Source organism: Pseudonocardia wallangbongensis (assembly GCF_054486945.1).
On sequence record NZ_JBRERS010000004.1, the window covers coordinates 115,344 to 173,014 of the forward strand.

At 71.7% G+C, this 57,671-nt stretch carries 40 protein-coding genes and 2 pseudogenes (2 of these 42 cut by a window edge); 25 read left to right on the top strand and 17 right to left on the bottom strand.

Annotation, left to right across the window (positions count from 1 at the left end):
- From ACU436_RS15720 to ACU436_RS15745, 6 genes are all read left to right on the top strand, one after another.
- A protein-coding gene (locus ACU436_RS15720; RefSeq protein ID WP_459025902.1) for a hypothetical protein crosses the window boundary here: on the top strand, nt 1-629 show its 3' portion. It extends 451 nt beyond the left edge of the window; the window shows 629 of its 1,080 coding nt (coding positions 452-1,080); the start codon falls outside the window, past its left edge; the stop codon is at nt 627-629.
- A gap of 126 nt (nt 630-755) precedes the next feature.
- Nucleotides 756-2,039, top strand: a complete 1,284-nt coding sequence (locus tag ACU436_RS15725; RefSeq protein WP_459025904.1) for an IS256 family transposase — start codon at nt 756-758, stop codon at nt 2,037-2,039.
- Nucleotides 2,040-2,371: 332 nt separating this feature from the next.
- Nucleotides 2,372-2,812 (top strand): hypothetical protein, encoded by a 441-nt coding sequence (locus tag ACU436_RS15730; protein ID WP_459025906.1) that lies wholly within the window; start codon nt 2,372-2,374, stop codon nt 2,810-2,812.
- Between the two features lie 1,037 nt (nt 2,813-3,849).
- Nucleotides 3,850-7,617 (top strand): protein kinase domain-containing protein, encoded by a 3,768-nt coding sequence (locus ACU436_RS15735; RefSeq protein WP_459025908.1) that lies wholly within the window; start codon nt 3,850-3,852, stop codon nt 7,615-7,617.
- Nucleotides 7,614-9,263: a methylation-associated defense system protein MAD7 gene (mads7, locus tag ACU436_RS15740; protein WP_459025910.1), complete on the top strand. Its 1,650-nt coding sequence runs from the start codon at nt 7,614-7,616 to the stop codon at nt 9,261-9,263. Before ACU436_RS15735 ends, mads7 begins: the two co-directional genes overlap by 4 nt.
- 26 nt (nt 9,264-9,289) lie before the next feature.
- A complete protein-coding gene (locus ACU436_RS15745; protein ID WP_459025912.1) occupies nt 9,290-14,374 on the top strand; it encodes a helicase HerA domain-containing protein in 5,085 nt (1,694 codons plus the stop codon).
- Between the two features lie 631 nt (nt 14,375-15,005).
- Here ACU436_RS15745 and ACU436_RS15750 read toward each other — a convergent pair.
- Nucleotides 15,006-16,898, bottom strand: coding sequence for a DNA/RNA helicase domain-containing protein (locus ACU436_RS15750; protein ID WP_459025914.1), 1,893 nt, complete (start codon nt 16,896-16,898; stop codon nt 15,006-15,008).
- A gap of 157 nt (nt 16,899-17,055) precedes the next feature.
- Entirely contained in the window at nt 17,056-17,415 is a 360-nt protein-coding gene (locus ACU436_RS15755; protein WP_459025915.1) for a nucleotide pyrophosphohydrolase, read from the bottom strand.
- 61 nt (nt 17,416-17,476) lie between these two features.
- Between ACU436_RS15755 and ACU436_RS15760 the strand changes: the two genes are divergently transcribed.
- Nucleotides 17,477-18,706, top strand: a complete 1,230-nt coding sequence (locus ACU436_RS15760) for a helix-turn-helix domain-containing protein (protein ID WP_459025917.1) — start codon at nt 17,477-17,479, stop codon at nt 18,704-18,706.
- The gene (locus ACU436_RS15765; RefSeq protein ID WP_459025919.1) at nt 18,706-19,188 is read left to right on the top strand and encodes a flavoprotein; all 483 of its coding nucleotides are present in this window, start codon (nt 18,706-18,708) and stop codon (nt 19,186-19,188) included. The genes ACU436_RS15760 and ACU436_RS15765 overlap by 1 nt, the downstream gene beginning before the upstream one ends.
- Before the next feature lie 250 nt (nt 19,189-19,438).
- Here the strand turns inward: ACU436_RS15765 and ACU436_RS15770 are convergent, their stop codons facing one another.
- Nucleotides 19,439-19,675 carry a DUF4352 domain-containing protein gene (locus ACU436_RS15770; protein WP_459025921.1) on the bottom strand — a complete coding sequence of 79 codons (237 nt, stop codon included), beginning with the start codon at nt 19,673-19,675 and terminating at the stop codon, nt 19,439-19,441.
- A 23-nt stretch (nt 19,676-19,698) separates the two neighbouring features.
- A complete protein-coding gene (locus ACU436_RS15775; protein WP_459025923.1) occupies nt 19,699-20,220 on the bottom strand; it encodes a hypothetical protein in 522 nt (173 codons plus the stop codon).
- Between the two features lie 88 nt (nt 20,221-20,308).
- Between ACU436_RS15775 and ACU436_RS15780 the strand changes: the two genes are divergently transcribed.
- Together ACU436_RS15780 and ACU436_RS15785 are read left to right on the top strand one after the other, a co-directional pair.
- Nucleotides 20,309-22,516 carry a DEAD/DEAH box helicase gene (locus ACU436_RS15780; RefSeq protein WP_459025924.1) on the top strand — a complete coding sequence of 736 codons (2,208 nt, stop codon included), beginning with the start codon at nt 20,309-20,311 and terminating at the stop codon, nt 22,514-22,516.
- Nucleotides 22,513-23,442, top strand: a complete 930-nt coding sequence (locus ACU436_RS15785) for an HNH endonuclease (RefSeq protein WP_459025926.1) — start codon at nt 22,513-22,515, stop codon at nt 23,440-23,442. The genes ACU436_RS15780 and ACU436_RS15785 overlap by 4 nt, the downstream gene beginning before the upstream one ends.
- 7 nt (nt 23,443-23,449) lie before the next feature.
- Here ACU436_RS15785 and ACU436_RS15790 read toward each other — a convergent pair whose 3' ends face one another.
- On the bottom strand, nt 23,450-24,034 hold the full coding sequence (locus ACU436_RS15790) for a hypothetical protein (protein WP_459025928.1): 585 nt from the start codon (nt 24,032-24,034) through the stop codon (nt 23,450-23,452).
- A gap of 125 nt (nt 24,035-24,159) precedes the next feature.
- Here ACU436_RS15790 and ACU436_RS15795 point away from each other — a divergent pair, with 125 nt between their 5' ends.
- The 3 genes from ACU436_RS15795 to ACU436_RS15805 all read left to right on the top strand — a co-directional run bounded on the left by ACU436_RS15795 (nt 24,160) and on the right by ACU436_RS15805 (nt 25,651).
- On the top strand, nt 24,160-24,543 hold the full coding sequence (locus tag ACU436_RS15795) for a hypothetical protein (RefSeq protein WP_459025929.1): 384 nt from the start codon (nt 24,160-24,162) through the stop codon (nt 24,541-24,543).
- A gap of 73 nt (nt 24,544-24,616) precedes the next feature.
- The gene (locus ACU436_RS15800; protein ID WP_459025931.1) at nt 24,617-25,207 is read left to right on the top strand and encodes a DUF3558 domain-containing protein; all 591 of its coding nucleotides are present in this window, start codon (nt 24,617-24,619) and stop codon (nt 25,205-25,207) included.
- Between the two features lie 108 nt (nt 25,208-25,315).
- Nucleotides 25,316-25,651, top strand: a complete 336-nt coding sequence (locus ACU436_RS15805) for a WXG100 family type VII secretion target (protein WP_459025933.1) — start codon at nt 25,316-25,318, stop codon at nt 25,649-25,651.
- Nucleotides 25,652-25,654: 3 nt separating this feature from the next.
- Here the strand turns inward: ACU436_RS15805 and ACU436_RS15810 are convergent, their stop codons facing one another.
- The 3 genes from ACU436_RS15810 to ACU436_RS15820 form a co-directional block, all read right to left on the bottom strand.
- Nucleotides 25,655-26,695, bottom strand: a complete 1,041-nt coding sequence (locus tag ACU436_RS15810) for a hypothetical protein (protein ID WP_459025935.1) — start codon at nt 26,693-26,695, stop codon at nt 25,655-25,657.
- Nucleotides 26,696-27,112: 417 nt separating this feature from the next.
- Entirely contained in the window at nt 27,113-30,655 is a 3,543-nt protein-coding gene (locus ACU436_RS15815; protein ID WP_459025937.1) for an AAA family ATPase, read from the bottom strand.
- A gap of 125 nt (nt 30,656-30,780) precedes the next feature.
- Nucleotides 30,781-32,304: a plasmid pRiA4b ORF-3 family protein gene (locus ACU436_RS15820; RefSeq protein WP_459025939.1), complete on the bottom strand. Its 1,524-nt coding sequence runs from the start codon at nt 32,302-32,304 to the stop codon at nt 30,781-30,783.
- A gap of 214 nt (nt 32,305-32,518) precedes the next feature.
- Between ACU436_RS15820 and ACU436_RS15825 the strand changes: the two genes are divergently transcribed.
- The 3 genes from ACU436_RS15825 to ACU436_RS15835 all read left to right on the top strand — a co-directional run bounded on the left by ACU436_RS15825 (nt 32,519) and on the right by ACU436_RS15835 (nt 35,342).
- Nucleotides 32,519-33,862, top strand: a complete 1,344-nt coding sequence (locus ACU436_RS15825; protein WP_459025940.1) for an acyl-CoA dehydrogenase family protein — start codon at nt 32,519-32,521, stop codon at nt 33,860-33,862.
- Between the two features lie 3 nt (nt 33,863-33,865).
- On the top strand, nt 33,866-34,867 hold the full coding sequence (locus ACU436_RS15830; RefSeq protein ID WP_459025941.1) for a M28 family peptidase: 1,002 nt from the start codon (nt 33,866-33,868) through the stop codon (nt 34,865-34,867).
- A 193-nt stretch (nt 34,868-35,060) separates the two neighbouring features.
- On the top strand, nt 35,061-35,342 hold the full coding sequence (locus ACU436_RS15835; RefSeq protein ID WP_459025943.1) for a DUF2695 domain-containing protein: 282 nt from the start codon (nt 35,061-35,063) through the stop codon (nt 35,340-35,342).
- A gap of 19 nt (nt 35,343-35,361) precedes the next feature.
- Here the strand turns inward: ACU436_RS15835 and ACU436_RS15840 are convergent, their stop codons facing one another.
- The 3 genes from ACU436_RS15840 to ACU436_RS15850 are packed head-to-tail and all read right to left on the bottom strand — an operon-like array spanning nt 35,362 to nt 38,312.
- Nucleotides 35,362-36,651 carry a TRAP transporter large permease gene (locus ACU436_RS15840; RefSeq protein WP_459025945.1) on the bottom strand — a complete coding sequence of 430 codons (1,290 nt, stop codon included), beginning with the start codon at nt 36,649-36,651 and terminating at the stop codon, nt 35,362-35,364.
- Nucleotides 36,648-37,235: a TRAP transporter small permease gene (locus tag ACU436_RS15845; protein ID WP_459025947.1), complete on the bottom strand. Its 588-nt coding sequence runs from the start codon at nt 37,233-37,235 to the stop codon at nt 36,648-36,650. Before ACU436_RS15845 ends, ACU436_RS15840 begins: the two co-directional genes overlap by 4 nt.
- An 18-nt stretch (nt 37,236-37,253) precedes the next feature.
- Nucleotides 37,254-38,312 carry a DctP family TRAP transporter solute-binding subunit gene (locus ACU436_RS15850; RefSeq protein ID WP_459025949.1) on the bottom strand — a complete coding sequence of 353 codons (1,059 nt, stop codon included), beginning with the start codon at nt 38,310-38,312 and terminating at the stop codon, nt 37,254-37,256.
- Nucleotides 38,313-38,506: 194 nt separating this feature from the next.
- Here ACU436_RS15850 and ACU436_RS15855 point away from each other — a divergent pair, with 194 nt between their 5' ends.
- On the top strand, nt 38,507-41,398 hold the full coding sequence (locus tag ACU436_RS15855; protein ID WP_459025951.1) for an AAA domain-containing protein: 2,892 nt from the start codon (nt 38,507-38,509) through the stop codon (nt 41,396-41,398).
- Here ACU436_RS15855 and ACU436_RS15860 read toward each other — a convergent pair.
- Nucleotides 41,391-42,395: an ABC transporter substrate-binding protein gene (locus tag ACU436_RS15860; RefSeq protein WP_459025953.1), complete on the bottom strand. Its 1,005-nt coding sequence runs from the start codon at nt 42,393-42,395 to the stop codon at nt 41,391-41,393. The two genes, ACU436_RS15855 and ACU436_RS15860, sit on opposite strands and share 8 nt — an antisense overlap.
- A gap of 46 nt (nt 42,396-42,441) precedes the next feature.
- Complete coding sequence (locus ACU436_RS15865) at nt 42,442-43,152, bottom strand: YwaF family protein (RefSeq protein ID WP_459025955.1); 711 nt, start codon at nt 43,150-43,152, stop codon at nt 42,442-42,444.
- 154 nt (nt 43,153-43,306) lie between these two features.
- On the opposite strand from ACU436_RS15865, the gene ACU436_RS15870 reads away from it, so the two are divergent.
- Nucleotides 43,307-44,569, top strand: a complete 1,263-nt coding sequence (locus ACU436_RS15870) for a YeeE/YedE family protein (RefSeq protein WP_459025957.1) — start codon at nt 43,307-43,309, stop codon at nt 44,567-44,569.
- Nucleotides 44,570-44,623: 54 nt separating this feature from the next.
- On the opposite strand, the gene ACU436_RS15875 is transcribed toward ACU436_RS15870, so the two are convergent.
- Entirely contained in the window at nt 44,624-46,285 is a 1,662-nt protein-coding gene (locus tag ACU436_RS15875; protein WP_459025958.1) for an MDR family MFS transporter, read from the bottom strand.
- A 137-nt stretch (nt 46,286-46,422) separates the two neighbouring features.
- Here ACU436_RS15875 and ACU436_RS15880 point away from each other — a divergent pair.
- Nucleotides 46,423-46,983, top strand: a pseudogene (locus tag ACU436_RS15880) (TetR/AcrR family transcriptional regulator); the annotation flags it as partial.
- Between the two features lie 165 nt (nt 46,984-47,148).
- Nucleotides 47,149-47,367: pseudogene (locus ACU436_RS15885) on the top strand (transposase); the annotation flags it as partial.
- 133 nt (nt 47,368-47,500) lie between these two features.
- Here ACU436_RS15885 and ACU436_RS15890 read toward each other — a convergent pair.
- Nucleotides 47,501-48,538: a methyltransferase gene (locus tag ACU436_RS15890; RefSeq protein ID WP_459025960.1), complete on the bottom strand. Its 1,038-nt coding sequence runs from the start codon at nt 48,536-48,538 to the stop codon at nt 47,501-47,503.
- 9 nt (nt 48,539-48,547) lie between these two features.
- A complete protein-coding gene (locus tag ACU436_RS15895) occupies nt 48,548-49,165 on the bottom strand; it encodes a carboxymuconolactone decarboxylase family protein (RefSeq protein WP_459025961.1) in 618 nt (205 codons plus the stop codon).
- Nucleotides 49,166-49,375: 210 nt separating this feature from the next.
- On the opposite strand from ACU436_RS15895, the gene ACU436_RS15900 reads away from it, so the two are divergent.
- The gene (locus ACU436_RS15900; protein ID WP_459025963.1) at nt 49,376-51,106 is read left to right on the top strand and encodes an ATP-binding protein; all 1,731 of its coding nucleotides are present in this window, start codon (nt 49,376-49,378) and stop codon (nt 51,104-51,106) included.
- A 158-nt stretch (nt 51,107-51,264) separates the two neighbouring features.
- Here ACU436_RS15900 and ACU436_RS15905 read toward each other — a convergent pair whose 3' ends face one another.
- Nucleotides 51,265-51,642: a VOC family protein gene (locus tag ACU436_RS15905; RefSeq protein ID WP_459025964.1), complete on the bottom strand. Its 378-nt coding sequence runs from the start codon at nt 51,640-51,642 to the stop codon at nt 51,265-51,267.
- Between the two features lie 157 nt (nt 51,643-51,799).
- On the opposite strand from ACU436_RS15905, the gene ACU436_RS15910 reads away from it, so the two are divergent.
- The 4 genes from ACU436_RS15910 to ACU436_RS15925 all read left to right on the top strand — a co-directional run.
- Complete coding sequence (locus ACU436_RS15910) at nt 51,800-52,957, top strand: metallophosphoesterase family protein (RefSeq protein ID WP_459025966.1); 1,158 nt, start codon at nt 51,800-51,802, stop codon at nt 52,955-52,957.
- Nucleotides 52,957-56,283 carry an AAA family ATPase gene (locus ACU436_RS15915; protein ID WP_459025967.1) on the top strand — a complete coding sequence of 1,109 codons (3,327 nt, stop codon included), beginning with the start codon at nt 52,957-52,959 and terminating at the stop codon, nt 56,281-56,283. The genes ACU436_RS15910 and ACU436_RS15915 overlap by 1 nt, the downstream gene beginning before the upstream one ends.
- The gene (locus tag ACU436_RS15920) at nt 56,280-57,230 is read left to right on the top strand and encodes a hypothetical protein (RefSeq protein WP_459025969.1); all 951 of its coding nucleotides are present in this window, start codon (nt 56,280-56,282) and stop codon (nt 57,228-57,230) included. The genes ACU436_RS15915 and ACU436_RS15920 overlap by 4 nt, the downstream gene beginning before the upstream one ends.
- 62 nt (nt 57,231-57,292) lie before the next feature.
- Nucleotides 57,293-57,671 carry the 5' portion of a bifunctional nuclease family protein gene (locus ACU436_RS15925; protein ID WP_459025970.1) on the top strand. Its footprint extends 140 nt past the window's final position, so 379 of the gene's 519 nt are visible here — the first part of the coding sequence; it begins with the start codon at nt 57,293-57,295; the stop codon falls past the right edge of the window.

Consider the following 57,671-nt stretch of genomic DNA (forward strand, 5'->3'; position numbering starts at 1 on the left):
ATGAGGAGATGGAGCCGCCCGTCCCGGCGGGCCTCGGGAAGCTCACGGCGTCGCAGAGGGCCGTCGCCGAGTTCCTGCGCATCGACCCGGACCTGCTTGCCGTGGCCAAAGGCGCCCCGGCGGCGAAGCCGCCGACGCAGGAAATGGCCGGGTGGGTGGCGAGCTTGCCGGCCCCGGAGAAGGATGCCGCCCTGCTCACGCTGTTGCGCGGCGACGACCCGCATCTGCGCGCCGGCCTGTTGCGCCGATTCCGCGGTGCGAGCCCGACTCAGCCTGGTCGGCGCACAGCGGGCGAGCTGCGAGTCGCCGCCGAGACCCGCTGGAAGGACCGGGCTCGCGCCGAGGAGGAACGCAAGCGGCGGGCGGCAGAGGAACGGGAGCGCGAGCGCGCCGCCAAGCGTGCCCGCAGGCTGGCCACGCTCGCGGCCGAAGGCGATCGGGTGTGGGCGCGGGTCGATGCGCTGATCGAGACGAAGAAGCCGGCCGAGTACGACCGTGCGGTGGACCTGCTGGAGGACCTTCAGGACGTGGTCGGGGCGGCCGAGGTCGCGCGTCGGGTGGGGGAGTTACGGGTCCGGCACGTGCGCAAGTCGAGCTTGATCGACCGGTTCGACCGAGCAGGGCTGTAATACGGACGCGTTTTGGCGAGCAATGCTTGAAACCTGTGGATGACCTGGAGGGGTCGTACCCTCCCGGTGATCTTGAGGCTCTCAAGCAAGATCGGCGCGCCAACGCCGGTCGGAAGGGTACGACCCGTGCTCACCGTAGTTCCTGGAGCTGCCGGCGCTGATGAACCCCGCCGGGACGGCGGCGGCTCGTTGATCGACGACCTGGTTCGTGAGGGCGCTCGCCGGATGCTGGCCGAGGCGTTGCAGGCCGAGGTCGACGACTACATCGCCCGGTTCGCCGACGAGCGTGACGCCGACGGGCGCAGGCTGGTGGTGCGCAACGGCACCCACCAGTCCCGCGAGGTGCTCACCAGCGCCGGCGCAGTCGAGGTCACGGTGCCGCGGGTCAACGACCGGCGCACCGACCCCGACACCGGTGAACGCCGCCGGTTCTCCTCCGCGATCCTGCCGCCTTGGTGCCGCAAGACCCCGAAGGTCACCGAGGTGTTGCCGCTGCTCTACCTGCACGGATTGTCTTCGGGTGACTTCGTGCCCGCGCTCGGGCAGTTCCTCGGCTCGACCGCAGGACTGTCCGGGCCGGTGATCACGAAGCTGACCGAGACCTGGAAGGGCGAGCAACGCGCCTTCGCCGCCCGCGACCTGTCGAACGTGGACTACGTCTATCTGTGGGCCGACGGCATCCACGTCAACATCCGCCTCGAGGAGCACAAGCTGTGCCTGCTCGTGCTGATCGGGGTGCGTGCCGACGGACGCAAGGAACTCGTCGCGCTGGCCGACGGCTACCGCGAATCCACGCAGTCGTGGGCGGATCTGCTGCGCGACTGCGCCCGTCGCGGGATGCGCGCCCCCGTGCTCGCGGTCGGGGACGGCGCGCTCGGCTTCTGGGGCGCGCTGCGCGAGGTCTTCCCGCAGACCCGCGAGCAGAGATGCTGGTTCCACAAGATCGCCAACGTGCTCGGGGCGCTACCGAAGTCCGCGCATCCCGGGGCGAAGAAGGCCCTGGCCGAGATCTGGAACGCCGAGGACCGCCGCCACGCCCACGACGCCGTCCACGCGTTCGAGGCCGCCTACGGAGCCAAGTTCACCAAAGCGGTCGCGAAGATCACCGCCGATGTTGAGGTGCTGCTGGCGTTCTACGACTTCCCGGCCGAGCACTGGATCCACCTGCGCACCACCAATCCGATCGAGTCCACATTCGCCACCGTCCGGCACCGCACGAAGATCACCCGCGGGCCGGGTTCGCGGGCGGCCGGGCTGGCGATGGCGTTCAAGCTCATCGAGGCTGCTCAGGACCGCTGGCGCGCGGTCAACGGCCCGCACCTGGTCGCGCTCGTCCGCGCCGGCGCCACGTTCGTCAACGGCACCCTCGTCGAGCGACCCGACGACCACCACCAACCGGAAGCCGCCTAAAGATCTTCATCCACAGGTCTTGACTATTGCTCGTTTTGGCACGCCACAAGGGCTGGTTCGTATGGTCCGGCCGAGTTCGTGCGCAGCGGGAGCGGGCGTTCACAACTGCAAACGTTTCTGGGCAACTTCAGCGTGTCATGGATTTCCCCTGCTACTCTTGCGCACGCACGATTGGGTGCAGTCGCGAAGTATTTGCGGGCGCGAGATCTTCGTGAACGCGGTACCGATGGGGGTTGATGGTGCAACGACGCTGGATTGACAAGTTGCACCGTCGCCGATCTCGGCGCCTGCTCTTCGCGAGCGTATTTGCATGTGTCGCATGCGGAGTGCTGATGGTGTCGCTCGGTGCTGCTCCGTCTGCCGCTGCTGTGCTGCGCCATGTTCGCGCCGACGACGCTGTTCGAGCCTGCGGTGTGGTCAACATCGATCAAGCCAACAGGGAGGCCGACGTGCCTGCCGAGTACCAGGACGGGTACTTCATGTCCGTTCCGACGATGACGGATCCGGTAGAGCTGCTGTGCGGCAACGGCAAGACCACTGGGGCGGTGCACATCGAGATCAAACACGATGTCCCGAACTGGGGTGACGCGCTCAACTGCATGGCGAACGCGATCGTCAATGGAAAGCCGAGCCCTGGGAAGGGGCGCACCGAGTACTCCTGGAGCTTCGGCGCCAAGGCGGTGGTGGTGGTCGTCGGTGAGTACAGCGTGATCACGGCATACCCTGTGGGCGGTCTGGAGGAGACGTGGATCGAGTGTTCGGCTGCCGCATGACATCGAGGCCCGCTCGTGGATGATCAGCTTGCGGAGGGCGCGTTCGTCAGATGGACCCCTCCTCGCGAGAGTCTCAGGACGTCGGTTCCTCTGCGGCGGAGCCATCCGGGGATGGTTATCTCTGTCGGCCCTCGACACATCCTGGTCGACTGGGTACGCCGCCAGCACACGCTCGCTGAGCAGAGCGTTTTCGAGCCCGAATGGCTCACGGTGATCAAGCGCTCCGAATTCGATCAGCTGGCTCGGGAAGTACACGCGCTGGATGTCGCTGAGGGTGGGGATCCTGCGCTCGACGAGCGCTTCGAAGATCTGGGATAAACCTTCCGGTAGCAATTGTCGAAGGCGAGATCTCAATGCACTTTGTGTCAGGTTTTCGTGCGTCATTTTCCGTGCTGCTGACTATGGTGTCGTTACTGGTTCTCCAGGTGTCGTGGGCGAGGGATGTGGCCGTCGCGGAACCGGGTGCGAAGATTGCCGTGGACCGATCGATCGACCCGGACGGGTTCGTGCTCGACGCGGGCTATCGTCGGGCTGCCTCGGAGCTGCCTCCCGTTTGCGTGAGCGCAGAGGATGAGCACCCTGAAGTAGGCCTCGCCCGGGCCGTCATCCGTAATGGGTGTGCGTCGCCCCAGCAGGTCAAGGTTCTTGTCGCCTTCTGGTTCGACAGCGCCTGCTTGGTTGTTCCTCCAAGCGGTAGCCGGGAGTACGAGTACGCCAACGCCGCTCGATTCAATGGGCTGGAGGCATGTTGAGCATCTGGCGAACCTGAGATGGCGGGCCGCGGCACGAGTGGGGGCGGCCGTCACAGCCGACACGGCCAGCCAGCGCCGAGTAACGCTGGGTGGCTACTCGTCGACCCCAGGTGCGAACACGGGCAGGGGACGGCGTGCACACATGGCGGTCGTCCGACCTCGCCTCCGACTCCGGCGTCCCCAGCCGCCGGTGGCAAGACGGGATGCGATGACCTTCGACGAGGCCGAGGTGCGGCCCGACATACCCCTGCACGTCCGCGGTCGTACCGAACGGGAGGCTCGCTAGTGGCACGGCTGCACGTTCTCAGCGAGTGGCACGGTCCGGGCGAGGAGAAGGCGGCCCGTCGGCTTGCCGAGAGCCTTCCCCAGCACTGGGACGTCGTCGCAGGTCGGAGCGTGCCCAGCGGAATGGGCACGGTCGACCTCGACCTGGTGGTAGTGGGCGACCGCGCGGTGTTCGTGTGCGAGGAGAAGGCGTGGGGCAAGCACGTCGTCACCGGTGAGGTCTCCTGGTACGTCAACGGCTCGCCGCGGCACAGCCCCGCCAACCAGGTCGCGCACGCGGCCCGGGTTCTGGCGGGAAGGCTCAAGCTCAAGGTCCCGGGCTGGTCGCAGGCGCTCGGCCGGCTGCCGAGGGGCAGGAAGCCGGTGTTCGCTCACGTCGTCCTGTCCCACGACCACCTCGTGCTCGAGGACAACGCTGACCTGGGCGAGCACGTGGTCCTTCGCCTCGACGACGCCGGGAAGGTCCTGACCAGTCTCGACGACGGCTTTGCGACGGCGATGGAACCGCTGCGCCAGCAGCTGATGACCTTCCTGCTCGGCCTGAAACAGCGCGGTGCCGAGAAGGCGCCGGCGCAGATCATGCAGTACGAGGTGCTCGCGGAGGCGACGCCACAGGGCAACGCGCGGGTGTTTCCGGCCCGCACCCCAGCAGGCGAGGGCGCGTTCTTGACGTGCGTGCCCATCGCCGCTGCGGCCGACCAGGAGCAGGCTCGTCTGCTCGCCACCCGGGAGCACGATGCGCTCGCTGCGCTCGCTGCCAAGGAGCGCACGTGGCGGGTCCAAGGCTGGTTCGACTGGGAGGGCTACCGCGTCACGCCCGTGATCGTCGCGATGGACGGCACGAGCTTGGGCAAGCTCGCGGCCAGCGCAAAGAACGAGCGTCGCCCAGCCGAACAGGGTGTCCCGATCGTCCGTGACGCCTTCGCCGCGCTCGCGGACGTGCACGATCTGAAGATCACCCACCGGGCGCTGCAACTACGCAGCATCGAGGTGACGTCCGCGGGCCGGGTGCGGTTCCGCGACTTCGGGCGCGCTCACCTGCCGTCGACGGAGACGATCGCGCCGGCGCTCGACGACGAGCACGCATCGTCCGGGTTCCGGCCGCCCGGGGTTCCGCTGGCGATGCACCAGCCGGCCGACGACGTCTACAGCCTGGCGTTGTGCCTGGTCCAGTGGCTGCACGGCGACGCGAGCGATATGCCGGAGCATGACATCGCCCGCCAACGGGCGACGGAGTATCCCGAGGTCGGGCACGTGCTGGCGCGCTGCCTCTCCCTCGATGCGGGCGAGCGACTCACCGCCGCGCAGGCGTCGGCCGCGTTGTCGCCGGCACCTTCACCCAGACCGAAGCAGCACCAGCCGACGACCGAAGGCGCGATGGTCGCAGGCCGGTACCGGTTGGTGCGCCAGCTCGGCGAAGGCGCCTGGGCCACGACATGGCTGGCCTTCGACGAGAACCTCGACGAGCACCGCACGCTGAAGTTCCTCCGACCCGAGCGGGTCAGCGCGGAGCAGGTGAAGGCCGAGTTCGACAACGCGCGGCTGCTGCGGAGCCATCACTGCGCCCGCGTCGACGATCGGCTGCCGCACCCCGAACCCGGCGTGCTGGTGCAGGAGTACGTCCGCGGCCAGACGCTGCACGATCTCGTTGCGGGGAGCCGGTTGCTCGATCGGGAGGACGCCCGGCGGATCGCCGTCGACGTCCTGAGCGGGCTCGCCGATGCCCACTCCCAGTCGCTGTACCACCGGGATGTCAGCCCGAACAACATCATCGTCCGGGACGACGGCCGCGCGATGCTGATCGACTTCGGGTTGGCGGCGAAGGCGGATACGGCCCGGTCGGCCGTCGGCTCCCCGCCGTACACGGCGCCGGAGGTGTGGGCACGCCGGCAGTGGTCACCGGCAGCGGACATCTACAGCGCTGCAGCATCCGTGCTGCAAGCGATGCTCGGCCGGCTCCCGTACGCCGGCGCCGGGCTCGACGAGCGGCGCACGCTCATCCCGCCCGCCGCCGAGCACTTCCAGCGGTACGGGCGAGCCCTTCTCGACGCCCTCTACGCCGCTGTGGCCTTCGATCCCGGTGAGCGACCGCGGGACGCGGCGGCGTTCGCCCAGGTCCTGCTCCGGGCGAGCGACACCGCCCCCGCACCCGGGCAGCGGGTGGTCAACCCGACTGTCGACGCCTTGCGGGGGCTCTACCGCCACAGCTCGATCGGGAACGCGGGCAACCGGGGCCTCGACGACGCGTTCGCACAGGACACATACGCCACGACGCGCCTCGACGCTGAGCTGCTACCGGCCATCCTTGGCGGCCAGCTCGACGTCGTCGTGCTGTCGGGCAACCCGGGCGACGGCAAGACCTCGTTCCTGGTCCGGGTCGGTGTCGCTCTCGAGCAGGCAGGCGCCACAGCGGTGCACGAGGACGCGGCAGGCTGGCGCAAACGGGTCGGCGGGCGCACGTTCGTCGCGGTCTACGACGCGTCGGAGTCCCACGGCGACCTTTCTTCCGATGGGCTGCTGCACCAGGCCCTCGATCCGGGCGATGGCTCCTCCGCCCAGACCGTGCTCCTGGCCGCCAACGATGGCCGGATCGCGCAGTTCTGCGCAGAGCATCGCGATCGCTACCCCGAGATCACCCGCGAACTCGAGCGCCAGCTGCGCGGTAGTGCACCGAGAACGGACGCGCGCGTCGTGCTCGTCGACCTCAAGCGCCGTGCCCTTGCCCTTCCCGATCTCGACCGCCCCGCGCTGGGTGCCGGCATCCTCTCCTCGCTCACCGCGTTGCACCGCTGGGAGATCTGTGGCGGCTGCAAGGCCCGCGATGCCTGTCCGATCCGGGCGAACGCCGAGCAGCTGCGGTCCGGCCGGGCGCGTCGTGCGGTTTCGGAGCTGCTGCTCACCAGCCATCTGCGACGCAGGCGACGGGCGACGGTTCGCGATGTCCGATCCGCATTCGGTTGGCTGATCACCGGCGACACCTCGTGCGAGAGCGTCCACGACGACGTCGCGAGGGGGATCGATCCCGCGCTCGGACGGCGCGCGTTCGACCTCGCCTTCGACACCGACAGCGGCGACTACCTCGTGCGCGAATGGGCGGATCTCGATCCTGCTGGCCTACCTTCCCCGGGGGCGGCCCGGGCCGCCCGGGCCCGTCGTGACCTCGTGCCGGACCTCGCGTCCCTCGACACATCCGCCATGACCCGCATCAAGCGGGCCCTCTTCTTCGGCGCTTGGGATGCGTCCGGCGCGAGGCACGAAGTGCGCAGCTACCGCTATCTGGACGCCTACCTCGACGCATTGGACGACCCCGCGGCTGCCTTGCCCCGGATGCTGCTCGGGGTGTCGCGCGTCCTCGCGTTCGTCGGCTATCCGGACGAGGGCACGCTCGCGCTGCGAGACCGCGTGTTCGAAGACCCAGCCGTTCGCTCGATCGTCGTCATCAAGGAGCTGCACGCGTCAGAGTTCGAGCTGCGCAGTGCCACCGCGGAAGCCCTGTACGTCGAGTCCTTCCCCGACCAGCTCGAGCTGCGGCACCGCTCCGGTGCCCGGTTGCGGATCACGCTGGACACCGCCGAACTGCTGCTGCGCTCAGCCGACGGTGAGGTGCTTGGCGACGCCGCGTCCGCCGCCCTGCGGCAGGAGATCGAAGGCTTCGGCAACCGGCTGCGGCTGGAGCCGGCGCAGACCGTGCGCATCGTCGACGGTTCCGGCAGCTCGGTGGTCGCCGGCGTTGCCGCGGATGGCGCGATCATGCGGAGGTCGAAGTGAGCATCTCGCTGCCCAAGCCGTTGCGGATCTACCAGTACCGGCCGCTCACCGTGTTCTCCCTGATGGACGCGGACACCGATCGGGTGCTGCCGCAGCTGTTCGAGATGTGCGTGAAGGGTGGCCGATCGAGCCGCTCGCGTACACAGCCGGCCGACTTCGTCGGATACCGAAACGCGATGCTCGATGGTGGGTTCGTCCGCGGCTTCGCGTCGGAGCGTGATCTTGCGTTGTTGGACGGCTGGCTGCGTTCGTGCGTTGTCGACATGTCTCGGTCCCGAGGTGCCAAGACAGGCGAGCAGATGCTGGGTGTCGCGCCGCTGACTCTGGCCGCCTATCGAGCCGGATTGCCGACCAAACGGGATCGGCACCGCGGTCTCGACGATGTCATCTACGGGCTCCTACTCGCCGAGCTGGAGCGTCACGGCGCAACCGGATCAGCGTCGGTGCGCGCCCAGCTTCGCGAACTCGTCACGCGCACCGTGGGCCGGGGGCTCACGATCGGTCCCGAGCCGCGGTGGGAGCCGCAGCTGGCCGAACCCGAGAAGCTCGACATCGGTGCGCTGCTCGAGTTCCGGTTCCTCGAGGGTTTCGAGATGGCCGACGCGCGAGCGATCGACGCTGCTGCGCCGGACAGCCCGCTGCCGGGCGTGACGGCAGATCTGGGCGCGATGTTGATCGCCCACATGCGCACTTACGGAAATCGGCTTCCGGTCCCATCGTTGATGTCCGGCTTCGCCGCGTTGATGTCGCTGGGTGTCTTCACGTTCAGCCTCCGCGCCGACGCGGCTGCCCGGGAGCTGCTTCGTACTGGCGACTGCCCACCCGACATGACGCCTGGGCGGGCTCCCGCATCGCCCGTGGAGCTGTATTGCGACTTCACCGGTGAGCTCGGATCCGAGTCCGACCGGATGTCCCGCCGCTGCGTGGAGCGGGATCTCGACCGCGTGCGACTCGCGTTCCGCGACCGCATGGCGTTCGCGGTGATCGAGCAGGCGCTGCCGCGGATCCCGGGGGCGCCTGACTGCCACGCCGCTTTGACCAGCGCGGAGAAGCTCGCCCATCTCGTGTCGCTGCGCGGCCATCGGCGCGTCGAGACCTACGCGATGGGCAGGATCGACGACATCGTCGCCGAGGCGACGTCGACCGGTGATGCAACGGAACCCGAGCTGGAGTTCCTCGAGCGCGTGCAGGCGAGCGAGGAGAGCGAGGTCGACAAACTCCTCGACATCCTCGCCCATGTCAACGAGGCGAGGGCCGTGAAGAACGCCGTGCTGTGGTTCTGGTCGGTGGGTGGGCTGGAGAAGCCCTACGGCATCCTGCGCGGCTCGGTCCGCAGCCGGCGCTCGTGGCGCTACGCCCCCACCGACGAGCTGCTGACCGCGCTCCTGCTCGCCCTGTTCGTCGAGCCCGATGGCGTCGCCACCCGACAGAGGATGCCGCTACGCGAGGTACTCGACGGGCTGCGGCACCGCTTCGGCATCCTCATCGACCGCCCACCGGCGTTCCTCGACGGGGCCGAGGCCAGGGGTGCGGCGAGCGCGAACCTCGATGCGTTCACCCTGCGGCTCCAGCTTCTCGGTTGCTTCGACAGCCTTTCCGACGACTTCTCCGTGCAGGTCGTCCGGCACCCCCTCGGAGACGTCTGATGGCCGCACCCACCCTTCTCCCACCCATGACGGGCCAGCCGCGGCTGCCGGGGCGGGTCGTCGAGGTGCTCGCTCACCTGCTGGCCCGACGGTTGGGAGAGCAGGCTGTCGGACACTGCATGCGGATCGACAGCGTCCGGCGCGGGGACGCCGCGCGGGTTGCCGACGCGCTCTTCGAGCTGCTGCCGGCCGGCTCCACCGATGTCCATGTGCTGGCGGACCATCCCGATCAGGTCGACGATTCGCTGACCATCCCGGCGGAGCGCGCGATCGAGCTGCGCAACCGCAAGAGCCGGCGGCTCGTGCTGATGGTGCCGGTGGGCAGCGGAACCGCGGCCAGCTCGCTGGACAACAGCTTCGCCCGTGTCGACATCGCGACCCTGCTCGCAGAGGCCGGGGAGGAACTGCTCGCCGCGCTCGCCACCAGCGAGGTAGCAGACGGGGTGCGGAGTCTGGCACGCGAGCTGGGCCGCAGCCGGCCGGTCGAAGCGTGGGCCCGCTACCTCGCCGCCGTCGTCGACGACCCCACCTGGGCCACCGCCGGCCAGGCACTCTGGATCGTCGGGCTCGTCCCCGACCTGGGCGGACCGGAGCTCGTCGGTCGCCTCCCGCGCAACGTCGCCTGCGTCCGGGCGGTCTCCCGTCCGAGCCGGGCGGTGGCATCGGTGTCTGACCGGCTCACGAACGCGCAGCTGCAGGAGAGCGAGGCCCGTGACCGGATCACCCGCTATCTCTCCCGCCCCGACGTCGACCTGTCGGATGCGGCAGCGTGGGCAGGACCCCTCGCCGAACGCCTGCCGGAGCCACTGGGAGCTCTGAGCTTCGAGAAATGGCCCCTCGTCGAAGGCGCGACCGGCGACCTGAACAGCGTGCGACTGGATCCGTTCCTCAAAGAGGACGGCACGCTGCGTCCCGGTACCCGACTGCGCCAGGAGTCCACGGGAGACCTGCCGTACGTCGAGACGGGGGAGGACTCGCCGGGCTCGGTAACGCTGACCTGGCGGACCGACCCGGTAAAGAGCGAGAAGGTCGACCGGTGGCTGCTCGAGGCTCTGCCACCCGAGGACCTGCGGGACGCCGACACGGAGCCGGTGGCGAAGCAGACGGTCAAAGGCGACAAGCGGCGCGCAACGGTGCGTCTCGACCTGAGTGAAGAGGACCTCGGCGACGGTGCGCTCCTCGTCGTGCGCCTCACTGCGCTGGACCAGAATGGTCTGCCCGTGCGGCCGCAGGAGGGCGGCGATGCGGTCGACGAGAGCCAGCAGTTCGCGGTGCGGTGGGAGACCGGCGCGTTCGACTCCTCCAGCCGGCGCGCGTCCAGCCGCTCGCTCGCCCAGGCCCGCCTCGATGCGGCTCTGGAGGGGCAGGACGATCACCGCGAGGACGCGCCGCACTGGGCGGGCGGGACCTTTTCGCTCCGCCTCGGCGCGCGTCGCACCGTCCAGCTCGCCCTCAGCCCGGCTTTCGCAGAACTGCAGCGGCGGTCCCTCGAGGAACGTGGCCGGGTGATGGCGTGGGAGGCGGACGGCCGCCTCGGCGAGGTGCTCGACTCGGCAGCATTCACGCCCCTGGACGGGCTCCTTCCCCCCACCTTCGCCGAGCGCAGGCGGCACTTGTTCGGCCGCCTCGCCGACCGCAAGCCGAGGGACGTCGTCGAGACGCTCGCCTGGGACGACGAGCTGCGGCAGGAAGTGATCAGCTACTGCCAGTCGTACCGGCGGGCCCTCGACTCCGTGACGGACCCTGACGTCCGCAACGGCCTGCTGGCCCTCGACACGGTGCGGCTGTCCGTCGACACCGTCGGACACCCGTCGATCGCTGCGACACTCGTCCTCCCACTGCACCCGATGCGCCTCGCATGGGCGGCCGAGTTCGACGCCACGCTCACGCGGTGGGCGCGGGAGCTCGTGGACGTCGGCCGCTCGACCGCGCGCCGCCGGCACTCCGTCGACGCACGGCTCGTCCGGCGGGTCACCCCGGCCAACCTGCCGTTCGCAGTTCGCGGCGTGGACGGGCTGCCGTTCGTGTACGTCCGGGAGGCCACGCTCGGCACGGGTGTGTACCTGCACGCCGCTGAGGCCGAGCCGGGCGCGGCCGTGCAGGCCGTGTTCGAGGTGCTCGGCCTGGATCGTCGGGACGTCCCGCTGGACCTCCCACCGTCGGCCGTGGCGGAGCGGGTGGCCGCGTACCGCGCGGCGAATCCCGGGCAGGACGCCCTCCGCGTGCTCGCGTACAACGCCGGGTCGGGCGAGCTCCTGGCCCGGGCGCTTGCGGAGTCCGTGCTCAGCGAGTCCGACGACGACGGCCCCGCCGCGGCACCGGCACGACTGGAGCTGACCGCCTACAGCCGCCGCCCGTCGTTCACCGATCCGGTCCCCGCCTTGACTGATCTGCAGCGCGCTGTGGCCTCGCAGGAAGTCAGCGGGGTCCGCTCGCACCTCACTCCACCCCTTGGCGTGAGCGTCCGGCCGCACGAAAGGCTCGCAACCGACGCAGCGGCCGCGCACTTGGGCGTCGTGTCGGACCTGGCGGTCACCGAGTTCAAGGTCGACGACACCGTCACAGCGGACGCAGCCACATCGTTCCGCAACCTGCTGACCCCGGCGCCGACACGGCGTGCGCCCGGAGCGCCGGTGTGGCGCACGGTGCCGGCGCTGCGTGCCCGGAACCGGGAGGGTGCGGTCGACGCCGTGGAAGCGCATCGCGCGTACCAGACCGCTCTCGGCCAGGGCGACGGCGTTCCGGCCCTGACCGCCTACCTCGGTGAGGGTGAGCTGGCATCCCTGCGCGCGGCCCATGACCGCGCCGACTGGGTGCTCACGCTTGACCGCAACCTCGGCCTGGACCTGTACACGGCCGGCGTCGACGGTGAGACCGCGCCATACATCCTCGACTACGCGCCTGACTTCCTGGACGGACTCGGCCCCCGGCTGACCGTGACGACGGCCCACCGCGGTGAGGTCGAGCGGCTGCTCGCCGACGCCATGGGCGGGCTCGACCTGATGGCGGAGGAGAGCTCGGTCCGCGCGGTGCTCGACCACCTGCAGGTGGTGTCCGGGCGACTGGCACTGCGCCTGGTCGCGCGCTCCAGCCTCGCGACGGAGGCCGTCGGACTCGCCGTACTGATGGGGCACCTGCGCCGGCGCGGTGAACTCGACGGCACCATCGTCGTGCCGGTCGACGAGCACCAGGAGGTCTTCGGCGACACCCACGCCGGTGACGTCGGTGTTCGGCGGTGCGATGTCCTGCTCGTCCGGACAACTGCGCGCACCCTGCGCATCGACTGCGTCGAGGCCAAGACCCGCCGCGCCACGGCGCTGCCGATGGCACTCGTCGACGACATCGTCGACCAACTCGACGCGACGGTCGAAATGCTCCACACCACCTTCTTCCGCACCGACCCGCCGCGGATCGACGCGGAGCTGCAGCGTGCCCGGCTCGGCGGAATCCTGCGCCACCACGCCGACCGCGCGCTCGCGATGGGCCTCCTGGACGAGCGGCGACGGACCGATGTCGAGCGGCTCGTCGAGCGCATCGAGGACGGGGCGCTCGTGCCGGAGATCGCCCGACGTGGGTACGTCGTGAACCTGGGCGACCGGGCTGGGCTGCCGAACGAGCACCGAGGGGTGCCGATCCACGTGCTCTCGGCCACCGACCTGGGTGCCGCGGGATTCACTCCGAGCCGGCGCGACGTGCGGACACCGACACCTGACGCGGACTCGGAGGCCAGGCCCTCGCCCCGGCCGCGCCTGGCGGATCGTGGGACGGCCCCACCGTCTGCTGTACCGAAGACTGCCGCTCCGGAAACTCCGGTCGTGCCGCCGATTTCCCCGCCTTCGTCTGCTCAGGCATCGGAGCGGCCCCAGCTATCGCCGCGGGGGCGCGTGCCGGCGTCAGGTGCCGGCGACACGCCACCGCCGCGCCCGTCGGTGAGGCCGGCCCCTGCTGCGGGAAGCCGGGAGCCCGTCCACGCCCGCCCTGGCGCGTCCTCAGGTCCAGGTGCATCTGCAGACCTGCCCCGCCCGTCGCCGCAACCGCGGCAGCCGGCATCGGCCGCCGGACCTGACGCGGCGGTCAGCGAGGGCGGGGTGTTGCCGCAGGTCGTCGACGTGGTGCTGGGCCAAGACGCGCACGCCGCGGATGTCCGCTGGCGGATCAGCACATCCGGTAGCCCGCACCTGTTCGTGCTCGGGATCCCCGGCCAGGGCAAGTCGGTCACAACCCGGCGAATCCTGAACTCGTTCGCCGAGCAAGGCCTTCCTGCACTGGTGCTGGACTTCCACGGCGACATGGCCGCTGCGCCTGCCGGTGGCGCCGCGGTCCTCGACGCGTCCCAGGGCCTGCCGATCTCCCCGTTCGAGCTGGACGACCCCCGCCGCTATCGCGAGGCGGCCTGGGAGCTGTCGGAGGTGGTCGGCTACGTCTGCGGGCTGGGGGAGATCCAGCGCAACGTGATCTACGAGGGCGTCCGCGCGGCGTACGAGAAGCACGGCTACGGCGGACCCGCCGCCCCGACCGGCCAGCCGACGATGGACGAGCTCGCCGCCGCCGTCGCCGAGGTGGAAGGCACCGGCCGGGGCCGCAACGTCGTCGCCCGCCTCCGCCCCCTGAGCGACTTCGGCCTCTTCACCGACGACCCCGGCCAGACCTTCGCCGACCTCCTGCGCCGCGGCCTCGTCCTCGACATCCACAACCTGATGGAGCAGGTCCAGATAGCTGCCGGCGCGTTCGTGCTGCGGAAGGTCTACCGGGAGATGTTCAGGTGGGGGCAGACCGGGCAGCTCCGCCTCGCCGTCGTGTTGGACGAGGCGCACCGGCTGGCCCGCGACGTCACCCTCCCGAAGATCATGAAGGAGGGGCGGAAGTACGGCGTCGCAGTGGTCGTCGCGAGCCAGGGGGTGGACGACTTCCACAAGGACGTGCTGAGCAACGCGGGTACGAAGGTGGCGTTCCGGTGCAACTTTCCGCAGAGCAGAACTGTCGCGGGGTTTCTGCGGGGGAGGGATGGGCAGGACATGTCGGCGGCGTTAGAGCAGCTCGCAGTGGGCCAAGCGTACGTGTCGACGCCCGAGCAGGCGGCGGCGCGGAAGGTGTTCATGGCGAGGGCCTGACCATGGCTGCGCCGCTTTGAAGCCTTAGCGCGAATTTTCACGGCGAGCTGTGATTTCGATACGACCTTGGCTGGTCATGTGTCGCTGTCGTGCGCCGCCACAGTCGCAGCGCGGTGGACATCGCCCGGTCGTGACCGGCCGCGCAGACAGATTCGGTCAGCAGCGTGCCGTTCGTGACGCACCAGCGGCTCGCCGGCCCGTCTCACCGTCGGGCAGCACCAAGAGGGACCGCGTTCGAGCGAAGCGGAAACAACAGGTCGGCCGAGATTCGCACACGAAGGCCGGCCGAAGCCATGAGCTCGCCCTCATGGCAGTCGGCCTCAACTCGCCGGCTGGCGGGAACCGCGCAAGCGGAATCGTAATCCATGTCTGTGCAGACCGGGAGTTCGCCTCCTCCCGTAGCCCTGATGGTGTGGTCCGACGTCGGGTTTGCGGGAGCGACGATTTCGGCGATCCACAGAGCTGGCCCCTGGCGTAGATTGCCACAACGTCCCGGTGCGTCGGCCTGCAAATCAGGATCCAGGCGCGGGGCCCCATAGTATGCGATTGTTTCGCAGAGGCGACTGCGAGAATGATGCACACGTTATATGCATGGTGTTGCATCTACTTGTACCCGCGATCGCTCGAGCGGTCAGCGAGCAATGCCCTCGAGGAATTCCTGGGTCTCTCGGTCGACTGAGTGCATCGCTGTTGCCTTCATGCCCCTTGTCAGCAGCACCTTGTACGTGTTGCGCACCAGAGCAGGGAACTCCTCGTGCGAGGCGCGCCGCACCTGGCCGTCGTGTGATCTGTCCCGCCGGGCGACCCACCTGTCACCGCGGCGTACGAAGTCGTCCCCGAAGATCACGCCGGACCAGTCGTACTCGAAGCCCTGCGCGGTATAGATGCAGCCGACCTGGCCGAAGCCCCGTGGGTCGCTCGCCCAGAAATGGGATGCTGGCACACCGGGCACCGGCTTCTCCGGTTTAGCGTTCCACGGCCGGCGCCAGTTACCGATGACGATATCGTCGACGAGCGCTTTCCCCGATTCGGTGCGTATCGGGTCGCTCCAGGGCCAGCAGTAGCCGGCTGCGATGCGGGCGGTGTCGCCACCACCCGGATTCTGCAGCTCCAGCCAGGATTCGAGGGTTTCAGGCGACGGAAGCGCTGCGACTCGGTACGTCTCGTCAGTGGCCTCGCTGAGTGTCGACCAGGGGACCGGTGGCAGCGAGGAGAGCCCGAGTAGACGGAGGACCCACTGGTCGTAGAGCTCGGAACCGCCGCACCGGTACTGGCCGTGGAGCCGCACGACGCGAACCTGACACCCTGCGGCTTCGGCGGCGGCGCGAATCTCCGCCTCGGTCCCCATCTCGCCCGGGCGCACCACCTGGTGCTCGTCGAGCAGGAAGACCGGTACGCGTGCGACATCGACGAGTTCCTCGACCTGGCGGTTCGCGGCCGCACGCTTGTCTGCCTTCGTGAAGCGATTCACGCTGGTCTCGCGGATGCGGTGCGCCTCGTCGCACACGAGGACGTCGAGTGAGTTCTTGCGCTCGCCGATGAAGCTGTTGAAGTACACGAACATCTGCCGGGCGCGGTTGCTGCGTGACCCTACGACGATCTTGCGCAGAGTATTGGTGAAGGAGCTCGATCCGGTGGCGTGCAGCACCCGCCGACCCGCGCGCGACAGCTCCCCGAGCAGGCTCAGAGCCAGGACGCTCTTACCCGAGCCGGGTCCGCCGAGGACGACCACCACGGTCTTTGTGCTCTCGTCGGAAGCCTGGTCGACGGCTTGTTCCACGACCCTGAAGGCGACCTGTTGCTCGTCGAGGAGCACGAACTGTTCTCGGTGTTTCACCTCGTCGGCGGCGTGGCTGAGCAGCTGCTTGGACGGTTCGGTCCGCGCTTTGAGCAGGTCGTCGGCCGCTCGTCGCGCATCCGTGCGGGTGGCCGGATCCGAGCTGAGGAGTGAACCGAGCAGATCGAGCAGCTCCTGGCGTTCGTCGCGGGTGTAGAGCCTGCCGTACTCATCCAGCCGGTACTGGCGCATCCGCCAGCCCTCCGCGCCGGCGTTGTGCAGGTAGGCGATCCCGTACACGCCACCGGCGCCGTTCGCGAGTGCCGGCGTGAAATCCACGAGTTGCTGGCAGTAGCGGCGGACCTGCTCGGCCGGATGAAGCACGGGTTGCCCGTAGTGCGGCAGGTAGACGAGTTCGTCGTCGATCGACTCGGCATTCGTCCACTGCTTCAGCTCGACGAGGACGTACGACGGCTTACGCGTCTTCGGGTGGACGCCGCAGAGTAGAGCGTCTACACGCTTGGGGGAGTAGGGCAGCTTGTGTTCGAGGAGCACCTCGACGTGCCCGAGCCCCGCTTCCTGCAGATCGGCCAGGAAGGGCGGAAGGCTCATTTCCCACGATCGGACTTCGCTGCGCCCGGTCGCAGCGTCGAAGCGGATCCTCGCCTGCTGCTCGAGCAGTCCGTGCAGCTCCTTCGCCTCGGCCTTCACCAGCAACGAACTCGCAGCGTCTCGCACCAGCGCCACTCGAGATCCCCCACCTGGGCACACGTCATCGACGTGCGGGTGGGGGCAGCTACGAGCTCGTGCTCGGTGCCCGTCGGGCCGCGCAGGTCACTCTAATGGGGCGCTCGGCTCTGAGGATCACAGCGTGCGTCGAGCCATGGCGAGTGGGCTGTGTGGCTCAGCACCGATCGCGTGCCTGCGGGCTCCCGGCAACGTCCGGAGAGGATGTAGGGAATCGGGTCTCGTTGCGGCTGATCTTCTCGTTCGCCGCCGTGACCGGATCGATCCCACAGACGTCGGCGAAGCGGACGAGGTAGATCATCACATCTGCGATCTCGTCGGTCACGCGGCTGCGCAACTCCGCGTCCCAGAGGGCAGGGTCCGCTTGGCGCTCCGAGAGCCACTGAAGCTCGGCGGACAACTCCCCGACCTCACCGGTCAGCGCCATGAGGAGGTTCTTCGGCGTGTGGAGCGGCTCCCAGCCGCGTACCGCGGCGAACGAGCGAAGTCGTGCAGCGAGGTCGGCGATGGCGGACATCCGAGCACGCTACGGCAGCGGGTTGGTCAGGAGCGTGAGCCGATGAGAGCGGCCAGCGGATGTGCTGCGCTCACAGCGCAGCTCGCTCGCTTCTTCCACGGTCGAATCTCGCTGCCCTACCGTCTACCCAGGCTGTGCCACCATCAGCCCCGTGACCGAACCGATAGGCCGGCGCATCGCCCTCCACCGGCGCCGCCGCGGCCTCAGCCAGGCTGCCGTCGCAGGCCTGGTCGGCCGATCGGAGTCCTGGCTGTCCCAGGTCGAACGCGGCTTGCGCACCGTCGACAGCTACACCGTCCTCCGCGACCTCGCGCGAATCCTCCGAGTCGACATCGTCGCCCTCACCGGAAATGGCGAGCGGACGGAGCTGGGTCGGTCGCGCCCCGACGCCGATGTCGGGGCGATCGAGCGGGCGCTGCTCATCGGTGAGCCCGCCGCGCCGGTCGCCGACGTCATCACGGTCGTCACCGACCTGCACACCGCGTACCAGGCGGCTCGGTACGACGAGGTGCTCGCCGCCCTGCCGGGCATGATCGCGGCGCTCGACGGGCGGGATCCGGCGCTGGTCGCGGCCGGCTACGCCGTCGTCGCGAAGACGTTGACGAAGATCGGTTCGCACGACCTTGCGCTGATCGCCGCTGATCGGGCGTGGGCTGCGGCGCGACGCAGTGAGGACCCGGCCGATTTCGGCATGGCCGTCTACCAGGTCGTGTGCGCGCTTCTCCCCACGTCGCGGGCAGAGCTCGCTCAAGAACTTGCGGTCACGACCGCGGCCGAGCTCGAGGGCGGCGAGCCGGGCGTGTGCAGTGTGGCCGGCGCACTCTGGCTCATCGCCGCGGTCGCGGCCGCTCGCCGGGTCGACGCTGCGGGGGCCGAGGAGCGGCTCGGCCGCGCCCAGCGACTCGCCGACCGCCTCGGCGAGGACAGCAACCATCGTTGGACCGCCTTCGGCCCGACCAATGTGGCCATTCACCGCGTCTCGGTCGCCGTGGAGCTCGGTGACGCCCCAGCCGCCATCGCAGCCGCCGAGGCCGTCGATCTCGATCGCCTTCCGGAGGGACTCCGCAGCCGCCGCGTGCAGGTCCAACTGGACATCGCTTGGGCGCAGGCTCAGCGGCGCCGCGATGCCGAGGCGCTCGTCGCGCTCCTGGAGGTGGAGCGGGCGGCGCCACAGGTCACTCGGCGCAACGCCGTCGCGCGCGACACCATCCGCCAGCTCCTGGCCCGAGCCCGAGGGACGAGCGCTGCTGCCGTACGCGGGCTCGCACACCGAGCCGGCGTCGCCGTCTGATGGGGGAGCGGCAGCTCACGTTGGTCGTGTGTGGGGCTCCCCTTGCCGCCCGTGCCGGTGAGGTGGCTGACGCCTTCCGCGAGGGCTGGAGTGTGTCGGTCGTCGTCACCGATGCCGCGAGCCAGTGGTACGCCGTGCCGTCCGAACATGACCGGCCGCGGCCTGATCTCGTCGTCGCCTGCCCGCTCACGTTCAATACGGCCAACAAGGTCGTGGCCGGGATCATGGACACCAGCGCGGCCGGCGCCCTCTGCGATGCGCTCGGGGCTGGGGTACCGGTTGTTGCGGTACCGATGGTGAACAACCGGCTCTGGGGGCACCCCGTGTGGCCATCGACCCTGCAGTCACTGGCCGGAGCGCGTGTCCGGTTCGTCGATCCGCGAACCGGCGAGGTCGGTGAGCCCAAACCGGTTCAGTCGGGGACGGCGCCGGAGATAGTCGCCGCATTCGATCCGGCGTGGGTCGTCGACGCCGTTGGCTGAACCCGCACATTTGTGCGGGTCGCACTCTCGTACGCCAGATACGTCGGAACAGCCGGTCTGCTTGCACCGTGATCAGTCGTGTGCTCGCAGAGGGAGATCCGCTCATTTGGCAGAGGCTGTTGCGCGAGCACGTGCCGGGTCCTGACGGCCGATGTCGGGTCTGCTCGCTCGGCGCGAGCCACGGCCGTCCACACTGGCCCTGCCGCCTGCACGACGTCGCGGCCTCCGCTGCGGCGCTGGTGCGGGGCGGTCAGCGGAAGAGGTAGACGAGCGTGCCGCTGGAGAACATCGACTCGTGCAGCTCGATCGCCGCAGGTGAGAGGCCCTCCGGCACATCGAAGACGAGCACGCCGTCGACGCTGTTGCCCGGGTTGATGTCCGTGAGGAACGACTGGCTGTCCGGCACGTTCATCAGCGCGGCGCCGGCATCGGCGTCGAATTCGCGGCCCTGGGCGTCGAGGAGGGTCTGGTTGGCGCTGGTGAACATCGCAGACACGGTGCCGACGTTCGTCACGGTGACGTGCGCAGCACGTACGTGCCCTGCGCTTCGCTCCGAAGGAAGCTGTCACCGAGGGCGTGCACGCCGGTCTGCACGTCGGTGAGGGTGAAGGTGAAGGATCCGTCTTGCACCACGTCGCCGATGCGGGCCGCAGCCGTGCTGCCTTCCTGCCGCGACGGTGCCGCGTCGGCCGTTGCCGCACTCGGGGCGGCGGCCGGAACGCCCGAGACCGCTGCGGTGAACAGGGCCGCGTACAGGATGCAGATCCCGAGGCCGACGAGTGCGCAGACGAGGCCGGCGACGGCCAGGCCCTTGTTGGTCGCGCGGTTGTCGCGTGCCCGGGACAGGCCGATCGCGCCGAAGATCAGCCCGAGTAGCACCAGCGGCCAAGCGATGATCCCGATCAGCGGGATGAACGAGAACAGCAGGCCGAGCAGACCGAGCACGAACGCCGCAGTCCCGAAGCCGTTCTGCGGCGGTGGCGGGTAGTACCCCGGGCCGGGCGGTGGGTACGGGGGCATGTACTGGGTCACGAGCAGCCACCTCGGTTCCGTCCGTCCCTTCGTTAACGATCGCGGCGGCACACCCGATCAAGGGGCGGATCACGACGGGACGGGAGCAATGGACCAACGGGACGCCGCGCGGGGCAAGGTGGGCTCCGCGGCGAAGGCGACGATCGCCACCGCCCGCGAGTTCGCCGATCACTCCGCAGCGCTGCTCGGCGCACCGCAGGTCCTCCGCGACAGCGCCCGCCACCAGGTCGAGATCCTCAACGGCGACCGCGTCGTCGCGCGGCTGCGCGAGACCCCGATCGACGCGTTGAAGGAGGTGGCCGGGCGAGGAGTGCGGTTCCGGGCGCTCGAGCAGGCCGGCTTCCGGACCGTCGCCGACATCCTGAACGCCCCTGACCACCGGCTCCAACAGGTGCCCGGCGTCGGGCAGGCGACGGTGCAGGAGGTCCGGCGGGCCGCGCGGACGGTCGCCGTCCGGGTGCACCAGGACGTCCGCTTCCGGATCGACCCGGACCGTCGCGACCCCGCGCAGACCCAGCTCCTGGCCACCCTCGCCGGGGTGCGGGCGGCGGACGCCGCCGCGGCCGCGTTGCACGGGCCGCTGCAGGCGTTCCGCACGCAGGTCGCGCCACTTCTCGCCGAGGCGGAGCGGGCGGGCAGCCGGCTCTCGATGTTCTTCTCGCGCCGCTCGAAGAAGGACGCGGCGCTCGGCGCGCTCGCTCAGCTCGACGCGATCCTCGCCGATCCGCGCGTTCGTTCCCTGCAGCACACGGTGCAGGGTCGCGAGCAGGCCGTCGACCCGCGCAGCTACGACCCGGCGCAGCTCTGGCGCGACTACCTGTCCGACGCCGCCTCCGTCAACGCGGTGCTGTCGACGGTCGGCGGCACCGGCACCGCGGAGGACGAGGAGGCGGCGCGCGGGTTCGTCCCGGAAGAGCTGCGGCAGCGGATCAGCGCGATCCCGCTCGACACCTCGAAGCTGACGTCGACCCTGCGCGGCTACCAGGTCTTCGGCGCGCAGTACGCGATCCACCAGGAGCGCTCGATCCTCGGCGACGAGATGGGTCTCGGCAAGACGATCGAGGCGCTCGCCGTGTTCGCCCACCTGGCCGCGAAGGGGCAGCGGCGCTTCCTCGTCATCTGCCCGGCGAGCGTGCAGATCAACTGGCTGAACGAGACGGCCAAGCACACCGTGCTCGCCGCGCACAGCCTGCACGGGCCTGACCGCGAGGCCGCCTGCCGACGCTGGCTTCGGGAGGGTGGCGTGGCCGTGACGACGTTCGGCACGCTCGCACGCCTGCCGGACGATGTCCGCGAGGCCGACGTCGCGATGCTCGTCGTCGACGAGGCGCACTACGTCAAGAACCCGGAGGCAGCGCGCTCGCAGGTGGTGCAGGCGGCGGTGAAGCGCTCGCAGCGGACGTTCTTCCTCACCGGCACGCCGATGGAGAACCGGGTGGAGGAGTTCCGCACGCTCGTCGGGTACCTGCAGCCGAGGGTGGCGCGGAGCGTCAACGCGACGGACGCGGTCGCCGGTGCGAAGGCGTTCCGCCGCGCGGTCGCGCCCGTGTACCTGCGGCGCAACCAGGAGGACGTGCTCACCGAGCTACCGGACAAGATCGAGACGGAGTCGTGGGTGCAGCTCAGCGACACCGACCAGGCCCGGTACGAGGCAGCGGTCTCGGAGCGGAACCTGATGGCGATGCGCCGCGCACCGTTGGTCACGCCCAGCTCGGCGAAGCTCGAACGGCTCCGCGACATCGTCGAGGAGGCCGCCCAGGACGGCATGAAGGTGCTGGTCTTCTCCTACTTCCTGGACACGCTCATGCTGATTCACGAGACGCTCGGCGACGCCGTGGTCGGAACGATCACGGGTGCGGTGCCGCCGGTGGTCCGGCAGCAGATCGTCGACGACTTCACCAAGCGGCCCGGGCACGCGGTCCTGCTCAGCCAGATCGAGGCCGGTGGGGTCGGGATCAACATGCAGGCGGCGTCGGTCGTGATCCTCACCGAGCCGCAGTGGAAGCCGAGCACCGAGGAGCAGGCGATCGCCCGTGCGCACCGGATGGGGCAGGTGCGCACGGTGCAGGTCCACCGGCTGCTGGCCAAGGACTGCATCGACGAGCGGATCCGGGAGATCCAGCAGGGAAAGCGGCTGCTGTTCGACGAGTTCGCGCGCAAGAGCGAGGCCAAGGACGCAGATCGGAGGGCGGTGGATACGTCCGACCACCGACCAGAGGTTCTCGATGACGAGTCGGTGCCGCTGGAGCGGCGCGTGCTCCTCGCCGAACGTCACCGGTTGGGCCTCGAACGATGACGAGCATCGTCCCTCCCCGCGGAGATGACTTCGACGCCACAGTTCGGCGAGACGCTCAGCGTTGGCTCACCGTCCGCACGAACGACGGGCAGACTCCGATCTCGTCGACCGAGTTGCTCGATTTCGAGGTCGACGGCCAACCGTTCCGCCTCATGGATGCTCAGCGGGGCATCCGGAAGCCTCAGCTGCTGTCGTCGGCGCTGTCCATCCGCACCGTTTACCGGGTGGACGGCAAGAACCGGCCGTATGCAGACGAGGTGGGCAGCGACGGCCTGCTTCGCTACAAGTGGCGTGGTGACGATCCGGACCACGCCGAGAATCGCGCGCTGCGCGAAGCGATGCGTCAGGGCGTGCCTCTGATCTGGTTCTTCGGCATCGCGCAGGGCGTCTACAAACCGATTTATCCGATCTACCTGCTGTGGGAGGAACCCGAGGAACAGCAGTTCGTCATCGATCCGGACGTCGCACGCGGGATCGTCTCGCCCGGCCGGACCGTCGACGAGCACGTGCGGCGCTACATCATGCGCGAGACCAGGCACCGGCTCCACCAGCCGGTGTTCCGGGCCACCGTGCTACGGGCGTACGAGAAGCGGTGCGCGGTGTGCGCGCTGCGACATGAACAACTGCTCGACGCCGCCCACATCGTGCCGGACCGGGAAGAAGCCGGGATCGCGGCCGTCCGCAACGGGCTGGCGCTGTGCAAGATCCATCACGCGGCGTACGACTGCCTCGTACTCGGCATCCGGCCCGATCTGGTCGTCGAGATTCGGGCGGATCTGCTCGAGGAGATCGATGGACCCATGCTCGAGCACGGGCTCAAGGGGCGGCACGGGCAGCGCTTGATGGCGGTGCCCAAGGTCCGTGCCGAGCGACCGGATCGGGACATGCTCGACGAGCGGTATGCTGCCTTCCGGGCCGCGGGCTGACACCTGGTCAATCCGCGACGTGCGGCCATGGGGCGCGAGCGAGGAATTCGGAGAGTGCCGACCTGACCTCGGCGGCGGTCGATTCCCGTGAAGACGGGTGGTCCTCGTAACGTTCGACGAGTTCCGTCATCGGTGCTATGAGGTCGAATGGATCGGCCGGCTCGTGGAAGGCCTCGGTTGCGATGTGCCGAGCGGCGCGGTAGGGCGTCTGAACTCCCTCGACGAGAGAATTCGCCTCGTTCCAGCAAAGCAGGTTGAACGGCCAACCGGGACTTGCGTCCCCGAGGATTGTCCTCGGCGGGATCCGCAGCAGCGGGTCGCGTGCGCGCTCCAGCTGCTCGAACTCCACCTCGGCGGGGTCGCGCTCGGTCAGGTCGCCGATGAGGGGGCGGAGCTCGTCGACGCACGCGAGGGAGCGCGTCTCGAAGTCGCTGCCGGTTCGTTGTTGTCGTGGATCGTCCATGAGCACAACGACCTCGCGGTATCGGCGCAGCACGGTGGTGATCGGGTGGTCGTGGTGCCACTGCCGGGCGCACAGGTTCACGAAGCTGGTGACGTGGACGCGTAGAGCCCGGTCGGACCACGAGTGCACCAGGTTCCACTCCCGCTCCTGGAGCTCCCGTACGCGCTGGCGCACGCCCGCTGGTCGCATACCGGAACTATAGGGTGATCGGACAGCAGAATTTCCCAATGGCAAGAAGAGCACGAGTTGGTCAGATGCTGAACATCTCAACCCGCGATCTCGCTATCGATCTCGCGGATCGGCTCAACGACATCATGCCGCAAGGGTTCGTGGTGCATGTTCAAGGCGCTGCACTCGCCGTGATGCACAGTGAGCGGATCGTGGGCGTCTCCGACGCCCTGGCGATCATGGAGAGTGTCGAGGCGATCATGCATCCGCGCGAGAACCTCGAAACGGCGGTCCGGGCGGCCCTCAGCGGGGTGCAGGACCACATTGCCGAGACCACTACCGAGCCCTGGCCGGGCTCCGGCGGGACCCAGCCGAACCCTGACGCGCGGGTCGCCGGCGATCGGGTGCAGCTGTGGTTCGGCTCGGAGGAAGACCCGCTGGTCACGCTGCGGCCGATCGATCTGGCTTGAGCGCGGCGTTCCGCTGAACGCTATTTCCCGCAGGATGATGACCGCGCGTGACCCGGCGGCTACCGTGCTCCTCGTGCGACGGGTGGCGGGTGGCGTACTGCTCGTGCTGCTGGTTTCTGCGTGCGCCATCCAGGGCTCGCCGGGTCCTATGACCAGCCCGACCTCGCCGGATACCCCGCCAAGTGGATCGGTCGAGTTGCCACCACGGCCGCGGGAGGTGCGGCTGGACGGAGTGGACCCGTGCTCCTTGCTGACGGAGCAGCAGCGGGCGGAGCTGGGGTTGGACGGCCGGCCGGCGTTCTCGCAGGCCCCGGTGGGCTTGTATCCGGGCGCGGACGTGCCTGCGTGTGACCTCAGTGGTTTTGAGCCTCGGGCGGTGGCGACCGGCATCACCCTCGTGACGACTGTAGGCATCGAGCGATTCACTTCCGGTGAGCTGGCCGCGGAGATCCGGCCCATCACCGTGCAGGGCTTTCCGGCGGTGGTTGCTGTGCCGACCCGGTTGACGGACTACTGCACCGTGGTCGTGGATGTAGCGCCAGGTCAGCTGTTAGATGTGCAGTTCGCGACCGGTGGGCGGCGGCCCCCAATCCCGCAAGCACAGCTGTGCCGTGACGCGGAGATCGTCGCGGGAGAGGTGATGAAGAGCCTGCTTGACCGTTGAGGCGGCAGCGAAGCGTTCACGATTGCACATGTTCTGTTCGCCTTGGTCCGCTGAGTCTTCGGGCGGGCCTACCGTCGGATGGGCCCAGCACCGATCTAAGGAGGGTGCATGCCCGGCCAGCTTTCACCAGCCGCCCTGCGGATCGAGCCATCCGCGATCCCCGCGCTCCGCGCCGCGTTCGACGACTCGCTCATTGAGCTCAGGCCGCACCTGCGCCGGCTTCGTCAGCAGGCCTACATCCCCGAGCCATGGCTCGGCGACCCTGTGAGCGCCGAGGCCGCGAGCGCGTACAACGTCAGCGTGATGGACGCGGCGGACGGGCCGTACTCGGCGATGGTGGCATTGGAGGCCGAGCTGCTCAGAATCCGCGACTCGCTGCAGCTGATGGAGGACCACTACCGCCGCACCGAGGGCGAGAACGCCGCGCTGTGGGGGCGGGTCTGACCGTCAGCGGCTCCGGTGCTTCATCAGCGCCTTCCGCGCAGCCTTTGCGACGGGCTTGGCCGGGTGGTGTTCGCCGAGCACCTCGAGCACCTGGCGGACGCGGGGGTGATCCATCCGCCAGATGGTGTCCATCAGCTCGGGCAGCATGTCCTCCCCGGTCTGCAGGGTGGCGACGAGCGCTTCGGGGTCGCCGATGTCGAACGTGGCGGCGAGGACGTCGACCAGGCCGCCGAGCAGCCGGGCCGGGTCCACCAACTCGGGGTCGAGCGCCGCGTTGTTCGACAGCCAGTGCAGGACCAGGCCGTCGTGGGGGCCGCCGACCTGGCGTCGGATCGCCGGGGCCGCGAGGTCCCCGACCACCTCCGCCGCCGCCTGCAGGCCGAACATCACGCTGGCCGGCTCGCGGTCCTCACCGGTGATCTGGGCGACCAGTGCGTCCGCGGCTTCGGGCCCGTCGGGCTGGGCGGCGAACCAGGTCGTCGCATCGGTGTGCCACTCGGGCGGCGGGATCTCTGCGATCAGGTCGGCGATCTGGGCGGCGTCGGCTTCGGTCGGGGCGGCCAGGACGTCCACCGGGATACCGACCTCACGCACCAGCTCGAGAACGATCGGCACGCCGGCCGCCGTGAGCGTCACCATCAGGTGGTGCGCATCGCAGTCGAGGCATTTCAGGTCGCTGTCGGCGAGGGTGAGGACGCCCAGTTGCTCGAGCCGTTCCAGCTGGGTGTCCACCCAGCTGGGGATCAGCTTCTCGAAGATCGCGGGGCGCCCGTGGAGGGTCTGCGTCACCAGGTGCTGCATCAGATCGAGGACGTCATCGATCTCGATCCCGTCGGATCCGGCGTCGAGCAGCTCGGCGAGCACGACGACGGCGGACGAGTCGACGACTCCCTGCACTGACGCGATGCCCTCCATGTAGTAGCCGGACGGCGCGCTGAGGCCGGCATCGACGGCGGCGCGGACCACCTTCTCGTGCGCGGCGGCCTCGTCCAGCTTCGCGAACGTGGCCACCGAGACGAGCCGGCCCCGGTTCCGCCGCACCACGCCGGCGGCGAGCCCGAGGGTGACGACTGCAGGCGGCGGTGTCCGCCCAGGTCCGGATCGTCGCCGGTGCCGAGCGTCTCGACGAGGGTCCGGGCCTCGGCGAGACGGAGGTTGCCCTTCCCGGTCAGCTGCCGCCCGGGCGGCGGGCAGTGCTCGGCGAGCGCCCGCAGGAGCCGCAGGTCCGCCGCGGTCCGGATCGCGGCGAGCCGCTCGTCCGGGCCGGGCAGCCGGACCGGGCCGATGGTCCGCGGCCCTTCCTCGACGTCGGCGGCTGGGAGCGAGGACTCGTGCAGCTGCTTCAACATCGCAGCGATCCCCTCCAGCGCGGCTTCGCCGTCGAGTCAACGGTCACGGTTGTCGTCGTCGAACCTCGTCCGCATGGCCCCGCAGTCTGCCGGTCGGCGCCCTACCCCGCGGTCACAGGTACTGGCCGGTTCCCCCATCGACCCGGCTTGCGAGCGACGACCTGGTCTCGGCAAGATCCTCCGGCCGGAGCATCCGGATCTCGTCGCCGTCGACGACGGAGGCCGTGATCCGCTCGGCCTGCAACGCGACGGCCCGGTCGAGCATGTTCCGCATGACCCGCCCGTTGCCGAACGACTCGTCCCGCGGCACCGCCCACAGCGCGCGCAACACCGTGTCCCGGACGCCGTCGTGCAGCGCGTAGCCCGCCGCGGTCGCCATGCTCTCGAAGATCGCCACCAGCTCGTCCTCGCCGTAGTCCGGGAAGCCGACCGTGGTCGGGAACCGCGACGCCAAGCCGGGGTTGGCGGCGAGGAAGTCCGTCATCCGGTCCTGGTAGCCGGCGACGATCACGACCAGGTCGTCGCGGTACTCCTCCATCAGGCGCAGGAGCTCGGCGATCGCCTCCGGGCCGTAGGAGCTGTGCGAGTCGCCCGGGGTCAGGGCGTAGGCCTCGTCGATGAACAGCACCCCGCCGAGCGCGCTCTCCACCGCCGCACGCACCTTCGGCGCGGTCTGCCCGATGTACTCGGCGATCAGGTCGGCGTGCGACACCTCGACGAGGTGCCCGGAGGACAGGAGCCCGAGCTTGGCGTACACCGCGGCGACGAGCCTGGCGATCGTGGTCTTCGCGGTGCCGGGGTTCCCGGTGAACACCAGGTGCCGCGTCGGTGCGGCGATCGGCAGGCCGGCGTCCCGGCGCATGCGGTCGGCCTTCGCCTCGGCGACCAACAGCCGGACCTCGCGCTTCACCGACTCCAGCCCGATCAGGCCCTCGATCGTCGCGAGCGGGTCGTCGGGCAGCTCCGCCAGGACCGCGGCGGCCGCGCCGGCCGGGACGTCGTCGGTGTGGATCTCGTGCAGCGTCTCGTCCTCGTCGACGACGCCGTCCGCGAGCACCCTCCTCGCCTGCCGGGACACCGACCGCTCCAGCAGGTTGATCGCCAGGCGGGCGTTGGCGAACGCCGCGTCCGGCCGTCTGGTGCGGACCACCATGCGCACCTTGTCCAGGACGCCGTCCCGCAGGGTGAACCCGGTCTCGGCCGCCTCCCGCGCGAACAGCGAGACGACGTCGGCGTCGGCGAATTCGGGGAACCGCACCACCCTCGGGAAGAACGTGGACAGGTCGGCCTCCGACCTGAGCAGCCCGTTCACCGCGGTGTCCGGACCGCAGAGCACGACGACCAGGTCCTCGGGATGTGCCTGGATCTCGGCGAGCAGCGCGTCGACGACCTCGCGGTTGCGTGCCTTGTCGAGGTCGATCCCCGGACGCACCAGGTTGCCCGCGTCCTCGATGCAGAGCACGCCGCCGAGGGCACGATCGACCGCGCGCCGCACCGCGAGGCCCGCCTCCCCGAGGCGCTGGCCGGCGAGGTCGGCCCGGTCGACGGTGACCAGGTGCCCCGACGAGAGCAGCCCGAGGTCGGCGCACATCCGGCCGAGGATCCCGGCGACCTTCGTCTTCCCGGTACCCGAGCCACCGGTGAACACCAGGTGCCTCGGTTTCGGTGGTACCGGCATCCCGGCTTCCCTGCGCAGCTTCGCCGCCCGTTCCTCGGCGACCAGCAACGCGATCTCGCGCTTCACCGGCTCGATCCCGACACAGGCCGCGAGCTCGCTCTCGGGGGCGCCGGATCCGTCGGTGAGCAGCTCCTTCGGCAGGTCCGCCGCGGTCACCTCCGACGAACCGGCCGCCACGGCCAGCGCCGCGACGTGCTCGACGAGCCGCGCTCCCCGCAGGTTGCTCCGCCCCGGGATCCGGCCCACGAGATCGGCCGCCCGGGAAGCCACGTCGTCGGTGGCCGTGGCGCCCCGCCGGCCCACCGCCCGCCGGAAGAGCTCGGCGCGGTCGTCACCGGTGAACTCGCGGGTCCGGGCCACGCGGAACCCGTTGTGCAGCGCGGGGTTCGCCTCGAACACCCGGGCGTCGCCACCCGGCCGGCAGATCGCCACCACGTGCAGTCCCGGCAGCTGCCGCAGGAGCCTGCGCAGCTCCTCCAGCACCGCGAGCCCGCAGCGCTCGTAGCCGACGACGCGGTCGAGCCCGTACACCACCAGCACGTCACCGTCGCCGAGGTCGCGCGTCCTGCTCAGCAGGTGCACCACGGCTTCGCTGGTGCTCATGTTCGCGAAGACCTGGTCGGAGATCCACACCGTTGCCGGATCCCCGTCCGGCTTCGTGAGCGCGGTGCGGAGCAGGTCGACGGTGGTGGCCCGGCCCGTGCCCTCCGGCCCGGCGATCAGCAGCCGCGCGGGCGTCCTCCTCGTGCGCAGGTGGTCGGTGACGACGTCGCGGACGGCGTCGGCGAGATCCGGCTGGCCGACGAGCCGGGCCGCCGGGTCGACCGCGCCCGCGTCGTCGCCGGTGGCGAACCGCAGGAGCAGCGGGTTGATCGCCTTGCGCGGCGCGCAGAGCACGCGGAGGTCGTTCTGGAACTGGCCGACCGGGAGGTAGCTGTCCGGGTTGACCGCAGGGTTCGGCAGGCCCTGGACCGCACCGGTGATCCGGACCGCCATGTCGAGCCACGCCCGGCAGGCGTCCACCTCGCCGGCCAGCACGCCCCTGGCAAGCCAGGCGCGCACCCGGGCGTGCCAGGCGTCGCCGTCGAAGTTCTCCTTCAACCTGGCGAAGATCTGGTGGACGCGCTCGAGCATCCCCGTCCCGGTGCTGATCGCCAGCTCGGCGGGCACGTCGGACACCTCGGCCTGCGCCATCAGGCAGGCCAGCACCATGTCGTGCTCGAGGGAGAACGCGACGCCGGGGATCGGGCCCGCGGCCGCCACTCCCGTCGACCGCTCCAGCAACCTGGTGTGCACGGCGAGGAAGGCGGAGCACGCCCAGTCGAGGTAGCCGGCGGGCCCGAGCAGCTCGGGGAGCACGGCGAGGACCCGCTCGTCGGCCCGCTCCGCCCACAGCAGGGGCAGCTCGTCGAGCGACGCCACCACGTCGACCTTGGCCAGCGCGGGGTCGGTCAGCCGCATCTCGTGCAGCGCGATCAACGCCTGCCGGCGCGGTTCGAGCGGCTCGATCCCCTCGAAGACGTCGAGGCACCGGCGCGCCACCGAGAACGCGAGCTCCCGCAGCTCCGGGTCGTCGCCGGTCTCGTCCAGCAGCCAGTAGGCGGGCGGGCGGTGGACGCTGTGGCCCGAGGCCCAGATCCAGCTGCGGACCGGTGGCCGCGGCTCGGCGACGAGGTCGCCCATCGTCTCGCGGGTGAGGTCGCACGCGGTTCCGCCGCGCAGGGCGACGGAGCCGACCAGGAACTCCAGCAGCGACCACAGCTCCGCGCCGATCACGGTGGTGCCCTCGGCGAAGAACTCCGGGAGCTCCACGGCCAGTGCCTCGGCCGCCGGGTCCCGGTTCAGCTCGAGCGCTCGTCGCCGCACCGTCTCGAAGAGCCCGTCCGGCACGCGCCACGGACCGTGGGAGTAGAGGTCGAACACCGGCTCGTCGGACAGCAGGAGCGCGAGGTGCTCCGGCAGCGTGGGGCGATCCATCGCGCCGCAGCCTACGTTCGTGATCGGGAGCGACTACGACGAGGGATGCCGCCCCGGCCGGCCCGATCGGGGAGGTGGCGAATCGCCCGGGAAGCGGCCGCGCACACGGCCCGTCGCGAGGATCGTCATCGGCGCCAGGAACGGAGCGCTGCCCGCGCGAAGGTGATCCCGTCGGGTGTGGCTCGCTCGTCCCGCCGGTACGGCTCGCCGGCCAGGGCGCCGAGCCGACGGAGCAACGCCCTGGTGTCCCACGCGGCGTGGCCGGCGTCGCTTCCGGTGAGCGGGCTGTCGTCGCCCCGCATCCAGCCGATGGCCTGCAGCGCTCGGGCGATGATGGCGTTGGCGTCCTCCGTCATGCCGGCGGCGACGGCGATCAGCAGGACCAGGCCCGCCTGCCCTTCGCACTGGTCCCGGGGGGTCAGGGGGATCCGTTCGGCGAGGTGCCACCACAGGCCGACGGAGTCGGTGCGCAGCCGGCGGCCGAGGGCGGTGAGCAGCAGCCTCCCGCGGTGCTTGCGGAGCAGGCCCATCTTCTGCGCGGACTCACGCAGGTTCAGCACCGGCATGGTGTGGATCTCGCGGTTGTGCTTGCCGATCCACTCGTCCGTCACCCCGAGCTCGGCGGCCACGGCTTCGACGTGCGCCGGGGGCAGGTAGCCCGCTCCGGTGAGGGTGATGCCCTCGTCCCCCACGCGATCGAGCAGCCAGGCGTACGGGTGGACCATGCGTGCGGCCGAGTCCGCGTCGGGCACCGTGGGCTGGTCGAGCTCCGCGTCGCCGATGAGCTTGCGCAGCCGGATCTGCTCCCGGGTGTCCCGCACGGCGTGTACGAGGTCCGCGAGCGGCTCGGGCAGCTGGGCCGTCGACTCTGCCGGGAGGCCCGCCAGCTCCTTGTTGATCTCGTCGACCGCGAACGGCGTGGGCGCGAAGCCTCCGGGTTCGACGTCCGCCCCGTAGACGCGGGCGATCTCGGCACGCGCAGCGGAGTGGTCCGCGCGGGTCGGGTCGGTGGCCGCGCTGAACAGCTCGTAGCCCGGGACGCCACCACAGTCCTCCGGCGGCCCCGGCCGTCGACCGGCGGTGCAGGTCGCCCGCGGCGTGCCGGCGTCGCGACGCAGCACGGCTTCGAGCCGCAGGGTGTGGTGCCAGTCGTCGCCGAAGTCGTAGACGTAGAAGAGCTCGTCGTCGACGTCGGCGAGCACCTCGTCGAGGCGGACCTCGCTCTCGGGCGTCCCGTCTTCGCCCTCCTCGACCTCGAACGGAGACAGGTAGAACTCGGCGTCGCGGTCGTAGTGGTTCGCGCCTGCGCTGAACCGGTGCAGGTGGCTGTCCGTCCAGCCGAACGCGATCTGCAGGACATCGTGCAGCTCGTCGAGGCGAATGTCGGAGGCGAGCTCGAGGCGACGCCACAACGGCGGCTCGGTGCCGGTGACGTCGACGCGTACCCGGTAGGTGGCGACATCGCCGCGGCGCTCACGCCGTCGCGACGGAGCTGTGCGCTCGGGGTCGTCGACCTCGCCGGCGCCGCCGACGAGGCGGTCGAACAGCGCCTGCATGTCGGCCGGGCCCATGCCGGCGAGCTGGGCCTCGAACTGCCTCAGCAGTTCGGCCTGGTCGGGGTCGTCCATCGGCGATCCAGGTCGCGACATGGCACCACGCTACGAGGGAGCCTCGCCGTCGGCGCACCGGGCTTCGATTCCGCCAGCGGAGCCAGCCCTGCTGGCCCGATCGGGGAGATGGCGGATCCCCCGGTAAGCGGCCGCGCACGCAGCCCGTCGCGAGGACACTGCAGAGCCGGAGGCCGCGCGGACCGCAGCCGAACGGGGATGCCGCAGCGGCCCCGGTCGGAACCCAGGAGGACTCATGGCCATCGACTTCACGCTCACCACGGATCAGCTCAGGGTCCAGCAGTCGGCGCGGGAGTTCGCCACGGAGGTCCTCGCCCCTGCCGTCCGGGAGGCGGACGCGGAGGCCGACCCGATGGCCGGCTTCCAACGCACCAAGGAGGCCTACGTCGAGGCCTACCGCCGCAGCATCGCGTTCTGCATGCTGCCGGCCGAGTACGGCGGAGGTGGGCTGTCGAACGTCGACGTCATCCTCGCGGCCGAGGAGATCTGCGCGGTCGACCCCGGGTTCGCCTGCACGATCCTGGTGAACGGGCTCGGTCTCATGCCGGTCTGGTACTGGGGCACCGATGCGCAGAAGGAGCGGTTCCTGCGCGCCGCGACGTCCGACCCGAGCGGCGAGTACATCGTCGGCTACGCGGTCAGCGAGCCCGCCGGGTCGCCGGGCGGCACCGCCAACTTCGACTCGCCCGGGGCCGCGCCCGTCGGCATCAGCGTGACCGCCGTCCGCGACGGCGACGACTACGTGCTCAACGGCCGCAAGTACTGGCCGTGCAACGTCGCGGGCTGGGACGGGAACGGCGCCAACGCGAGCCTCGTCGTGGTCCGCACCGACTCCGGCCTGGGCGGCACCGAGGGGCTCTCGGCGATCGTGGTCGAGCGCGGGACGCCGGGCGTCACCTACAAGCTGATCGACAAGCTGGGGCACCGCCTGACCCCGAACGCGGAGATCATCTTCGAGAACGCGCGCGTGCCGGCGGACAACCTCGTCGAGGGCACCCGCGGCAACGGGGACCTGCTGATCAACCGGAACTTCGCCTGGTCCGGACCGGTCGCCGGGATCGCGGCCGTCGGGGTGGCGCGCTCCGCGTACGAGGCCGCGCTCGAGTGGGCGAAGACGTACACGGCCGGCGGGGCGAGCCCGATCATCAACTACCAGAACGTCGGCTACGTGCTCGGCGACGTGGCGGCACGGATCGAGATGTGCCGCCTGTTCTGCTGGAAGGCCGCGCACTACATGGACCAGCACGACTACCACGGCGAGCTGATCGGCGCCATGTGCAAGATCCAGTGCACCGAGCTCATGTTCGACGCGGTCTACAAGTGCATGCAGGTCGTGGGCGTCAACAGCCTGGACAAGCAGCACAACTGGGAGAAGCTCCTCCGCGAGGCCGCCGTCCTGCCGCTCTACGACGCCGGCAACTTCGGCATGCAGCGCCGCCGCGTGCACGGCGTGCTCGCCAGCCCGGACTTCGACCCGCGGGCTCTGATGAACAACACGTTCGTCAGCTTCACCAAGGCGATGGAGGTCATCGACACCATGCCCGGCTACGAAGAGGCCCCGCTCGTCCCGGCGGGCTGAGGCTTGAGACGGGGCGCCCTGCTCCCGGTCGTGGTGCTCGCGCTCGCCGCCTGCACCCCGGCCGGGAGGCCGACGTGGGAGCCGCCACCGGATCCCGGCTCGTTCCGGACGCAGATCGTCGAGGACGTCACCGGGGCCGGCTCGGCCGTGCACGTCGACGCGCTGCAGCGCATCGCGGACGCCAACGGCGGCAACCGGGCCTCTCCCGGGCCGGGGTACGACGCCAGCGTCGACTACGTCGCGCAGGTGCTCCGCGACGCCGGGTTCGAGGTGACGACGCCGTCGGTCACGCTCGAACGCGACGACACGGAGGTGGCGGTCCGCAACGTCGTCGCGCAGACCAGCACCGGGAGCGCGGAGAACGTGGTGCTCGCCGGGGCGCACCTCGACTCGGTGCCGGCGGGGCCCGGCGTCAACGACAACGGCTCCGGCGTGGCCGCGCTCCTCGAGATCGCCGTGCGGATGGGCGCGTCCCCGGCGCTGCCGAACGCGGTGCGGTTCGGGTTCTGGGCCGCGGAGGAGCGGAACTTCGAGGGCTCCGTGGGCTACGTCGACTCGCTCTCCCGAAGCGATCTGGAGGGGCTCGCCGTGTACCTGAACGTGGACATGGTCGCGTCGCCGAACGCGGGGTACTTCGTGCAGGGCGGCGTGGGTGGCGACGACGCCGAGACCGGCCCGCCCGGGTCGGACGCCGCGGGCCGGGTCCTCGCCGAGGAGCTGGCCGCGGCCGGCGTGGCGGCGGAGCGCATCGAGTTCGCGGACGACTCGGACTTCGTGCCGTTCATCGAGGCCGGGATCCCGAGCGGCGGTGTTCTCGCCGGAGACGAACGCCGCAAGACGCGCGAGCAGGCGGACCGGTGGGGCGGGAAGGCGGGCGAGGTGTTCGACCCGTGCTACCACGCCGCGTGCGACCGGGCGGAGGGCGTCGACCGGACGGCGCTCGACAGGTTCGGCGACGCGCTCGCCGGCACGATCGCGCGGCTGGGGGAGTCGCCCCGGCGGTAGCGCGTCTGGCCACGAGGCGCGTGATCGGCGGGAACGGGACATGGACTGCACCGGTGCAGCTGATGTCCCGATCCGGCCGATCAAGGGCTGAGGCTCGCGACGGGGATGGACCGGCGACCCGCCCGCCCCCACTTGTGGATAACTCCCGCCGGCCTGCCCTCCACCGTCGGTGCCCCCGGGCACCGTCGGCGCCATGACGAACTTCTTCGACGATGTCCCCGAGTACGACTACGACGAGCTGGAGCTCGACCGTCCCGGCCTGAGCCTTTCGCTGGACCAGCAGGTGGAGCTGGCGAATGCGGTGGCGGAGCGGCGGAGATCCTGCGACGGCACGCTGGATGCGTCGCAGGAGTGGGCGCAGGGGGCCGGGGTCCACTGGCCGCGGCTGCGGCGCGAGCTGGAGGAGAACGGCGCGTTCTGCGACTGCGAGGTGGTGCTGAACGTCTTCGGTGGCGGCGACGCCGAGCCCGGCTGACCGGGCCCGGCGTCGGGCGCTACCCGCCCCCCAACAGCGCGAGGGAGATCGCCGGCACGTACGTCACCAGGAACAGCGCGGCCAAAAGCACCACGGCCGTCGGTATCGCCGCCCGCGCCACCTGCAGCACGCTCATCCCCGACATGCCGCTGGCCACGAACAGGTTCAGGCCCAGCGGCGGGGTCACCATGCCGATCTCCAGGTTCATCACCATGATGACCCCGAGGTGGATCGGGTTGACGCCCAGCTCCAGGGCGATCGGCAGCAGGATCGGGGCGAGGATGAGGATCGCGCTGGAGGTCTCCATGAAGCAGCCCGCCACCAGCAGGAGGATGTTGACGAGCAGCAGGAACGTGAACGTGTTCAGGTCGTAGCTCAGGAGCAGCTCGGTGATGTCGCGGGGAATCTGCTCGGAGGTGAGTACGAACGAGAACAGGATCCCGTTCGCGATGATGAACATGATCATCGCCGAGGTGCGGGCCGACGAGAGCAGGATCCCGCCGAGGTCCTTGAGGTCCAGCTCCCGGTAGACGAAGACCGACACGATGACCGCGTAGAACACGGCCATGGCGGCCGCCTCGGTCGGCGTGAACACGCCGCCGTAGATGCCGCCGAGCACCAGCGCGGGGAGGGCGAGGCTCAGCACGGCGTCCCGGAGGGCACGGAGCTTCTCGGCCCCCGTCATGACGATGGCGTCGGCGCCGCTGCCGTAGCCGCGGCGGTAGGAGATCGCGAACACCAGGGCGAGCAGCATCGCGCCGGCGAGGAGGCCGGGGAGGACGCCGGCGAGGAACAGGTCGCCGATCGACTCCTCGGTGGCGATCCCGTAGACGATCAGTGGGATCGACGGGGGGATGAGGATGCCGAGCGAGCCGGACGTCGCCACCAGGCCGGTGGAGAAGCGCCGGGGGTAGCCGCTCGCGATCAGCGCCGGGATGATCAGGGTGCCGACGGCGACCACCGTGGCCGGGCTGGACCCGGAGATGGCGGCGAAGAACATGCACGCGAGCACGCCGGTCATCGCCAGGCCGCCGCGGAACTGGCCGACCACCGCGTTGCACGCGCCGATGAGCCGCCTGCTGATCCCGCCGCGGCTCATGATGCTCGCGGCGAGCACGAAGAACGGGATCGCCATCAGGGGGAACGTGTTCAGGGAGTTGAACAGGCGCTCCGGCACCTGGGTGAGGGGGATCGTCGTGAAGTAGAAGAAGTACGCGAACGAGGTCAGTCCCAGCGCCACCGCGATCGGGGTGGAGGAGAACAGCAGCGCGAACAGGGTGACGACCAGCGCGATCGTGGCCTCGGTCACCGGTCCTTCTCCTCGTCGTCGTCGGGCCCGCTGGTTCGCTCGACGTCACGGATGTCGAGGCCAGTCGCTTCCGCCTCGACCTCGAGGATCGAGCGGTGCCCCTCGGCGAAGGCCTCCACGCCCCGCGCGCTGCGCACGAGGATCTCCAGCGCGCGCAGGAGCATCAGGGTCAGGCCGACGGGCACCGCCAGCTCCACCACCCACAGCGGCAGCTTGAGCGACGGCGTGATCGTCGAGGTGGAGAACGGTTCGAACAGCAGCAGCCACGCGAAGAAGCCGATGCACACCAGGTACACCACGGTGATCGCCGCAGCGAGGACGGCGAACACGCGCTTGCCGCGCGCCTTCAGGAAGGCCCCGAAGATGTCCACGTTGACGTGCTCGTTGTGGCGCAGCGTGATGACGGCACCGAGGAAGGTCGAGTAGATGATCAAGTAGATGATCGCCTCCTCGGACCAGAACAGGAAGGTCCCGAAGAGGTACCGGAGCAGCACCGCGACGATCGCGATGACCGTCGCCAGGCCGAGTGCCGACGCGGCGAGGACGTTCTCGATCCGCGTCAGCACCCGGTCGAAGCGGTGCACGAAGTCTCCCAACGGTCGCTACTGGGCGTTCTGCTGCGCCAGCAGGTCGTTGACGAGGTCCGGTCCGATGACGTCCGCGTACTGCTGCCAGACCGACGGCACCACGCGGTCCTTGAACGCCTTGCGCTCCTCCGGGGTCAGCTCCGTGATCGTCGTCGTACCCGCCTGCTCGATCGTGGCACGGGCGTCGGCGTTCAGCTTCGCGGCGACCTCGCGGTTGTAGGTGCTCGCCTCGTCGGCCGACTCCTGGACGACCGTCTGGAGGTCGGCCGGCAGGCTCTGGAAGAACTGGTTGTTGACCACGAGCACGTACCCGACGTAGCCGTGGTTCGACTCGGTGATGAACTTCTGCACCGTGTGCATGTTCTGCGACTCGATGTTCGAGTACGGGTTCTCCTGGCCGCTGACCACGCCCTGCTGGAGCGCGTTGTAGACCTCGGAGAACGCCATCGGGGTGGCGCTGGCGCCCCACTTCTCGAACTGGGTGCGCAGCACGTCGGACGGCTGGATGCGGAAGCTCAGACCGGCCAGCGAGTCCGGCGTGCGCATCTCGGTGTTCGACGAGAGCTGCTTGAGGCCGTTGTCCCAGAGGCCCATCACCTTGATGTTGTTGGAGGCGAGCGCCTGGTTCTCGTAGATCGCCTTGCCCACGGCCGAGTCGGGGGATGCGACCTTCGGGATGTCGTCGACGCTGTCGAACAGGAACGGCAGGTCGAGCACCTGCAGCTCCGGCGCGATCGTCGTGAACTTGGCGCTCGCGGGCGCCAGCATCTGGACGCTGTTGGACTGCAGGGCCTGCAGCTCGTCCTTGTCGCCGTAGAGCTCGGAGTTCGGGTAGACCTCGACCTTGATCCGGCCGCCGGACTTCTGCTCGACGACCTCCTTGAACTTCTCCGCAGCCTGACCCTTCGGCGTGGCCGGGGTGACCACGTGCGAGAACTTGATCGTGAACGTGTCGCCGCCCGCCGCGTCACCGCCGCCCGCGCCGGCGCCCCGCGCACCGCACGCGGCCAGGGCGACCGTCGCGATGAGCAGCAGCGCTGCGAGCTGAGCACGACGTCCCTGTCGTCCCATCATGCCGTCCTTTCCACGTCGAGTGGATCGTATTTGATCCGGATACTCACGCAGGACGTCCGGCTTGGGAAGGTCTGTTCGCTAACGGTCCGGTCCCAGCTTCCTCCGGATCCGTGCGCGCCAACTCACCCCGATTGCTCCATGTGACGGCTCGATCGCTGGTTCAATCGATCGGGGGAGCACCAACTGGGGGTCGGATGGCTGCGCAGTGGCGGACGGACGTCGTCGCCGGGGTCGAGCGGTGGGCCGCGGTGGAGGGCGGGCCGCGCCGCGCTGCGACGTGGGTCGACCTGGGTCCGGCGGTCCCGCTCGACGACGGCCGGCTCGGGGTGGACGCCCGCGACCGGCGCGTCGCGTTCCTCGACGCCTGCCTCGCGGGTGAGCTGGGGCCGGAGCACGGGCTCGCCCACGCGGTGGAGGAGCTGCGCGACGAGGCCGGTGTGCTCGTCCTCCGACCGCCGGTGGGGTCGCCGGAGGACGGCCGGCACCTGTGGTGCCGCACCGAGCCGGTGGCCGGCTCCCTCCTCGAGGGTCTGCGCGCCGCGGGCGAGGCGCCGCTGGCGGACGCCCTGGCCCGGAAGGACCTTGCCGGGGAGCCGACGTCGAAGGCGAAGGCGGAAGGGCTCGTCGACGAGCAGGTCGAGGCGTTGCGCGCGTGCCTGAGCCCCGGGGTGCGCCTCGTCTGGAAGCCGCCGGGCGCCGGGACGACGGAGGTGCTGGCCCGCGCGATCGAGGCGTTGGTGGACGAGGGCAGGCGGGTGCTGCTCGTCTCCACGCTCGACGAGGCGGTCGACGCGGCGCTGGACGCCGCCGTCGAGCGGATGGCGCCGGAGCCCGGTGTCGCCGTCCGGATCGGGGGCGCGCGGACCCCGGTCGCGGCGGTCGCCTCCGCGGAGGCCGACGAGGAGTGCGTCGCGGTCGCCGCCGAGCTGCGCGCCTCCGCGGAGCTCGCCCCCGAGATCGAGGGCCTGCGAACCGAGCTGGACGGTTTCGACGAGCCCGGGTACCGCCTCGCCGCCGCCCGGGTGACCGCCGGGCACACGCTCGACGATCTGCGCCCGCGCCTGGTGGAGGCGGAGTCCGCCGCCGAGGTCGCGCGGCGGGCCGTCGTCGCCACCGCCACCGGGCTGGGGGAGGCGCTGGACGCCCAGGCGGCACTCCGCCCGGTGCGCGACGCGATCGATCACCAGCGGCTCGCCGTCGACGGCCTCGCGGCGCTCGAGGCACGGCAGCGGGCCCTCCAGGAGGAGCGCGACGCACTCGCCGCGGATGAGCCGTCGGGCCGGCGCGCGCGGCGACAGCACCGGCGTCACGTCGAGGAGGCGGGCCTCGAGGTGCGCCGCTTCACCGGCGCGGCGGCGGCCGGCCGGCGACGCTGGCTGGACGTGCAGCTGCAGGCCCGCGCGCTGATCGGCGAGCACACCGAGTCCGAGCTCGACGACGCCGACCTGCGCGCCGCGACCGCCGAGGCCGAGGTGGCGGCGGCGGACGAGCAGTACCGGAGCGCGCGCGAGCTGTTGATCAGGCTGCGCGGCGAGGTCGACGCGGCCGAGGCGCGGGGTGCGGCCACCGACGAGGATCGGCGCCTCGTCGCCGACAGCGTGGTGCGCGGGCTCCCCGACCGCCACGCCCGCCTGTACGAGCTGATCGGCCGGCTGAACGGCGCGGCGGCGCTCGAGGTCCGGCACCGCGAACTGGCAGACCGGGCCCGGGCGCTGCGCACGGACGCGGAGGCGCGGCTCGTGCGCGACGCCCGCGTGGTCGCGACGACGCTCACGCTGTCGCACCTCCACCCCGCGCTCGCCGATGCCGGGTTCGACGTCGTCCTCGTCGACGGGGCCGGTGCGGCGCCGCTGGCGGAGGTACTGCTCGCGCTCTGCCGGGCCACCACCACGGCCGTGGTGTTCGGCGACTTCCTGCAGCTCGGGCCCGCGGTGCCGGACGACCCGAGCCCGGACCTGCAGCGCTGGGTGCGGGCCACCTGCTTCTCGCACCTGGGGATCGAGACGCCGGCCGACGTCGACGCGCACGCGGGCTGCGTGGCCCTCACCGGGTCCCGGCTCGGCGCCGCCGTGTGCCGGCTGGCCGACGAGACGGGCTACGAGCGGCTGCGTGCCGCGGCCGATGCGCGCACCGAGATCGTGCTGATCGACGTGTCCTCGGTCCCGGACCTGGCCGCGTCCCGTCCGGGCGCCGTCGCCGGGAGGTGGTCGGCGGCCGGGGCCGTGCTGGCCCGCGCGCTCGCCGAGCGGCACCTGCGTGACGGGTCGGTCGGCGTCGTCGCCCCGGACGTCGTGCAGGCCGACGTCACCCTGGCCGCGCTCCGGGACCGCGGCCTCGTCACCGGGGCCGCCGTGGGCCCGGTACGCGCGCTGCAGGGCCGCGCGTTCGCGACCGTCGTGCTCGATCTCGGCGCGGGCGACGGCGGCCTGCGGACGTTCGGTGCCGGCATCACCCTGGCCCGGGACCGGCTGTACGTCATCGCCGACGGCGCGGCGGACGGCCCGCTGCGCGCCGCCGCGGAGCGCGGGGACGTCCGGACGTGGAGCGCCGCCGACCTGCTGGGGACGGGCGAGCCGCCCGCGGGCGACGCGACGTTCGCCGAGGTGCGCGAGCTGCTCCGCGCGGAGCTCGCCGACACCGGTGCGCTGGAACGCCACCTCGGAGCGGCGCAGCGGTCGGTGTGGATGTGGGCGCCCGGGCCCCGGGACGTGGACCCGCTCCTGCGGGACGCCGCCCGTCGCGACGTTCGGGTGCGCGTGTTCGCCGGCCCCGGAGAGGACGTCCCGGCGGGCACCGTGATCAGGTCCGACCACGGGCACGGCGGGATCGTCGTCGCCGACGAGCAGGTCGTGCTCCTCGGGGCGGGGGACGGCACGGTCGCGATGACCGGGCCGGCGTTCGCCGGCCGGGTGCTCGCGGAGCTGCAGGCGGAGTGGACCGGGGAGCCGCGGACGTGCGCCGGGTGCGGCGAGCCCATGGAGGTGCGCAGGGGCGGCACGGCGGACGTCCGCTGGCTGTGCCCGGAGTGCCACGTCGGCATCCCCGAGCAGCGGCACGCCGGGGCCGCGAGCCCGGCGGTCAGCTGACGTCGTCGCGGGCCGCGGTCACGGTGGCGGCGAGGTCCTCGAGCACGGCGGCGAAGCCCTGCGCGGACAGGCGCGCCTCGGCGCTCCACCGCCCCACCTGGCCGGCCCGCACCGCGGGCAGCGCCGCCCAGGTGGGGTACGCGGCGAGCTGGTCGGGTTGCAGGCTGAACGCTCGGGTGTCGTGGAGGACGAGGTCCGCCGGGTACCGGCCGGCCTGCTCCCAGCTGAGCGTCTCGTAGTACTGCTCGCTGCCCTCGGGCTCGACGATGTCCAGGCCGAGCGCGCGGAAGCTCAGCAGGTCCGGGAACCGGCTCGGCCGGGCGATCGACAGGCCTTCGGGCTCGGCGTAGGTCACCAGGACCCGCAGCTTCGGCTTGGCTGCCACGGCGGCGCGCACGGCGGCGGAGGCCCGGTCGAGCCGCGCCCGCGCGTTCTCGAGCTCGGGGGTGTCGGTGTCGGCGCCCAGGAGCCGGGCGAACCGTTCGTAGCCCGCGATGATCTGCTCGGCCGGCACGCCGTAGCCCTCGAGGGCCACCAGCGGCGCGATCCGGGTGACGCGGTCGACAGCGTCGTCGGCGATCACCCACATCACCGTGTCCCCGCTCATACCCGTGACGACGAGGTCGGGGCGCAGAGCGGCCAGCGCCTCGTAGTCGAGGGACTCGTAGCTCTCGCCGGCCGACCCGACCGAGGCGAGGTCGACGTCGCCGACCGTGGTGTCCGGGGAGCCGTCCTCGCGGCGCTGCGGCCCGAAGATCCCGACGGGACGGACGCCGTAGTCCCAGAGGACGGCGGACACGCCCGCGTACGCGACGACCCGCTCGGGCCGGCGGGGGAGCCGCGCGTCCACCCCGCGGGCGTCGGTGAAGTCCCAGCCGGGCCCCGGCGCCGCGGGCGCGGGCTCCCCGGCGGAGCAGGCGGGCAGGCCCAGCAGCGCGCCGAGGCCCGCGGTACCGGCGAGGAGCCGGCGGCGGGTGACGCCGGCGTCGAGCGTCATGACCACGGTGGACCTCCGGGAGGCGGGCTGGTTTGCCTACCCTAAGTCACGCGGCGAGCGTGCGGGAACGGGTCCACGGCCACGTCAGCAGCGCCCAGGCGGCCAGCCCGACGACGAGCTCGACGCCCAGGTACCAGGGCCATCCCCCCATGAGGTCCAGCAGCGACGGGTTGTCCGGCTTGCGGCTGACGAACAGGTAGTTGGTGCCGGCAGCACCGTTGAACGCCAGCATCGCGACGCCCCACGCCACGGTGACCACGGCGGCGAAGCCGAAGCTCCGCCACGTCGGGCGCATCCCGATCCACCACGTCAGGTAGACGGCCGCCCACAGCACGAGCAGGTGCTGGCCCCAGAAGCTGATGAAGTCGACGCTCAGCGGATCCGGACTCTCCAGGGCGGGCGTGATCATCGCCTGCGGGGCCAGCGTGAGCCCCCAGTAGTAGGCCAGCGCGTACGCCCACTGCTGGTGGGTCCACAACGCCCAGGCGGCGGCCATCCACACGAGGTCGGAGACCTGGAAGGGGAGGGAATGCTCGATGTCGAAGCGGACGGGCGACAGGTCGTAGATCAAGATCGGGACGTGGAAGGCGACCAGGACGACCGCGAACAGGCGGCCGAACGCCCAGCCCGACCGGGTGCCCCGGTAGCGGCCGCCGAACCAGGCGAGGAGGAACACGCCCGCGCCCAGCACGGCCAGCACGATCCAGTGGGAGGCGCCGTAGGCGGCGAACGAGCGCTCGGCCGGCAGCGGACTCACCGGCAAAGGGTAGGCCCACGAACGAGTGAGAAGTTAGCCTGGGAAAGTGATCCTCACGCGTCGGCGCCACGTCGACCACTGCACGCAGCGCGCGGCGGCCTGTCGTCCCTGACGACCTGCCACCCACCTGCCCTGCGTCCGAAGAGGATCCGTCGTGACGACCGCCGCCCCCACTCGTTCCTTCCTCGCGCCCGCGCCCACGTGCGGCGCGCCGCCGATCCCCGACCCCGCCGCTCCCGCGCAGTGGCGCCCGCTCGCCGCGGTCGGGGTGCTCGGCGCGGCGCTCGTCGCCCACGTCGGGCTCGCCCACGGCGCCCGGCAGGCCGTCCTGCTCGCGCTCGGTGTCGGCCTCGGCGTCGCCCTCTTCCACTCCCGCTTCGGGTTCACGTCGGCGTGGCGGCAGCTCGTCGCCGTCGGCAACGGGGCGGGCCTGCGGGCGCACGCCCTGCTGCTCGGCACGACGGCCACGCTGTTCGCCCTGATCATCGGCACCGGCACGGGCCTGTTCGGGTCGGAACCCGCCCCGTCTTCCGGGCCGCTCGGTGTCGGGCTGGTGCTCGGCGCGTTCCTGTTCGGGCTCGGGATGCAGCTCGGCGGGGCCTGCGCGTCCGGCACGCTGTTCGCGGTCGGGTCCGGGCAGAGCGCGATCGTGCTCACGCTCTTCGGCTTCATCACGGGGTCGGTGCTCTACACCTGGGCCTACCCGATCGTCGCCGACCTGCCCGCGCTGCCGCCGTTCGTGCTGTCCGAGCACATCGGCTGGTCCGGGTCGTGGGCGGTGACGATCGTGGCCCTGCTGGCCGTCGTCGCCGTCACCCGGGCCGTGCAGGTCCGCCGCAACCCGCCGCCCACCGGCGTGCCGCCCACGGCTCGTGGCGTCGCCCGGATCCTGCGCGGGTCGTGGCCGCTGTGGGCCGGCGCCGTGGTGCTGTCCGTGCTCGGCGGCGCTGTGCTCCTCGTCTCGGGCGGCGCATGGGGCATCACGAGCGCGTTCGCGCTGTGGGGCGCCAAGGCGCTGCAGGCGGTCGGCCTGCACCCGGAGACGTGGGCCTACTGGCAGCAGCCCGTGCAGGCCAAGTCGCTCGCGGGCGCCGTGCTCGCCGACAAGACCTCGCTCACCGACATCGGCATCATGATCGGGGCCGCCCTCGCGGCCACCGCCGGCGGTGCCTGGGTGGTGCACCGGTCGATCCCGTGGCGCACGGCGCTGGCCGCGGTGATCGGCGGGATCGTCATGGGCGTCGGCGCCCGGCTCGCGAGCGGCTGCAACATCGGCGCCTACCTGGCCGGCATCGCGTCGGGCAGCCTGTCCGGCTGGATCTGGGGCCTGGCCGCCATCGCCGGCACCTGGGTGGGCCTGCGCGGACGGGCTCTCTTCGGCCTCGCGAACCCGAAGCCGTCCGATTCGGTCTGCTGAGCGGGTCGTGAGTGGATACGAGTGCTGGAGCACTCGTCTCCACTCACGGGGGGATCAGTGGGCGACCGGCTTGTCCCCGCCCGCGGCGGGCTTGCCCGAGCGCAGGAACAGCGCCAGGACCACGCCGATCAGCGTGACCGAGCCTGCGATGAAGAACCCGCTGCTGTAGGCCGCCGCCTGGACCTGCCCGCTCACCTCCTGGTACAGCGAGAGCAGGCCGGTGGTGCCCTGCTGCTGCATCTCGGTGACCTGCGTGTTCGCGCCGGTCTCGATCAGGGTGGACCGGTCGGACAGGAACTGGGCGCTGTTGTCCTGCACGAGCGCGGTCATCATCGCGAGGCCGAGCGCCGAGCTCACGCGCTGGACGAGCGTGTTGACCGCGCTGCCGCTGTCGGTGACCTCGGGCGGGAGGACGGAGAGCCCTCCCGTCATGATCGGCATCATGCCCAGCGCCATCCCGGTGGCCATGACGACCATCCCGAGGATGAGCTCCCCGCGGGTGATGTCGACGTTGATCCGGGACAGTAGCAGGATCCCGGTGCCGACCAGCGCCAGCCCGACGGCGGCGGGCCATCGGGCGCCGACCTTGTCGTAGAGCAGGCCGGCGAACGGCATGAGAACCGCCATCGCGATGGCCTGCGGCAGCAGTGTCAGGCCGGTGTTCAGCGGGGTCCAGCCCTGGGCGTCCTGCAGGAACGACGGGATGTAGAACAGCACCGCGAACAGGCCGATGGACATGGTGCTGATCAGCAGGAGCGAGTTGACGAACGGCCAGTACCTGAACACCCGGATGTCGAGCACCGGGTGCTCGACGTGCAGCTCGACCACGATGAAGAGCGCCATGAACACGGCGGCGCCGAGGAACAGCATCACGGTGCGATAGTCCGACCAGCCCCAGTTGTCGCCCTCCTCGAGCGCGAGCAGCAGGGAGAACAGGCTGGCGGCGATGAAGGCGAACCCGATGAAGTCGAACGGCTTGCGCTCCTGGGCCGGGAGCTTCGTCAGCCAGATGACGGCGGCGATCGCGCCGAGGATGCCGACCGGCACGTTGATCAGGAAGATCACCTGCCAGCTCGTGTGCTCGACGAGGTAGCCGCCGAGCGTCGGGCCGATGCCCGGGGCGACGACGATGCCCAGCCCGTACATGCCCATCGCGGCGCCCAGCTTCTCCTTGGGCACGATGCGGAAGAGGATCGTCATGCACGTGACCGGGAGGACACCACCCGGGATCGCCTGCAGGATCCGGAACGCGATCAGCCCGGTCAGCCCGGTGGACAGGGCGCACAGCAGGGACGCGATCGTGAAGAGCACGATCAACGCGACGTAGAGGCGCTTGAGCCCGAAACGCGCGCCCAGCCACGCGCTGGCCGGCACCATCACACCCTCGGTGAGGCTGTACGCGGTGCTGATCCACTGGACGCTCTCGATGCTGGCGCCCAGGTCCTTGCGGATCGACGGGATCGCGACGTTCACGATGCTGAGGTCGAGGACGGACATGAACATGCCGGTGATCAGCACGGCGAGCGGGAGCCCCCACCCCGTCGCGGGCGGTCCGGTGACCGGTGGCGCGGGCGGTCCGGTGACCGGTGGCGCCGGCGGCGGCGGCGGAGTGCTGGGTGGCGGGGTCGGGCGGGAGCCGTTCGCGCCCCGCTCGCCCACGGCGCCGTCGACCGGGACGTCGGCGCGCGTGAGCTCGTCGTCCAGCGACTTGGTCATGAACTTGCCCCTCGAGACCGGAGGTGATGCCGCGCGACGCTGCCCGACAGGAGCGGGGGTCCGTCCCCGGTTAACTGCGGACACTGTACCGGCGAAACCGGAGGGCGTGCCACGTTTTGTTGATATAATCACGGCTGATGTCTGCTTCCCCCGACCCGAGGCCCGGCCTGCGCAGCGACGCGCGCCGCAACCGGCGGCGGCTGCTCGAAGCCGCCCGGGGCGTGATGCGCGAGCAGGGCCTGGACGCCTCGCTGGGCGAGATCGCCCGCCGCGCCGGCGTCGGCACCGCCACGCTGTACCGCCACTTCCCCACGCGTGAGGCACTCTGCGAGGCGGTCTTCTCAGAGTACGGCAGCGAGCTGGAGGAGATCCGCGAGCGCGTGCTGCGCATCCCGGACGCGTGGGACGCGCTGGTCATCTGGCTCGAGGAGACGTGCGCCGCGTTCGCCACCGACCAGGCGTTCGCCGACCTGGTCACGCGCGGTATGCCACAGTCGTCCGCCCTCAGCGACCTGTGCATGCGCGCCATCGGGCTCGCCGAGACGCTGTTCCACAACGCGCAGCGCCAGGGCGTCGTCCGCGCCGACGCCGAGCTGACCGACCTGATGTTCATCATGTACTCGCTGGAGCAGGTGGTGCCGGTCACCGCCAAGGTGGCCCCGCACGCGTGGCGGCGGCACCTGACGATCGCCCTGGACGGGCTCCGGCCCCGCGAGGGCGCCCCGCTACCGCCCGTCGCGATCACCTTCGAGCAGATCGTCGAGCTCGGGGAGCTGGCTCAGCCCGGTCACCGGCGTCCGGTCGAGCACCCGCTCGCTACCGAGGGCTGTCTCCTAAATACCGCGCGTGACGGCGGCCCGGCGATCAGCGACGCGCTGTGGGAGCTCATCGAGCCCGAGCTCCCGTCCAGCGCGGGGCGCCGGGGGCGGCCGTGGCGGGACCACCGCCAGACCATGGAAGCCATCCTCTGGCGCTACCGGACGGGCTGCCCGTGGCGCGACCTGCCCGCCGAGTTCGGCCCGTGGCAGACCCTGTGGAAGCGGCACCGCCGCTGGTCGGCCGACGGCGTCTACCAGCGGATCCTGGACCGCCTCGTCAAGAGCTGATCGAGGAGGGTGCCGAAAGCACGCAGTGATCCCCAGCATTATGGCTCCACAATGGTGTTTTGCGAGCCCCTGAAACAGCGTTATGGAGCCATGACGCGGTTCGGCCGTCCTACGGCTTGCGGGCGATCAGCACACCGCGGTCGCCCGCGGCGGGCCGGTGCTCGACGTCGACGAACCCGGCCCGCCCGGCCATCTCGGCCAGCTCGCGCACCGACCAGCACTTGCCGGGCGTGGAGTGCATGAGCAGCACCGAGTACTCCGCCACCGCGAGCGGCCCGCCTTTGTCGGCGTCGACGTGCGTGTCGTGGTCGATCAAGCGGCCGCCGGGCGGTAGCGCCGCGAACGACGCGGCGAGGAGGCGCTCGACGCGGGGCGCGTCCCAGTCGTGCAGGACGTGCGAGTAGAGATGCGTGTCGAACCCGGCCGGGAACGGGTCGGAGAACATGTCGCCGGTGATCACGCCGATGTGGTCGGCGAGCCCGCGGGCCGCGAGGAGCGTGCGGGCGGCGGTGTCCACCGGCGGTCGCTCGAACACCGCGGCGCGCATCCCGGGCCGGGTGTCGAGGACGGCGGCGGCGTAGACACCCGAGCTGCCCGCGACGTCGAGGAGCGCCGTCGCCGGCACGTCGGAGATCGCCGCGGCGAGCGCGGGCCCGAGGAAGGCCCCGCGCGCATCCATCGCGGCGGTGATCCGCTCGGCGAAGGCCGGGTCGTCGAGCCGGCCCGACCAGTCCGGCTCGTGCCCGGCCCCCGGCCGCGCGCTGGCCCACGCCGCCTGGTCGCCGGTCCGCAGCACCCGCGCCAACTCCGGCACGGCCGGGCGTTCGGCCAGCGAGCCGTAGTACGGGCGGAGGTCGAACGGGGAACCGGCGACGAGGTGCCGGCGGCCGAGCTCGGTGAGCCGCACCCGATCGACGGGGTCGAGGTCGCGGTCGACGAGGCCCAGCGCCGCGCAGTACGTCAGCAGCACGTCGGCCGGGCGCTCCGCCAGCCCCAGCCCCGCGCACAGGTCCGCGGCGGGTACCGGCCCGCGCGCCGCCAGCCAGGTGAACAGGTCGAGCTCCGCGACGGCGGCGATGAGGAGATCGGCGGCGTAGGCGCCGTCGCGCACCCGGTAGAGCAGGGTCGGATCCGGCATGTCGACCATGGCGGCACGTTAGCCGGTGGCGGCTCGCAGCTGCGCGTAGCGGCGCTTGAGGGCCAGGTTCTTGTTGACCGGGTTCTGGGCCTCGTCCGGCTCGACGCCCGCGTCGACGGCGATCCGGTTCATGCGGCCGATCATGCGGACCAGGTGGGCGATCCGGGCCTCGTCGGCGTCGACGGGCCGGGTCGCGCCGGTGGCGAGCGCGAGCGTGCGGTCGACCCAGAGCGTCTCGGAGTGCAGCCCCGCCTCGTGCAGGACCTGTCGCAGCCGCTGAGCGAGCTCGCGCGGCGGCAGGTCCTTCCACGTCGCGATCGTGCGGGCGTCGACGGGGAAGAGGCGACCGCGGTCGCGCAGGTAGACCAGCTCCAGCGCGAAGGCGTGGCCGAACGCGCAGTACGTGCAGCCGTTGTGCAACGAGATCGCGGCGGCGGCGAGGTGGGTGCGCATCGGGCCGAGCACGTGCATCGTCCACAGCAGCCGGGGCATGTTGACGGCGAACCACAGCACGGATCGGCCGGGCCCCAACGTGCCGACGACGTGCGGGATCATCCGCGGCGCGAAACCCCACAGCACGCGGCACAGGGCTTCCAGCAGCCGGGTGACGAACCGTGTGAGCTCGTCGTGTGACATCCGAGCTCCTCACGACAGGTGATCGGAAGATTACCGAACGGGACGACGCCCAGGTAGACCGCGGGCCATGGTCGTTTCCGGCCGGGTGGATGCGGCGCGCCGCGCCGGGCTACCCGGCACGTCCCGGCGGCGCACTGTCGCTATCGTCGACCCGGCCCGGCTAGCCGAGGAGGAGCCCTGTCCGACGCATCCGCCCCCGCCGTCGGCCGCGTGGTCGGCACGGAGGACTCCACTCCGCTGCAGTTCAGCGTGGCGCTCGCGCCCGAGCAGTACCTGCAGCTGGACGACGTCGTGGTCACCGTGCGCCCGGTGCCGGGGATCGGGCCCGTGCTGACGGCGGGCATCGTCACCGAGGTGCGGGCGCGGCACGAGGGCGCCACGTTCGGCTCGGACGTCTTCCTCATCGCCGACGGCGTGCTGCCCGCGCAGGTCCAGGAGATCGCCGAGGTCACGACCACGCGGGTGGAGCCCGAGTGCTACGTGCCGCCGACGCCCGGTTCCGTCGTCACCCGCGCCACCGGTGAGGAGCGGGCGCAGGCGCTGTACTTCGACAAGATGGACCTCAAGGTGCCGGTCGGGCTCGGCCGCGACGGCGCCCCGATCTACGTGAACCTCGAGTTCCTCGACGGCACGCGCGGCGGGCACGTCTCGATCAGCGGCATCTCCGGCGTGGCGACCAAGACCAGCTTCGCGCTCTTCCTGCTCTACTCGATCTTCCGCAGCGGGGTGCTCGGGCGCCGGTCGGTGAACGCGAAGGCGCTGGTCTTCAGCGTGAAGGGCGAGGACCTGCTGTTCCTCGACCACGCCAACACGAAGCTGAACGAGGACCTGATGTCGGCGTACGCGACGGTCGGGCTGCCCGCGGGCCCGTTCGCGTCGGCCGGGTTCTTCGCCCCGCCCACGCCCGACGACCTGTCCGGGCGGCCGTTCGTCTCGGGCCGGACCAGCGGCGTCAGCGCGTTCTGGTGGACCCTCTCCGAGTTCTGCGCCGAGGAGTTGCTGCCGTACGTCTTCGCCGACGCGGAGGACGAGCGCAACCAGTACACGATGGTGATCCACCAGGTCGCGGCCCGGCTGAAGCGGGAGGCCACCCCCGTCGGGGACGGGGGAGTGGTGGTCGGCGGCCAGGTGCTGCGCACATACGACGACCTGGTCGAGTTCGTCTCCGACCGGCTCACCGACGAGGACGAGCGCCGGGACTGGGCCGGCCCGGTCACCGGCACCGGCACGATCAACGCGTTCCTGCGGCGGCTGCGCTCGAGCCTGCGACCGCTGCGCTCGATCGTCCGCGGCGACCTGACCGACTCCCCGGGCCGGCGGGTGAGCACCGATGCCCACCAGGTCACCGTCGTCGACCTGCACAACCTCCCCGAGCGCGCCCAGCGATTCGTCGTGGGCGTCGTGCTCGCGGGCGAGACCCGCAAGAAGGAGGCCGCCGGGCCGGGCGGGCTGCTCTTCACGATGATCGACGAGCTGAACAAGTACGCCCCGCGCGAGGGTGGGAGCCCCATCAAGGAGGTGCTGCTCGACATCGCCGAACGCGGCCGGTCGCTGGGCATCATCCTGATCGGGGCGCAGCAGACGGCGAGCGAGGTCGAGCGGCGGATCGTCTCGAACTCCTCGGTGAAGGTCGTCGGGCGGCTCGACCCCGCCGAGGCCGGGCGCCCCGAGTACGGCTTCCTCCCACCGTCGCAGCGGCAGCGGGCCACCCTCGCCAAGCCGGGCACGATGTTCGTCTCGCAGCCGGAGATCCCGGTGCCGCTGGCCGTCGAGTTCCCGTTCCCGGCCTGGGCCACCCGGCTGTCGGAGTCGGCCGGGCCGCCGCCGGCCGCCGCGAACGGGCACCCCAACGGTGCCGGCACGAACGGCACCGGGCCCCGCGACCCCTTCGCCCGGCTCCCCGCGGCCCCGGCCGACGAGGACGACGAGGCGCCGTTCTGACGGCGGCCGTGATCGTTCCGAGGTGTGCGGGAGCGCCCTGCCAAGGGCGGAAGCCGAGTTCTCGGAACGACCGATCAAACCGAGATGCGCCTGTGCGCCCCGCCGCGGGCGGTCAGGCCGATCTCGGACCGATCATGCGTTGGCCGGGCCCCGCGGTGTCAGGCGTTCTCCCACAGCCCGATGGTGTTGCCCTCCGAGTCCGTGGCGTAGGCGAACGCGCCCATGCCGGGGAGCTCCGTCCGCTCGCGGACGGTCCGCCCGCCGGCCGCCTCGACCTGCTCGAGCGCCTGGTCCACCGACTCGACGTCGATGGTGAGCACCAGCGCCGGGGTCTCGGAGCTCCGGGGCACGAGGCCGCCGTTGATCGACCCGGCCGTCGTGGGCATCTGGGTGGTCTCGTCGACCTCGGTCGTCCGGACGATCGTGTAGTTCATCGCCGGCATGTCCTGCATCTGCCAGTCGAAGACCGACCTGTAGAACTCCTTCGCCCGGGCCACGTCATCGGCGGGGATCTCGAAGTGCACGACGCTGCGCATGGCGTCGCTTCTACTCCTGCCCGGCGCGCTTGAACAGACCCGTTCAGCGGTGGTCGACGTCGTAGCGGTCGCCTCTCGGCGCACGCGAACGTCTGTTCGGCCGACGCACCGGCGCGCGTCCCCGGACCCGCCGGGAATCGGTCTTACGATCCGCCCGATGCGACTGCTGCACACGTCCGACTGGCACGTCGGCAAGACGCTCAAGGGCCGCTCCCGGCTCGAGGAGCAGGAGCAGGTGCTCCGCGAGATCGTCGGGATCGCGCGGGAGCACGAGGTCGACGCCGTGCTCGTCGCCGGCGACCTCTACGACACGGCGGCGCCGTCGGCGCAGGCCCAGCAGCTGGTGGTCCGCACGCTGATGGGGCTCGCGCGCGACGGTGCCGAGGTCATCGCGATCGCCGGCAACCACGACCACCCCGCCGCCATCGACGCGTACCGGCCCCTCGCGGGCGCGGCCGGCATCACGCTGGTCGGCGCCGTGCGCACCGCGGCGCGCGGCGGCGTCGTCGAGTTCACCGCGAGGTCAACGCGGGAGCGGGCCACGGTGGCCGTGCTGCCGTTCCTGTCGCAGCGCTACGCCGTGCGCGCCGCCGAGCTGGTGGCCAACACGCCCGCGGAGAACACCAACGAGTACGACCAGCACCTGCGCGACATCCTCGGCGCGCTCACCGCCGGGTTCCGCGACGACTCGGTGAACCTCGTGATGGCCCACCTGACGGTGCTGAACGGCGTGTTCGGCGGCGGCGAGCGGGCGGCCCAGTCGATCTTCGAGTACGCGGTGCCGGCCACGATCTTCCCGGTCGAGTCGCACTACGTCGCGCTCGGGCACCTGCACCGGCGCCAGCGTATGGACGCCCCGTGCCCGGTGCACTACTGCGGCGCGCCGCTCGCGATCGACTTCGGCGAGCAGGACAACACGCCCGTCGTCTGCCTGGTCGAGGCGTCGCCCGGCACCCCGGCGCAGGTCACCGACATCCCGATCACGTCAGCGCGGAAGCTGCGCACGGTCCGCGGCACCGTCGCCGAGCTGGCCGCGCTCGCCGAGACCGCGGGCGAGGACTTCCTGCGCGTCTGGGTGCGCGAGCCCGCCCGTGCCGGGCTGCGCGAGGAGGTGGTGGCGTTGCTGCCGAACGCGCTCGAGGTGCGGATCGATCCCGAGTTCGCCGCGCCCGTCGCCGCGTCCCGCCCGGCCGCGGGCCCGGAGCGCACGCCGTCGGAGCTCTTCCGCGAGTACCTCGGCACCCGGGGCGTCGCCGACCCGCGCGTCGAGCAGCTGTTCGCGCGCCTGCACGACCGCGTGACGGGGGCGAGCTGATGCGCCCGGTCGTCCTGGAGATGGCGGGCTTCGGCTCGTTCCGCGAGCCCACCACCGTCGACTTCGCCGGCGCCGACTACTTCGCCTTCGTCGGGCCCACCGGGGCGGGCAAGTCCACGGTGATCGACGCGCTCACGTTCGCGCTGTACGGGTCGGTGCCCCGCTGGGACAACAGCCGCACGGTGGCGCTCGCCCTCGCGCCCACGGTCAACCGCGGCACCGTCCGCCTCGTGTTCGACGTCGGCGGCGCCCGCTACGTCGCGGCGCGGGAGCTGCGGCGGGCGGCGAGCGGTGGTGTGTCGGTGCGCGGGGCCCGGCTGGAGCGGCTGCGCGACCCGGCCGGCACCGGCGGTCCCGGGGAGGAGAGCGAGCCGCTCGCCGACGGCGCGGGCCCCGTCACGAAGGCCGTGGAGGAGCTGCTCGGGCTGCCGTTCGGCGACTTCTGCACCTGCGTGGTGCTGCCGCAGGGCGAGTTCGCCGAGTTCCTGCACACCGAGCCGCGCAAGCGCCAGGAGAAGCTGGTGCGGATCCTCGGGCTCGGCGTCTACGACGTGATCGCGCGCGAGGCCAACAGCGAGGCCGCGGCCCAGCGCCAGCGCGCCGAGGTGCTCGCCGAGCAGCTCTCCGCGTACGCCGACGCCACCGAGGAGGCCGAGGCGGAGGCCGCGGCGCGGGTGGCCGGGCTCACGCAGCTGGCCGAGCGGATCGACGCGGCCGTGCCGGAGCTCGCGGCGGCGTCGGCGGCGCTCGACGTCGCCGAGGCCGGGGCCGGCCGGCTCCGCGGCGAGCGGCAGCTCCTCGCCGCGCTCGCCGTGCCGGACGGCCTCGCCGATCTGGACGCCCGCCACCGCACCGCCGCCGAGCAGCGGGCCCTGGTCGCCGAGCGGGCCGGCGCGGCGGAGGCCGCCGACACGGACGCCCGCGAGCGGCTCGCCGGCGCCCCCGCCCGCGGACCCCTCGAACAGGCGCGCCGCCAGCACGCCGAGCTCGGCACGCTCACCGCGGAACTGCCCGGGGCCCGCGAGCGGCACGAGAAGGCCGCCGCCGCGTACACCACGGCCGCGAGCGACGCGGTCGACGCCCGCGCGGGCATGGAGGGGACCCGCACCGACCGTGACGCCGCCGCCGCCCTGCTGGCGGAGCGGCAGGACGCCGTGCACCGGCTCGTCGCGGAGCGCGACGCCCTCCGCGCGATCGCCGTGCCGGCCGGGCTCGACGCCCTGCAGCAGCGCCGCGCCGCCGCCGACTCCGCGCTCGCCGACGCCACGGCCGCGCTGGAACGCAAGGAGTCCGCCGACGCCGCGGCCCGCGCCGCGCTCGCCGCCGCCCCCGCGCGCGGCCCCCTCGAACAGGCGCTGCGCGACCGGCGCGAGCTCGACCGCATCGAGGCCGAGCGCGGCACCGCCGCGTCGCAGGCCGCCGAGGCGGAGCGGGCCGCGCAGGCCGCGGCCGCCGCCGTCGCCGAGGCGCGGCACCGGCTCGACCATGCCCAGGAACGGCACCGGCTCGCGCTGCGCGCCGACCTCGCGGCCACGTTGCGGCCCGCGCTAGGCGCGGGCGACCCGTGCCCCGTGTGCGCGCAGGCCGTGGCCACGCTGCCGCCGCCCGCCGCCCCGGGCGGCGACCTCGCCGGCGCCGAGGAGGCGGTGACGGCGGCGTCCGGCGCCCACGACGATGCGCGCCGGGAGGAGGCCACCGCGATCTCGGTGCGGGAGCGCACCCGCGGCGAGGTGGAGCGGCTCGACGCCGAGCTGGGTCGGCTGCGGTCGGCGCTGGTCGAGCACGGTGCGGGTCCGTCCCTCCCGACCCTCGCCGACCTGGACGCCGCACTCGCCGGCCTCGACCGGCTCGCGCGCGCGGCCGACGAGTCCGCCGAGGGCGTGCGGGCGGCCCGGCGGGCCCGCGACGGGGCCGCGGCGGCCGTCGAGGAGCTGCGGGCCGAGGTCGACGCGGCGGCGGCCGGGCTGCGCGCCGCGCGTGACCCGCTCGTCCCCTTCGGCGCCCCCGCCCCGGCCGGCACCGACGTGCTCGCCGGCTGGACCGCGCTCGTCGAATGGGGTCGCACCGAGGGCGCCACCCGCGAGGGCGCCCTGCCCGCCGCCCGGGAGGCCGCCGTCGAGGCCGAGCAGCGGCGGGACACCGCCGAGCAGGCCTGGCGTGGCGCGGAGCGGGCCGCCGGCGAGCGGCACCGCGACGAGACCGCCGCCGCGCGGGCCGAGCAGGAGGCCCGCAGCGCCGTCGACACCGCGGAACGGCGGGCCGCGCACCTGCGGGCCGAGCTGCGCGACGCCCCGTCCGACCGGGACGCCGCCGCGGCCCTCGACGGGCTCGGCGCGCTCGAGGCGGCCGTCCGCGAGGCCGACGCGCAGCTGCGCACGGCCCGCGCCGCGGGGCGTCCCGCGGACCGCAGCGCCACCGACGTCGCGCGCGAGGTCACCGCAGCATGGGACGCGCTGCGGGCTGCGCGCGACCCGCTCGTGCCGCTCGGTGCCCCCGCCGTCGGCGGGGACGAGCTGCTCGCGGCCTGGCAGGAGCTCGTCGCCTGGTCGGGGCGCGAGGCAGAGGCGCGCGCCGCGCTCCTCGCCGACGCGGCCACCACGGCGGAGGACACCCGGACGGCCCGCGACGCCGTCGAGCGCCGGATCGCCGACGACCTGGCCACCCACCAGGTGTCGGCCGCCGCCCCGCTCGGCGGCACGGCACCGGCCGCCGTCGCCGCGGCGGTCGCCCGGGCCCGTTCGGCCCAGGAACGGGTGGCGGAACGGCGGGCCGCGGCGGAGCGGATCCGGGCCGACCGGGACGAGGCCGAGTCGGCCCAGCAGGTCGCGAAGCTCCTCGGCAGCCTGCTGCGCTCCGACGGGTTCCCGCGCTGGCTCGTCGCGTCCGCGCTGGACGCGCTGGTGGCCGACGCGTCGGAGAGCCTCGCGGAGCTGTCGGGCGGCCAGTTCGCGCTCACCCACGAGGGCGGCGAGTTCCTCGTCATCGACCACGCCGACGCCGATGCGCGGCGCCCGGTCAAGACCCTCTCCGGCGGCGAGACGTTCCAGGCCAGCCTCGCGCTCGCACTGGCGCTGTCGGCGCAGATGGCGGGCCTCGCCGCGCAGGGCGCAGCCCACCTGGAGTCGATCTTCCTCGATGAGGGATTCGGCACCCTGGACGAGGCCAACCTGGACGTCGTCGCGAGCACGCTCGAGAACCTCGCCACCCGCGGCCACCGGATGGTCGGCGTGGTCACCCACGTGCCCGCGCTCGCCGAGCGCGTGCCGGTGCGGTTCGTGGTGAACCGGGACCAGCGCACCTCGACGGTCACCCGGGAGTCGCTGTGAAGTTCGCCGTAGACCCGTGGGACCCGTCCTACGGCACGAGCCTGGACGCGGAGCGCGGTGAGTCGGCCGCGCAGGTCACGCTCGACGTCGAGCTGCCGACAGCGGAGTGGCAGCCGATCGACCCGGACCCCACCGCCGTCCCGCCGGAGGCCGTGCTCTTCGTCGACGGCGTGCGCCGGGTCGACGCGCAGCTCTGGGTGGAGGACGGGAGCCCGGAGTCGGCGCCCGCGCTGTGCGCCTCGTACGCGGCGGGCGTGGTCTGCTGCTGCCGGGACGGGGGCGCGCACGTGCTCGCCGCCGACGTCCGCCGCGGGCTGTTCACCACCGCCGACTCGGCCGACGACGTCCGCACCGCCGCCGGGACCTACCGGGCCACCCGCACCGCGCCGCACCCCGACGTCGCGCCCGCCCAGCTGCTCAGCCTCGCCCTGCAGCGCGAGCTGGCCGACACCGAGCTCGCCGCGGCGGCCGCCGCCCGCAGCGGTCACGGTGTGCCGGACGACCTGCTCGTCGTCGACGGCCCGCTGCGCGGGCGCCAGCACCTGCCCCGGGCCATCGGCTTCGTCAAGACCCACCGCAGCGACTACCTGCCCGCGCAGCTCGGCGGGGTGGTCGCGATGCTGCGCACCGGGCAGCGCACGCCGGTGTTCCGGCTCGGCAGCTCCTGGGAGCGCCACACCTGGTACCTGCGCCTGCCCTGCCGGCCGGGAGCGCCGTGGGCGGGCATCGTGCGGGTGGAGTGCAGCGCCGACCTCCCGGCCGCGGAGGCCGTCGCGCACGCCGCGCGTAGCCAGGCCACCCTGCCGAGGTTCGCCTCCACCGAGTACAAGGACTCCCGCGCCCCGCAGAACCTCTACCCGATCGCGGGCCTCGAACGCGAGCTACGCCGCCGCCTGGGCGAACCCAACCTGCTCTACCGTGCGCTGCGGAAGGCTGCGGCCGCCTGACTCCGGTTGACGCGGCGTGCCGGGCGCGGAACCGTGGACGTCGGAGCCGGAAGGGGGTCGCCGTGCAGGAGATGCGAGTGGTCGCGCTCGGCAGGGACCCGATGGCGGTGCAGCCGGTGCTGCTCCTGCAGGAGACCGGCGGCCGGCGGCGCGTGCTGCCGGTGTGGGTGGGCGTGCCGGAGGCCACGGCCATCGAGCTCGCGCGCCGGCACGTCGAGCTACCCCGGCCGCAGACCCACCAGTTGATCCTCGACGTCGTGCGCTCCCTCGACCGCCGGCTGCAGCTCGTCCGCATCACGATGCTGCGCGACAGCGTCTTCCACGCGGAGCTCGTGTTCGACGGCGAGGTCCGCGTGTCGGCCCGGGTGAGCGACGCGGTGGCCATGGCCTTGCACGTCGACGTCCCGATCGAGGCCGAGGACGCCGTCCTCGACGAGGCCG

What these genes read in the sequence shown, in the direction of transcription:
- ACU436_RS15835 (WP_459025943.1), top strand. Translation starts at nt 35,061, where the DNA reads ATGACGAACTTCTTCGACGATGTCCCCGAGTACGACTACGACGAGCTG.
- ACU436_RS15875 (WP_459025958.1), bottom strand. Translation starts at nt 46,285, where the DNA reads ATGACCAAGTCGCTGGACGACGAGCTCACGCGCGCCGACGTCCCGGTC.
- ACU436_RS15890 (WP_459025960.1), bottom strand. Translation starts at nt 48,538, where the DNA reads ATGGTCGACATGCCGGATCCGACCCTGCTCTACCGGGTGCGCGACGGC.
- ACU436_RS15915 (WP_459025967.1), top strand. Translation starts at nt 52,957, where the DNA reads ATGCGCCCGGTCGTCCTGGAGATGGCGGGCTTCGGCTCGTTCCGCGAG.
- ACU436_RS15815 (WP_459025937.1), bottom strand. Translation starts at nt 30,655, where the DNA reads ATGGATCGCCCCACGCTGCCGGAGCACCTCGCGCTCCTGCTGTCCGAC.
- ACU436_RS15855 (WP_459025951.1), top strand. Translation starts at nt 38,507, where the DNA reads ATGGCTGCGCAGTGGCGGACGGACGTCGTCGCCGGGGTCGAGCGGTGG.
- ACU436_RS15825 (WP_459025940.1), top strand. Translation starts at nt 32,519, where the DNA reads ATGGCCATCGACTTCACGCTCACCACGGATCAGCTCAGGGTCCAGCAG.
- ACU436_RS15895 (WP_459025961.1), bottom strand. Translation starts at nt 49,165, where the DNA reads ATGTCACACGACGAGCTCACACGGTTCGTCACCCGGCTGCTGGAAGCC.
- ACU436_RS15905 (WP_459025964.1), bottom strand. Translation starts at nt 51,642, where the DNA reads ATGCGCAGCGTCGTGCACTTCGAGATCCCCGCCGATGACGTGGCCCGG.
- ACU436_RS15785 (WP_459025926.1), top strand. Translation starts at nt 22,513, where the DNA reads ATGACGAGCATCGTCCCTCCCCGCGGAGATGACTTCGACGCCACAGTT.
- ACU436_RS15910 (WP_459025966.1), top strand. Translation starts at nt 51,800, where the DNA reads ATGCGACTGCTGCACACGTCCGACTGGCACGTCGGCAAGACGCTCAAG.
- ACU436_RS15850 (WP_459025949.1), bottom strand. Translation starts at nt 38,312, where the DNA reads ATGATGGGACGACAGGGACGTCGTGCTCAGCTCGCAGCGCTGCTGCTC.
- ACU436_RS15770 (WP_459025921.1), bottom strand. Translation starts at nt 19,675, where the DNA reads ATGTTCACCAGCGCCAACCAGACCCTCCTCGACGCCCAGGGCCGCGAA.
- ACU436_RS15795 (WP_459025929.1), top strand. Translation starts at nt 24,160, where the DNA reads ATGCTGAACATCTCAACCCGCGATCTCGCTATCGATCTCGCGGATCGG.
- ACU436_RS15780 (WP_459025924.1), top strand. Translation starts at nt 20,309, where the DNA reads ATGGACCAACGGGACGCCGCGCGGGGCAAGGTGGGCTCCGCGGCGAAG.
- ACU436_RS15765 (WP_459025919.1), top strand. Translation starts at nt 18,706, where the DNA reads ATGGGGGAGCGGCAGCTCACGTTGGTCGTGTGTGGGGCTCCCCTTGCC.
- ACU436_RS15730 (WP_459025906.1), top strand. Translation starts at nt 2,372, where the DNA reads ATGGTGTCGCTCGGTGCTGCTCCGTCTGCCGCTGCTGTGCTGCGCCAT.
- ACU436_RS15805 (WP_459025933.1), top strand. Translation starts at nt 25,316, where the DNA reads ATGCCCGGCCAGCTTTCACCAGCCGCCCTGCGGATCGAGCCATCCGCG.
- ACU436_RS15755 (WP_459025915.1), bottom strand. Translation starts at nt 17,415, where the DNA reads ATGTCCGCCATCGCCGACCTCGCTGCACGACTTCGCTCGTTCGCCGCG.
- ACU436_RS15860 (WP_459025953.1), bottom strand. Translation starts at nt 42,395, where the DNA reads ATGACGCTCGACGCCGGCGTCACCCGCCGCCGGCTCCTCGCCGGTACC.
- ACU436_RS15820 (WP_459025939.1), bottom strand. Translation starts at nt 32,304, where the DNA reads ATGTCGCGACCTGGATCGCCGATGGACGACCCCGACCAGGCCGAACTG.
- ACU436_RS15745 (WP_459025912.1), top strand. Translation starts at nt 9,290, where the DNA reads ATGACGGGCCAGCCGCGGCTGCCGGGGCGGGTCGTCGAGGTGCTCGCT.